The organism is Sphingopyxis sp. JAI108 (assembly GCF_013410105.1).
Lineage (GTDB): Bacteria > Pseudomonadota > Alphaproteobacteria > Sphingomonadales > Sphingomonadaceae > Sphingopyxis > Sphingopyxis chilensis.
In genome coordinates this window covers 512,738-570,408 of sequence record NZ_JACCCJ010000002.1, presented here as the reverse complement: position 1 = coordinate 570,408, position 57,671 = coordinate 512,738, and the positions used below count along the sequence as shown (strand labels likewise).

General features: G+C 65.9%; 50 protein-coding genes (1 of these 50 cut by a window edge). 29 read left to right on the top strand and 21 right to left on the bottom strand.

Annotated elements, in window-relative coordinates; all coding sequences use genetic code 11:
* Nucleotides 1-55: 55 nt before the first annotated feature.
* Genes prmC through hisS form a run of 3 tightly spaced genes read right to left on the bottom strand, consistent with a single transcriptional unit; the run spans nt 56 to nt 3,187 of the window.
* Nucleotides 56-880: a peptide chain release factor N(5)-glutamine methyltransferase gene (gene prmC, locus HDC29_RS13650; RefSeq protein WP_373562806.1), complete on the bottom strand. Its 825-nt coding sequence runs from the start codon at nt 878-880 to the stop codon at nt 56-58.
* Nucleotides 873-1,940, bottom strand: coding sequence for a peptide chain release factor 1 (prfA, locus tag HDC29_RS13645; protein WP_179498397.1), 1,068 nt, complete (start codon nt 1,938-1,940; stop codon nt 873-875). The genes prmC and prfA overlap by 8 nt, the downstream gene beginning before the upstream one ends.
* On the bottom strand, nt 1,940-3,187 hold the full coding sequence (hisS, locus tag HDC29_RS13640; RefSeq protein ID WP_179498395.1) for a histidine--tRNA ligase: 1,248 nt from the start codon (nt 3,185-3,187) through the stop codon (nt 1,940-1,942). The genes prfA and hisS overlap by 1 nt, the downstream gene beginning before the upstream one ends.
* Nucleotides 3,188-3,282: 95 nt before the next feature.
* Between hisS and HDC29_RS13635 the strand changes: the two genes are divergently transcribed.
* Nucleotides 3,283-5,217 (top strand): M61 family metallopeptidase, encoded by a 1,935-nt coding sequence (locus tag HDC29_RS13635; RefSeq protein ID WP_179498393.1) that lies wholly within the window; start codon nt 3,283-3,285, stop codon nt 5,215-5,217.
* A 136-nt stretch (nt 5,218-5,353) separates the two neighbouring features.
* Nucleotides 5,354-5,890, top strand: coding sequence for an inorganic diphosphatase (ppa, locus tag HDC29_RS13630; protein WP_179498391.1), 537 nt, complete (start codon nt 5,354-5,356; stop codon nt 5,888-5,890).
* Here ppa and HDC29_RS13625 read toward each other — a convergent pair.
* The 4 genes from HDC29_RS13625 to HDC29_RS13610 form a co-directional block, all read right to left on the bottom strand.
* The gene (locus tag HDC29_RS13625) at nt 5,887-6,828 is read right to left on the bottom strand and encodes a mechanosensitive ion channel family protein (protein WP_179498389.1); all 942 of its coding nucleotides are present in this window, start codon (nt 6,826-6,828) and stop codon (nt 5,887-5,889) included. The two genes, ppa and HDC29_RS13625, sit on opposite strands and share 4 nt — an antisense overlap.
* On the bottom strand, nt 6,825-8,030 hold the full coding sequence (metC, locus tag HDC29_RS13620) for a cystathionine beta-lyase (RefSeq protein ID WP_179498387.1): 1,206 nt from the start codon (nt 8,028-8,030) through the stop codon (nt 6,825-6,827). The genes HDC29_RS13625 and metC overlap by 4 nt, the downstream gene beginning before the upstream one ends.
* A 68-nt stretch (nt 8,031-8,098) precedes the next feature.
* Entirely contained in the window at nt 8,099-8,938 is an 840-nt protein-coding gene (gene sseA / locus HDC29_RS13615; RefSeq protein WP_179498385.1) for a 3-mercaptopyruvate sulfurtransferase, read from the bottom strand.
* Nucleotides 8,939-9,120: 182 nt separating this feature from the next.
* Complete coding sequence (locus HDC29_RS13610) at nt 9,121-10,431, bottom strand: hypothetical protein (RefSeq protein WP_179498383.1); 1,311 nt, start codon at nt 10,429-10,431, stop codon at nt 9,121-9,123.
* A 118-nt stretch (nt 10,432-10,549) separates the two neighbouring features.
* On the opposite strand from HDC29_RS13610, the gene queF reads away from it, so the two are divergent.
* Nucleotides 10,550-11,020 (top strand): preQ(1) synthase, encoded by a 471-nt coding sequence (gene queF / locus HDC29_RS13605; RefSeq protein ID WP_179498381.1) that lies wholly within the window; start codon nt 10,550-10,552, stop codon nt 11,018-11,020.
* Nucleotides 11,021-11,030: 10 nt separating this feature from the next.
* On the opposite strand, the gene HDC29_RS13600 is transcribed toward queF, so the two are convergent.
* Nucleotides 11,031-12,659 (bottom strand): ComEC/Rec2 family competence protein, encoded by a 1,629-nt coding sequence (locus tag HDC29_RS13600; RefSeq protein ID WP_179498379.1) that lies wholly within the window; start codon nt 12,657-12,659, stop codon nt 11,031-11,033.
* 137 nt (nt 12,660-12,796) lie between these two features.
* Between HDC29_RS13600 and HDC29_RS13595 the strand changes: the two genes are divergently transcribed.
* The gene (locus HDC29_RS13595; protein WP_179498377.1) at nt 12,797-13,207 is read left to right on the top strand and encodes a thioesterase family protein; all 411 of its coding nucleotides are present in this window, start codon (nt 12,797-12,799) and stop codon (nt 13,205-13,207) included.
* Nucleotides 13,208-13,238: 31 nt separating this feature from the next.
* Here HDC29_RS13595 and HDC29_RS13590 read toward each other — a convergent pair whose 3' ends face one another.
* On the bottom strand, nt 13,239-13,472 hold the full coding sequence (locus HDC29_RS13590) for a hypothetical protein (RefSeq protein ID WP_179498375.1): 234 nt from the start codon (nt 13,470-13,472) through the stop codon (nt 13,239-13,241).
* Between the two features lie 80 nt (nt 13,473-13,552).
* Nucleotides 13,553-14,839: a cytochrome P450 gene (locus HDC29_RS13585; RefSeq protein WP_179498373.1), complete on the bottom strand. Its 1,287-nt coding sequence runs from the start codon at nt 14,837-14,839 to the stop codon at nt 13,553-13,555.
* A 118-nt stretch (nt 14,840-14,957) separates the two neighbouring features.
* On the opposite strand from HDC29_RS13585, the gene HDC29_RS13580 reads away from it, so the two are divergent.
* Nucleotides 14,958-17,657: a M1 family metallopeptidase gene (locus tag HDC29_RS13580; RefSeq protein ID WP_179498371.1), complete on the top strand. Its 2,700-nt coding sequence runs from the start codon at nt 14,958-14,960 to the stop codon at nt 17,655-17,657.
* A gap of 48 nt (nt 17,658-17,705) precedes the next feature.
* Here HDC29_RS13580 and HDC29_RS13575 read toward each other — a convergent pair whose 3' ends face one another.
* The 4 genes from HDC29_RS13575 to rpoB all read right to left on the bottom strand — a co-directional run bounded on the left by HDC29_RS13575 (nt 17,706) and on the right by rpoB (nt 28,442).
* Entirely contained in the window at nt 17,706-18,158 is a 453-nt protein-coding gene (locus HDC29_RS13575) for a hypothetical protein (protein WP_179498369.1), read from the bottom strand.
* A complete protein-coding gene (locus HDC29_RS13570; RefSeq protein ID WP_373562805.1) occupies nt 18,155-19,750 on the bottom strand; it encodes a helicase HerA-like domain-containing protein in 1,596 nt (531 codons plus the stop codon). The genes HDC29_RS13575 and HDC29_RS13570 overlap by 4 nt, the downstream gene beginning before the upstream one ends.
* Nucleotides 19,751-19,925: 175 nt before the next feature.
* Complete coding sequence (gene rpoC, locus HDC29_RS13565) at nt 19,926-24,209, bottom strand: DNA-directed RNA polymerase subunit beta' (protein WP_179498367.1); 4,284 nt, start codon at nt 24,207-24,209, stop codon at nt 19,926-19,928.
* Nucleotides 24,210-24,263: 54 nt separating this feature from the next.
* A complete protein-coding gene (gene rpoB, locus HDC29_RS13560) occupies nt 24,264-28,442 on the bottom strand; it encodes a DNA-directed RNA polymerase subunit beta (RefSeq protein WP_179498365.1) in 4,179 nt (1,392 codons plus the stop codon).
* Between the two features lie 365 nt (nt 28,443-28,807).
* Between rpoB and HDC29_RS13555 the strand changes: the two genes are divergently transcribed.
* A complete protein-coding gene (locus HDC29_RS13555) occupies nt 28,808-31,078 on the top strand; it encodes a TonB-dependent receptor (protein WP_179498363.1) in 2,271 nt (756 codons plus the stop codon).
* 116 nt (nt 31,079-31,194) lie between these two features.
* On the top strand, nt 31,195-31,500 hold the full coding sequence (locus HDC29_RS13550; protein WP_179498361.1) for a hypothetical protein: 306 nt from the start codon (nt 31,195-31,197) through the stop codon (nt 31,498-31,500).
* Nucleotides 31,501-31,512: 12 nt separating this feature from the next.
* Here the strand turns inward: HDC29_RS13550 and HDC29_RS13545 are convergent, their stop codons facing one another.
* Complete coding sequence (locus HDC29_RS13545) at nt 31,513-32,910, bottom strand: isoprenylcysteine carboxylmethyltransferase family protein (protein WP_179498359.1); 1,398 nt, start codon at nt 32,908-32,910, stop codon at nt 31,513-31,515.
* A 241-nt stretch (nt 32,911-33,151) separates the two neighbouring features.
* On the opposite strand from HDC29_RS13545, the gene HDC29_RS13540 reads away from it, so the two are divergent.
* Nucleotides 33,152-34,366, top strand: coding sequence for a M23 family metallopeptidase (locus tag HDC29_RS13540; protein ID WP_179498357.1), 1,215 nt, complete (start codon nt 33,152-33,154; stop codon nt 34,364-34,366).
* A 1-nt stretch (nt 34,367) separates the two neighbouring features.
* The gene (locus tag HDC29_RS13535) at nt 34,368-34,763 is read left to right on the top strand and encodes a polymer-forming cytoskeletal protein (protein WP_179498931.1); all 396 of its coding nucleotides are present in this window, start codon (nt 34,368-34,370) and stop codon (nt 34,761-34,763) included.
* Between the two features lie 28 nt (nt 34,764-34,791).
* On the opposite strand, the gene HDC29_RS13530 is transcribed toward HDC29_RS13535, so the two are convergent.
* The 3 genes from HDC29_RS13530 to HDC29_RS13520 all read right to left on the bottom strand — a co-directional run bounded on the left by HDC29_RS13530 (nt 34,792) and on the right by HDC29_RS13520 (nt 38,412).
* Nucleotides 34,792-36,483, bottom strand: a complete 1,692-nt coding sequence (locus HDC29_RS13530; RefSeq protein WP_257018278.1) for a GGDEF domain-containing protein — start codon at nt 36,481-36,483, stop codon at nt 34,792-34,794.
* 118 nt (nt 36,484-36,601) lie between these two features.
* Nucleotides 36,602-36,904, bottom strand: coding sequence for a DUF1905 domain-containing protein (locus HDC29_RS13525; RefSeq protein ID WP_179498353.1), 303 nt, complete (start codon nt 36,902-36,904; stop codon nt 36,602-36,604).
* Nucleotides 36,904-38,412, bottom strand: coding sequence for a YifB family Mg chelatase-like AAA ATPase (locus HDC29_RS13520; RefSeq protein ID WP_179498351.1), 1,509 nt, complete (start codon nt 38,410-38,412; stop codon nt 36,904-36,906). Before HDC29_RS13520 ends, HDC29_RS13525 begins: the two co-directional genes overlap by 1 nt.
* Before the next feature lie 162 nt (nt 38,413-38,574).
* Between HDC29_RS13520 and HDC29_RS13515 the strand changes: the two genes are divergently transcribed.
* From HDC29_RS13515 to HDC29_RS13440, 16 genes are all read left to right on the top strand, one after another.
* A complete protein-coding gene (locus HDC29_RS13515; protein ID WP_179498349.1) occupies nt 38,575-39,276 on the top strand; it encodes a TetR/AcrR family transcriptional regulator in 702 nt (233 codons plus the stop codon).
* Between the two features lie 73 nt (nt 39,277-39,349).
* Nucleotides 39,350-39,784: a VOC family protein gene (locus HDC29_RS13510; protein WP_179498347.1), complete on the top strand. Its 435-nt coding sequence runs from the start codon at nt 39,350-39,352 to the stop codon at nt 39,782-39,784.
* Nucleotides 39,785-39,809: 25 nt separating this feature from the next.
* A complete protein-coding gene (locus tag HDC29_RS13505) occupies nt 39,810-40,223 on the top strand; it encodes a DoxX family protein (RefSeq protein ID WP_179498345.1) in 414 nt (137 codons plus the stop codon).
* A 3-nt stretch (nt 40,224-40,226) separates the two neighbouring features.
* Nucleotides 40,227-40,445, top strand: a complete 219-nt coding sequence (locus HDC29_RS13500; RefSeq protein ID WP_179498343.1) for a DUF4287 domain-containing protein — start codon at nt 40,227-40,229, stop codon at nt 40,443-40,445.
* 30 nt (nt 40,446-40,475) lie between these two features.
* Complete coding sequence (locus HDC29_RS13495) at nt 40,476-41,432, top strand: alpha/beta fold hydrolase (protein ID WP_179498341.1); 957 nt, start codon at nt 40,476-40,478, stop codon at nt 41,430-41,432.
* Nucleotides 41,433-41,463: 31 nt separating this feature from the next.
* Nucleotides 41,464-42,135: a glutathione S-transferase family protein gene (locus tag HDC29_RS13490; protein ID WP_179498339.1), complete on the top strand. Its 672-nt coding sequence runs from the start codon at nt 41,464-41,466 to the stop codon at nt 42,133-42,135.
* A gap of 32 nt (nt 42,136-42,167) precedes the next feature.
* The gene (locus HDC29_RS19445) at nt 42,168-42,887 is read left to right on the top strand and encodes a DUF1428 domain-containing protein (RefSeq protein ID WP_179498337.1); all 720 of its coding nucleotides are present in this window, start codon (nt 42,168-42,170) and stop codon (nt 42,885-42,887) included.
* Nucleotides 42,888-43,045: 158 nt separating this feature from the next.
* The gene (locus tag HDC29_RS13480; RefSeq protein WP_179498335.1) at nt 43,046-43,690 is read left to right on the top strand and encodes a glutathione S-transferase family protein; all 645 of its coding nucleotides are present in this window, start codon (nt 43,046-43,048) and stop codon (nt 43,688-43,690) included.
* A complete protein-coding gene (locus HDC29_RS13475) occupies nt 43,687-44,244 on the top strand; it encodes a GFA family protein (protein WP_218844536.1) in 558 nt (185 codons plus the stop codon). The genes HDC29_RS13480 and HDC29_RS13475 overlap by 4 nt, the downstream gene beginning before the upstream one ends.
* 70 nt (nt 44,245-44,314) lie before the next feature.
* Complete coding sequence (locus HDC29_RS13470) at nt 44,315-45,031, top strand: DUF899 family protein (protein WP_179498333.1); 717 nt, start codon at nt 44,315-44,317, stop codon at nt 45,029-45,031.
* A 24-nt stretch (nt 45,032-45,055) separates the two neighbouring features.
* The gene (locus HDC29_RS13465; protein WP_179498331.1) at nt 45,056-45,847 is read left to right on the top strand and encodes a VOC family protein; all 792 of its coding nucleotides are present in this window, start codon (nt 45,056-45,058) and stop codon (nt 45,845-45,847) included.
* Nucleotides 45,848-45,877: 30 nt separating this feature from the next.
* Complete coding sequence (locus HDC29_RS13460; protein WP_179498329.1) at nt 45,878-46,372, top strand: VOC family protein; 495 nt, start codon at nt 45,878-45,880, stop codon at nt 46,370-46,372.
* A gap of 25 nt (nt 46,373-46,397) precedes the next feature.
* Nucleotides 46,398-46,904, top strand: coding sequence for a VOC family protein (locus HDC29_RS13455; RefSeq protein WP_179498327.1), 507 nt, complete (start codon nt 46,398-46,400; stop codon nt 46,902-46,904).
* 19 nt (nt 46,905-46,923) lie between these two features.
* Nucleotides 46,924-47,577 carry a glutathione S-transferase family protein gene (locus HDC29_RS13450; protein ID WP_218844534.1) on the top strand — a complete coding sequence of 218 codons (654 nt, stop codon included), beginning with the start codon at nt 46,924-46,926 and terminating at the stop codon, nt 47,575-47,577.
* Between the two features lie 79 nt (nt 47,578-47,656).
* Complete coding sequence (locus HDC29_RS13445) at nt 47,657-48,439, top strand: alpha/beta hydrolase (protein ID WP_179498325.1); 783 nt, start codon at nt 47,657-47,659, stop codon at nt 48,437-48,439.
* A gap of 75 nt (nt 48,440-48,514) precedes the next feature.
* Nucleotides 48,515-49,003: a DUF2059 domain-containing protein gene (locus tag HDC29_RS13440; protein ID WP_179498323.1), complete on the top strand. Its 489-nt coding sequence runs from the start codon at nt 48,515-48,517 to the stop codon at nt 49,001-49,003.
* Between the two features lie 92 nt (nt 49,004-49,095).
* Here HDC29_RS13440 and nudC read toward each other — a convergent pair whose 3' ends face one another.
* From nudC to HDC29_RS13425, 3 genes are read right to left on the bottom strand one after another with little or no spacing between them, the layout of a single operon-like run.
* Nucleotides 49,096-49,968: an NAD(+) diphosphatase gene (nudC, locus tag HDC29_RS13435; RefSeq protein ID WP_179498321.1), complete on the bottom strand. Its 873-nt coding sequence runs from the start codon at nt 49,966-49,968 to the stop codon at nt 49,096-49,098.
* The gene (locus HDC29_RS13430; protein ID WP_179498319.1) at nt 49,968-51,266 is read right to left on the bottom strand and encodes a serine hydrolase; all 1,299 of its coding nucleotides are present in this window, start codon (nt 51,264-51,266) and stop codon (nt 49,968-49,970) included. Before HDC29_RS13430 ends, nudC begins: the two co-directional genes overlap by 1 nt.
* Complete coding sequence (locus HDC29_RS13425) at nt 51,263-52,303, bottom strand: A/G-specific adenine glycosylase (protein ID WP_373562804.1); 1,041 nt, start codon at nt 52,301-52,303, stop codon at nt 51,263-51,265. Before HDC29_RS13425 ends, HDC29_RS13430 begins: the two co-directional genes overlap by 4 nt.
* Nucleotides 52,304-52,329: 26 nt before the next feature.
* On the opposite strand from HDC29_RS13425, the gene HDC29_RS13420 reads away from it, so the two are divergent.
* The 4 genes from HDC29_RS13420 to smc all read left to right on the top strand — a co-directional run.
* On the top strand, nt 52,330-52,914 hold the full coding sequence (locus HDC29_RS13420) for a DUF721 domain-containing protein (protein ID WP_257018277.1): 585 nt from the start codon (nt 52,330-52,332) through the stop codon (nt 52,912-52,914).
* A 9-nt stretch (nt 52,915-52,923) separates the two neighbouring features.
* The gene (locus HDC29_RS13415; RefSeq protein WP_179498317.1) at nt 52,924-53,640 is read left to right on the top strand and encodes a thioredoxin domain-containing protein; all 717 of its coding nucleotides are present in this window, start codon (nt 52,924-52,926) and stop codon (nt 53,638-53,640) included.
* Between the two features lie 37 nt (nt 53,641-53,677).
* On the top strand, nt 53,678-54,418 hold the full coding sequence (locus HDC29_RS13410) for a thioredoxin domain-containing protein (RefSeq protein WP_179498315.1): 741 nt from the start codon (nt 53,678-53,680) through the stop codon (nt 54,416-54,418).
* A gap of 161 nt (nt 54,419-54,579) precedes the next feature.
* Nucleotides 54,580-57,671, top strand: the 5' portion of a protein-coding gene (gene smc, locus HDC29_RS13405) for a chromosome segregation protein SMC (RefSeq protein ID WP_179498313.1). Its footprint extends 352 nt past the window's final position; the window shows 3,092 of its 3,444 coding nt (coding positions 1-3,092); the start codon lies at nt 54,580-54,582; its stop codon lies off the right edge, out of view.

The window sequence follows — 57,671 nt, the reverse complement described above, 5'->3', positions numbered from 1 at the left end:
TAAGCCGCCCCTAACGCGCTTTGCGGCCGAAACCAAGCGAATTCTTGTGCGGGTATCAGGCGCGGGTCAGCAAAAGCGCCCTGTCGCGACCGCCGAGATCCTGACGGCATTCGACGGCAAAGCCCGCTGCTTCGGCCAGCTCCGTTACCAATATGCGTTGCCTATGCCCGATTTCAAGGATCGCGACCCCGCCGGGCGCCAATATCCGCGGCAAATCGGGGATGATGCGGCGATAATCGTCGAGACCGTCGGCGCCCGCGAACAACGCACCCGCGGGCTCGTGATCGGCGACATCGGGCATCAACGCTTCGCTGTCGGCTATATAGGGAGGATTGCAGAGAATAAGGTCGAACCGGCCTTCCACTTGATCAGCCCAATTGCCCCGCATCAGATGCACCCGGTTTTCCAGCCCCAGCCGCAACGCATTTTCATTGGCATAGTCGAGCGCCACATCGCTGGCGTCGACACCGAGGCCGCACGCCGCAGGCCATTCACCGAGTGCCGCAAAGAGAAGCGTACCGGGCCCGGTCCCCAGATCGAGGATGCGCTCCGGCCCCGCCGCATCGAAATGCTCGATGGCCGCCTCGATCAATGTTTCGCTGTCGGACCGCGGGATCAGCACACCCGGACCGACCCCGATGCGGATCGTCCAGAAATCGCGGTAGCCCAGAATATAGGCGATCGGTTCGCGCTTCATCCGCAGCGCGACGAGTTCGGCGAAACGGACGGGGACATCATAGCGCGCGGGATCGAGCAACACCGATTGCCGTTCGACCCCCAGCGCGTGCGCCATCAGCAATTCGGCGTCGAGCCGCGGCGTGTCGGACACGCCCTCCAGCCGCCGCGCCGCCTCGCGCAGCGCGGACCCGACATCACTCACCCAGCCCCGCCAGCCGCTGCGCCTGATCCTCGGCGATCAGCGCGTCGATCAGCTCGTCCATTGCGCCTTCCAGTATCTCGGGCAGGCGGTGGAGCGTCAGGTTGATGCGGTGGTCGGTCACGCGGCCCTGCGGGAAATTATAGGTGCGGATGCGTTCGGAACGATCGCCCGACCCGACCATCGACTTGCGCGCCGAGGCTTCGGCGCTGTGGATCTTCTCACGCTCAAGGTCATAGAGGCGCGCGCGCAGCACCTGCATCGCCTTGGCTCTGTTCTTGTGCTGGCTGCGCTGGTCCTGCTGGATCACGACCAGCCCCGACGGGATATGCGTGATGCGGATCGCGCTGTCGGTGGTGTTGACGTGCTGCCCGCCCGCCCCGCTCGCGCGATAAATGTCGATCTTGAGGTCATTGTCGTTGATCGCGACATCGACTTCCTCGGCCTCGGGCAGCACCGCGACGGTCGCGGCGCTGGTGTGGATGCGCCCCTGGCTTTCGGTCGCGGGAACACGCTGGACGCGGTGGACGCCACTTTCGAACTTGAGCTTCGCGAAAACGCCCTGCCCCGTCACCGACGCGACGACTTCCTTGTAACCGCCGACCTCGGCCTCGTTCGCCGAGATGACCTCGACCTTCCATCCCTGCCCATCGGCATAGCGGCTGTACATGCGCAGCAGATCGCCCGCGAACAGCGCTGCTTCGTCGCCGCCGGTTCCGGCACGGATTTCGAGCATCGCCGCGCGTTCGTCGGCGACGTCCTTGGGCAACAGCTTGATCGCGAGATCGTGTTCGGCGGTCGGCAACGCCGCCTCGACAGTGGCGATTTCCTCGGCCGCCATCGCCTTCATCTCGGGATCGGCGAGCATTTCGTTCAGCGAAACGAGCTCGGCGCGCAGCCGCGTCACCTCCGCTGCCGCCTTGGCGACGGGCTCGAGTTCGGCAAATTCCTTCGACGCCGCAACGAAATCGGCGGGCGCCATGTCGCCCGTCGCCATGCGCGCCTGGAGCGCGGCGTGGCGTTCGATGATGCCGTCGATCTGTTTTTCGGAAACGGAGGTCATCAGAGCGTGCGAATGATGGCGTCGACAGTTATTGTGAGCTCGCTGTCGCCACGAATGTTGGTGTAGGATTGCCCGTCGCGAGAGCCGATCGCAATCAGTGCGCGCGCTGGGATCTTTCCGGCCTTGTCAAAGCGTTTGCGCGGCGAGCCCGTGGCAACGATTTCAGTCGCAAGTCCCCTGCTACGCATCGCTGCAAGCGCCCTCATCGCATATTCAAGCTGACCGTCGTCCTCGACCGCGATGACCGCGTCGAGCCGATTGTCGATCACATCGTCGGCGAGCAGCATCGCCAGCCGCTCGATCCCCGCCGCCCAGCCGACCGCCGGGGTCGCGGGGCCGCCGAGATTCTCGATCAACCCGTCATAGCGCCCGCCGCCGAGGACCGTGCCCTGCGCGCCGAGCCGGTCGGTGACGAATTCGAACGCGGTGTGGCGATAATAGTCGAGCCCGCGCACAAGCCGCGCGTTGCGCTCCCACGCGACGCCCGCGGCGTCGAGCCCGGCGGTCACCGCACCGAAGAAATCCTGCGCCTCGTTCGTCAGGAACGCGTCGATGTCGGGCGCGCTGTCGGCGATCGGTCGGTCCTTTGCATCCTTGCTGTCGAGGATCCGCAGCGGATTCTTGTCGAGCCGCGCAAGGCTGTCTTCGCTGAGGTCGCCCCGATGCGCCTCGAAATGCTCGACGAGCGCCGCACGCCAAGCATCGCGGCTATCCGCATCGCCCAGCGTGTTGAGCGTCAGCGTCACGCCTTCGGCGATCCCCAGCTCCTTCAAAAGCTGGTCGGCGAACACCAGCAGTTCGGCGTCGGCAAGCGGGCTGTCGCTGCCGAGCACCTCTGCGTCCAATTGATGGAACTGGCGATAGCGCCCCTTCTGCGGGCGCTCGTAGCGGAACAGCGGCCCGTGCGTCGCGACTTTCAGCGGCGCGAACTGCTGCCAGCCGTTGGTGATATAGGCGCGCGCTATCCCTGCGGTGAATTCGGGGCGCAAGGTGATCGATTCGCCGCCGCGGTCCTCGAACGAATACATTTCCTTCGACACGACATCGGTTGTTTCGCCCAGCGAGCGCGCGAACACCGCGGTCGGTTCGATCACCGGCACCTCGACGCGCTTGAAGCCATAAAGGCGGCGCACCCGCTCGAACGTCTCGACAACATAAGCGAAGCGGTCGGCGAAATCGCCGAGCATGTCCTGCGTGCCGCGCACAGCCTGCGGCGTCGGGATTCTGGCGGATTTGTCCTTGCTCATGGCGGCGGCGTCTAATGCTTTTTCGTCGAAACGCAAAGCGCGCTTGCAGAGCCGCCGCTGGACCTTGGCGCCATTTCGCGGCAGAGGGGTTCCCCATGAAAAAAGCACTGTTCGTCGCGGCCGCCGCCTTTGCCGCTCCCCTCGCCTTTTCCCCCATCCACGCGCAGGACGGCAATAGCCGCCCCCAGCCCGTCGTCCAGCCGCTGACCATCCCGCTGCCCGCCGACAAGCCCTATCCCGGTATGATGCAGCTGCGGGTCGATGCGACCGACGTCGCACGCGGTATCTTCCATGTCCGTCAGACGATTCCGGTGGCGAAGGCGGGCAAGCTGACGCTGCTCTATCCCGAATGGCTGCCCGGCAAGCACGCGCCGCGCGGCGCGATCGCCGAGATGGCCGGGTTCAAGGCATCGGCGGGCGGCAAGCCGCTCGCCTGGACGCGACAGCCGACCGACGTCTACGCCTTCGACATCGACGTCCCCGCAGGCACGAAGAGTATCGACGTCATGTTCGACTTCCTGTCGCCAACCCGGACGAGCGAGGGCCGCGTCGTCGTCACGCCCGCCATGATGAACCTGCAATGGGAACAGGTCAGCCTGTATCCCGCAGGCTATTTCACGCGGAACATCCCCGTACAGCTTGAAGTGACGCTGCCCGAGGGCTGGACCGGCGCGGCGGCGCTCGATGGGCTCAAGGTGTCGGCGGGCCGCTACAGCTTCGCGCCGACCAATTACGAGTCGCTCGTCGACAGCCCGATGTTCGCGGGCAAATATTTCCGCAAATGGGATCTCGGTAACAAGGTGACGCTGAATGTCGTCGCCGACGAAGCGAAATATCTGGAGGCGAGTCCCGACCATATCGCGCGCCACGCCGCGCTGGTGTCCGAAGCCGTCGCGCTGTTCGGGGTCCGCCATTTCGACCGTTATGAATTCCTGCTCGCGCTGACCGACGAGCTCGGCGGCATCGGCCTCGAGCATCATCGGTCGAGCGAGAACAGCCGCAACCCCGACTATTTCACCAAATGGAACGACAACGACAGCGAGCGCGGGCTGCTCCCGCACGAGCTGACGCACAGCTGGAACGGCAAATATCGCCGCCCGGACAAGCTGTGGACCCCCGACTATCGCACCCCCATGCAGGACAATCTGCTGTGGGTCTACGAAGGGCAGACGAGCTTCTGGGATCTCGTGCTCGCCGCGCGGTCGGGGATGCAGTCGAAGGAGATGGTGCTCGCCGAATGGGCGACCAACGCCGGCTATTACAGCGTCCAGCCCGGCCGCGAGTGGCGCTCGGTCGAGGACACGACGCTCGACCCGGTGATTGCGGCGCGCAAGCCCAAGCCCTTCGCCAGCTGGTCGCGGAGCGAGGATTATTATAACGAAGGGTCGCTGATGTGGCTCGAGGCCGACATGCTGATCCGCGGCGCGACGAACAATGCCAAGAGCCTCGACGATTTCGCGCGCGCCTTTTTCGGCGGGCGCGAAGGCGATTGGGGGCAGGACAGCTATGACTTCGACGATGTGGTCGCGGCGCTGAACCTCGTCCACCCTTATGACTGGGCCAGCTTCCTGCGCGAACATATGCAGGCGAGCGGCCAGCCGGCGCCCGTCGGCGGGATCGAGCGTGCGGGGTACCGCCTCGTCTGGAGCGATACGCCGAACGTTTTCGATCGCGACCGCATGACGCAGGCGAGGAACGCCGACCTCACCCATTCGCTGGGAATGACGATCGACAAGGATGGCGTCGCCGCCGGCATCCTGTGGAACGGCCCCGCCTTCAAGGCCGATATCGTCAATGGTACGAAAATCGTCGCGGTGGATGGGCTCGCCTACAGCCGCGAGCGGATCGAAACTGCGGTTCAGGCGGCGGCCGACGGCAAGACGCCGGTGCGGCTGCTCGTCGAACGCGGCGGGCGTTATCGTAATGTCGAGATCGATTATCACGGAGGGCTGCGCTGGCCGCATCTCGAAAAAAGCGGCAGTGGCCCCGACTGGTTCGATCGGCTATTGGCGCCGCGGCGGGCGCTTTAAATCCCGCCATCGTACGCTCGTATCGAGCGCAGTCGAGACACCGGTCATCGCCGCGCGGCTTCGGCGTGTCTCGACTTCGCGCGGCGCGAACGGCTAAGGGGCGCCCGAATCAAAAAACAAAGGACTGACTTCTCCCATGCGCATCGACCTGATTCCCGCCGGCGACAGCCCGCCCGACAGCCTCAACGTCCTGATCGAAGTTCCGATCGGCGGCGAGCCGGTGAAATATGAATTCGACAAGGCGTCGGGCGCGCTGTTCGTCGACCGTTTTCTGCACACCCCGATGCGCTATCCCGCCAATTATGGTTTCGTCCCGCACACGCTGGGCGAGGACGGCGATCCGCTGGACGCACTGGTCGTCGCCCGCTCGCCGATCGTCGCGGGCGCGGTGGTCAAATGCCGCCCGATCGGCGTACTGCTCATGGAAGACGACGCCGGCGGCGACGAGAAGCTGCTGTGCGTCCCGGTCAACAAGACCTTCCCTTATTATGCCGACGTCGTGAGCTACACCGACATGCCGCCGATCGTGCTCCAGCAGATCGAGCATTTTTTCACCCACTATAAGGATCTCGAACCCGGCAAATGGGCAAAGCTCAACGGCTGGGGCGATGTCGACGAAGCGAAGCGCATCATCGTCGAATGTGTCGAGCGCGCGAAGAAAACCGGCTTCTAAACTCCGTCGGCGGGCGCCGGATCCTCATCCGGCGCCCCGACCATCCGCACGTCCGTGCGGGGGTAAGGAATGCGGATTCCAGCTTCCTTGAAGCGGTCCCATATTCCCAGAAACACCTCGCCCTGGATATTTCCGAGCCCCGCTTCGGGATCCGAAATCCAGTAGCGAAGCTCATGCTCGACCGCGCGTTCGCCGAACGCCGTGATCCAGACGACGGGTTCGGGTTCGGCAAGGATGCGCGGATTTTCCTTCGCGGTTTCGACCATCAGTCGTTGCGCGAGCCGGAGGTCGCAGTCGTAGCCGACCGGAACGCGCATCCGCACACGCACCTCTGGGCTGGCGAAACTCCAATTCTCGACCGCCTGCGTCATCAGCAGCTCGTTCGGGATCAGATGCTTCTTGCCGTCGCGGGTGATGACGTTGACCGCGCGCACGCCGATCTTGGCGACGCGCCCGACATTGGGCATCCCGCCCGGCAGGCTGGTGCCACCCATCGCGCTGCCATCGCCGACGACGATGATGTCGCCCGGCTTGATCGACCGGTCCATCAACAGGATGATTCCCGCTATCAGATTGCCGACGGTCTTTTGCAGCCCGAAACCGATCGCGAGGCCGGCAGCGCCTGAAAAGACCGCCAGAGCGGTCAGGTCGATGCCGAGCAGGTCGATACCGAACAGCATCGCGAAGACGAAAAGCGCGATCGCGATCAGCTTTTCGGCGAGCAGTCGCTGCGTCGCGTCGATCTGGGTGTTGCGGCGCAGCAGCCATTTGGTCGAGCGCAGCGCGATCCGTACCGCGATATAGAGCAGGATCGCGACGATGACCGTCGAAAACAGACCATAGAGCGAAAGCCGGTACGATCCGACGTCGATGCCGATCGCCTTCAGCGTATCGACCGCGCCGACGACAGCTTCGCCCAACCCGCCCAACGCGATCATCCCGCCATCGCGGCAAGGCCGCGTTCGAGATCGGCGATCAGGTCGGCGGGGTCCTCGAGCCCGATCGACAGGCGAACGAGCGGATCTGGGTCGGTCCAGCGGGTCGCGGTGCGGATCGTCGCCGGGTCGGCCGGCACGACGAGGCTTTCATAGCCGCCCCAGCTGAATCCGATCCCGAAATGGGCGAGCGAATCGATGAAGCGCGTCCGCGCCGCTTCATCGACGCCCTTCAGCGTGAAGCCGAACAGCCCGCTGGCGCCCGAAAAGTCGCGCGACCAGATCGCATGGCCGCGATCGTCCGGCAGCGCGGGGTGCAGCACGCGGCCGACCTCCGCCCGGCCCGCGAGCCAGTTCGCGACGGCGAGGCCGTTTTCGCCCTGCCGCTGCATCCGCACGTCGAGCGTGCGCAGCCCGCGCAGCATCAGCGCGCAATCGTCGGGCGAAACCGACTGGCCGAGCTGGTAGGCGGCGCTGCGAAGCTTCGGCCACACGGCGCGCGTCGCGGTGAGCGAACCCATCATCGCGTCGCTGTGCCCGCCGACATATTTGGTGAGGCTCATCATCGTCACGTCGATGCCGTGCGCGATAGCCGGAAAGAGCAAGGGCGTCGCCCAGGTGTTGTCGAGCATCGTCAACACGCCGCGTTCGCGGGCGATTCGCGTGATGGCGGGGATATCCTGGACCTCGAAGGTCAGACTGCCGGGCGATTCGAGGAAAATGAGCTTCGTTTCGGGCCGGATCAGCTCGGCGATCCGTGCCCCCACCAGCGGATCATAATAGGTCGTTTCAACGCCGAGGCGCGCGAGCATGCCGTTGCAGAAGGCGCGGGTGGGTTCATAGGCGCTATCGACCATCAACAGGTGGTCACCCGGCGAGAGGAGCGCCAGCAGTCCGGCCGAAATCGCCGCGACCCCCGATGGATAGAGCAGCGTCCCTTCGGCGCCGGCTTCCATTCCGGTCAGCGCATCGGCGAGCGCCCACACCGTCGGCGTCCCGCGCCGGCCGTAATAGAGCTTGTCGTGCGTGGCATGGCCGCGCGCCTTGAGGTCGGCGATATTGTCGTAAAGGATCGTCGAGGCACGCCAGACCGGCGGATTGACGATCCCGCCGCCGAGCCGCGGGTCGCCGGTCCATTCGGCGCGCCGTCCGCCCTGCACGAGCTTGGTCGCAGGGCGGAGGCTGTCGTCGTTGCTGTTGCTCATCGCCGCCTTGTTAGCGGAGCACCGGCCAAAAGCCACCCCGACACGAGGAGGAATCCGACCTGCCTGGTTCAGGCTGCGCCGGTCGCCTTCGGCGTCGCGGCGTCGCCCCCCCATTCGGTCCAGCTGCCGTCATAGACCGCGACGTCGTCCTTGCCGAGCAGGTGCGCGCCAAAGGCGACGACGGTTGCGGTCATGCCGCTGCCGCAGGTGGTGACGAGCGGTTTGTCGAGATCGACCCCGGCGGCATCGAAGGCGGCTTTCAGATCATCGCCCCGCTTCCACGTGCCATCGGCGTTGAACAATTCCCCGTGCGGCAGGCTGCGCGAGTTCGGGATGTGGCCGGGCGCAAGGCCGGGGCGCGGATCGCGCTCCTCGCCGGTGAAGCGCGCGGCCGGGCGCGCATCGACGACCTGTTCGGCGCGGCTGTCAACATTCGCGAGCATCTGTTCCTTGGTGCGCACCGCCTTCGCATCGCGCCACACGGTAAAATGGCGGTGGCGCAGCGTCTGCTTGCCCATTTCGAGCGCGCGGCCTTCGGCTTTCCATTTGGCGAGGCCGCCGTCGAGCAACGCGACGTCGTGCGCACCGAACAGCTTCAGGAGCCACCAGGCGCGCGCCGCGCTCTTCAGCGGGCTGTCGTCGTACAGCACGATGCGGCTGCCGTCGCCGAGCCCGAGCGACTGCATCCGGCTCGCGAATTTTTCCGCCGACGGAGCCATGTTTTCGACCGCGTTCGAGGCGTCGGTCAGTTCGGCAAGATCCATGAACACCGCGCCCGGAATGTGTCCCGCTTCATATTCGGCGCGCGCATCGCGGCCGGCGTCCAGAAATTTCGTCGCATCGACGACCCGCAGGTCCGATGCCCCCAGTTCGCGTTCCAGCCAGTCGGTTGAGACCAAGGCGTCCATGTCATGCTCCTGTTACGACCGGTCGGGAACCTTGTTTGCCTGTCCCTCGCCCGGCCATCCTGCTGTGGCTTCTTTCCGGGGATAGCCAGCCTATGCCCCCACCTGCGCTTTTTCAAGCAGGGTCAGTCCTGCCTCAGCCGATGCTGCACCGCAACAGAAAAGCAGCGCCGTTTTGAGCCGAATTATTGACTGCGCTTGATCGCGGTCGCGCGCGCGCCGGGACGATCGACCTGATAGGCGGCGCGGTCGAGCGGCAGCGGCGCGAGCTTTTCGCTGCCACTGGCACCCTGTTCGCGGCCAATGACGAAGCTGCCCGCATTCTGTCCGAAGGCCTCGCCATCGCCGTCCCAGTGATAGGTGACGTCGAACGCGATCACCGGGACGATCATCGGTCTACCGCCGATCATCAGCGGTTCGATCGCTGCGCGCGGCAGCATCACTTCGGTCGAGAGCTCTTCGCCCGCGCCGACCGCCAACGCCATATCGTCGCGCAGCACGCTGCCCCCCGCTCCATCGAAGAAGCGGCTGAGCACCGGCTCGGTCATCGCCGAGCCCTGGTTGAGCGCGATGCGCACCATCAGTCCGGTCGCCGGCACGGAACCTTGATTCATCAGGTTGAGCGCAAAGCCGACCGCGACATGATCGGGCGCAAAACGGATGCTGCGAATGTCGAGCGCCATGCCGACCACGGCACGCTTCTCGCCCGCGGCGCGGGTGACGAGCGGGTGGGCGGAAGCCGGCTCGGGCCGCGATGCGGGTGCCGGCGGCGGAGCGGGCGCCGGACGCGGGGCTGGCGGAGCCGCGGCCCGGAGCGGCGGGGCGACCGCGCGTGTCGCCGGCCGCGGGATTTCGTCGATCTCTTCTGCCGCCGGACCGGCCGGCGCGCTGCGGCGACGCCAGTACCAGAAAGCGACCGCCGCGGCCGCCAGCGCCGCGAGCACCCAGGCCCAGATCGGGGTGCCCGACGGCGTACCGTTCGGCGCGGAGACGCCCGGCGTTTCGTCGGCGGCTGCCGGAGCCGCGTTGACGGTTGCGGCGGGCGCCGACGCGGCCGTATCGAGCGGCGGCAATTCGGGATTATCGGCCGTCGCGGGCTGAACCGGATTTGTCGCTTCCGGCTGAGCCGGGCGCGGCGTCGCAGTCGCGGGCGTATCGCGCCGCGCAGGATCCGGCGCCGGGGTCGCGGGCTGAGTCGGCGTCACGCGCGGCGGCGTAACGGCCTGCGGCGATGTCGGGGTCGGGGTAGGCGCGGGGGTCGGGGCCGGTGTCGGTTGACCCCGCCGCTCGCCCGGTGCCACCGGCGGCAAGCCATTGTCCGATGGTCCCTGCACGCCGGGCTCGCGACCGTCGTCGGCGGGCGGCGGCAGGCGGAAGTCGATCGGACGGGACGGCGTCGTTGTATCCTGCGCGGCGACGGGAACGCCTGCGGCCAGCGTTGCCGCCGCCAGCGCCAATGCCGCCGCCTGTTGTCGCCCGAAGTTACGCACCGTCATCTTGTCCGCGATCCCACACTACCCATATGTCGTCCGCGCCGCTGAATTGGCGCTGAACCCGGCCGATCCCGATCCACCAGTCGGTGACATCGGCGCCGCTGCGCACTAGAGCCTTTCCATGACCGATTCCAGCCCTACCCCGCTCACACCGAAACATCTTGGCCAGTCCAGCGAACTGCCTGCCTCGCCCGAGGCGGCCGTCCTCGACTATGTGCCCAATCCACGCGCCGGAGAGCTTTATCTCGTCCGCTTTGCCGCGCCCGAATTCACCTCGCTCTGCCCGGTGACGGGCCAGCCAGATTTCGCACACCTCGTCATCGATTACGCCCCCGGCGAAACGATCGTCGAATCGAAGAGCCTCAAGCTCTTTCTCGGGTCGTTCCGTAACCACGCCGGCTTTCACGAGGATTGCACCGTCGGCATCGGTCGTCGCCTGTTCGACGAGATGCGGCCCCGCTGGCTGCGCATCGGCGGTTACTGGTATCCGCGCGGGGGGATTCCGATCGACGTCTTCTGGCAATCGGGGCCGCCGCCCGAAGGGCTGTGGCTCCCCGACCAGGGCGTCGCGCCGTATCGCGGGCGCGGCTGACGCGCCCGCCTCAATGCTCGGGGCGCGGCACCAGAACCATCGTCTGATCGACTTTCAGCGCATAGCTGTACCAGAACCATTTATTGTTGGGATCCTGCGTTTCCTTCTTGAACGCCGCGATCAGCCGCTTTCCGTCGGTCTTCACATAGATCGCGCCATCGACGCTGACGTTGGACCGGCTCAGCGTGTCGACGTCGGCATTCAGGGCGTTGGCCAGCGTTTCACGCGCCGCCGCGCGCGCGGCGTCCGACAGGGGAGCGCCCTCTTCGTCCGCATCGGGGCCGCCCGCCGCCAGCAGGTCGATGCCGCGCTTCAACCGCCGGACAAGCGCCGCATCCTCCTGTTCGCGCGTCGAGCGTTGCAATTCGGTCGATAGCAGCACCGGTGCCGCGCCACGCCCCGCCTTGCCCAGCCGGCCGAGCAAATCGGGCCGCGGGTGGACGTAGTTCACATCGTCGTCACCCGAAGAGATCACGAACGCGGCCGGGTTCACAGCGCGCAGGAATTCGTCGGTGACGTCCGACGCGCCGTGGTGGCACGCCTTCATCACGTCCGAGCGAAAGCGACTGCGCGCCGCGGCGATCATCGCCTCGCGGCCCGCCTCGTCCTGCGGCCAGGCGTCGAGACCGGCATAGCGGGTCAGGAGGAAACGTTCGGACGGCGTGTTGAGATCACCGCCGAACAGGATCGAAAATTCACCGAAGCGCAGGCGCAGAATCACCGAATGCCCATTCTTCGTCTTCGCGGCATCGCCGAAACTGCGAAGCCGCAGCTTGCCCGCCGCATCACGCTCGGCCCACGGGCCGAGGACCTCGATCGTATAACCTTCGCGGTCGCCGGGCGCGAATCCGGGCATCCACCGCGCGCCCTGCGCGAAATGGCCATGTTCGGTCGACAGCATCGAAAAGCTGCCGACATTGCCTTTCGCGATCGCCGTCGCGATCAGCCTGGCGAAGGTCCGGTTCGACGGATTGGTTTCGGGATCATAGGTGGCGCGCGCCGCGGCGTCGCTTTCGACGATCTGCTTGAGGTAGCGCACACCGCTCGCATCGGGTTCGGTGATGCCGCCCATGCCCTCGAGCTCGGTGCCCGTCGGCAGTTCGAGCGCGCCATTGTGATAGACATGCTCGAAACTGATGTCCTTGTTCGAAAAAATGTTGCGAAAACCGCCATAATGGTCGAGGTCGGCGTGGCTGATGACCGCTGCGTGAAAGGCCATGCCCGCACGGTAGGTGCCAAAACGCGCATCGAGGAAATCGCGCATCGCCCGCCCCTTGCCCGCATCGACGACGATGACGCGCTCCTGCTGCCCCGGCGGCAGGTCGGGATCGGTCGCGCGCTCGGGCGTGATCAGGACCGATCCGTCGCCGATTCCGACGTCGAGGAAGATCATTTCGAGCGGACGACGATCGGAAACCTCGCTTGCGCGTATCTTCAGCAGCTTGCGCTTCGCAGGATCCTTCCAGGCCCAGCGGACCCAGCGCCATTCGCCGGTCTGCGGCATGTCGGGGTCGAGCGTCAGCCAATCGCCCCACAGAACCTGCCGCTCTTTCCTGCCAGCCTCGTCGCGCAGGAAGGTTTTTTCATACAAGCCATCACCATCGGCGCGGCCCGGCAAGGCAACGAAAACATGCTCCATGACATCCCCTCCCGCGTGACAGGCCCAACCTTCCTATCATGTTGCGGAGAGGAGCGATTGGATGCTTGCGCCGAAATCGCCCGCGAGTTTCGAGATTCATCTTTCCGTCACAGTTTGTTGACACTAGTGTCAACGATATGAACTCAGCCGCGCTACCCCATGACCATGACATCAAGGTCGGTCCCGATGCGATCGATTTCATGGGGCACGTCAACAATGCCCATTATCTGAGCTGGGTACAGGAAGCGGTTCTCGCGCACTGGCGCCATATCGCGCCGCCCGAGGCGGTGGCGGCGCATCTGTGGGTCGCGCTCAAGCACGAAATCACATATCGCCGACCTGCCTTTCTCGACGACCAGGTCATCGCGACGGTCATTCTCGAGAAGGTTCAGGGCGCGCGGGCCTTTTATGAAACGATTATCAAACGCGGCGAAGAGGTGCTCGCCGAAGTCAAGTCGAGCTGGTGCTGCATCGACGCGGAAACGCTGCGTCCCGCAAGGCTGGCGAGCGAGGTCGTGGCCCGCTTTTTCATAAGCGAGAAAAGCTAGAGCCCGTCCGCAGGGACGGGCTCGGCTTGGCTTACGGGCTTACTGGATCGTCGTTGTCGCCATCGACGGCCAGCCAGACGCCGCCGGCCACGATGGCGAGGCCCAGCACGATGGCAATCCAGCTTCCACCTTCAAGATCATTTTCGCCGCGAACAGTCGAGGTCGCGCGCGCGCCATCAATCGCGGATGCCGCCGAAGCCGCAACCGGCGAAAGAACCATCGAAGCCATTGCGAACGCGACCGCGCCCTTTTTCCATTTTTTCATCACATACTCCTTATCTGCGGTGAAACGCAGCTCGGGAGCGATTGTTCCATTGTAAATAAAGACGTTTACGATCTGCCGGGCTAGGCAAGTGTGAAGCGGATAGGCAGGCGTTTCAGCCCGCCAACGAACACCGATTCGACGCGCTTCGGCTCACCCGCAAGTTCGACACTGGCGAGGCGCGGCAGCAATTCCTCCATCAATATCCGCATTTCCATGCGAGCGAGATGCTGGCCGAGGCAGACGTGCGCGCCGAAGCCAAAAGCGATCTGCTGGTTCTTTTCGCGATCGGGGTCGAAGACGAAGGCATCGCCGAACGCCTGCTCGTCGCGGTTGCCCGAAACATAGTTCAGCATCAGCCAGTCGCCCTCGCGGATCGTCTGCCCGCCGATCTCGACATCTTCCCGCGCGCTGCGCATGAAATGCTGGACGGGTGTCGTCCAGCGGATCGCCTCTTCGATCAACCCCGCCTTGTCGCTCTCCGCATCGCGAAAACGGGCGAACAGATCGGGGTTCTTCGCCAGTTCCATGATCGCGCCCGCGGTCGAGGCGCTCGTCGTGTCATGGCCCGCGGTCGCGATGATCATATAATAGCCCGCAAGCTCGCGTTCCGGAATCGGCGCGCCGCCGACCATGGCATTGGCGATCACCGTCGCGATATCCTCGCGCGGGCTGGCGCGGCGGTCGGCGGTGAGCGCGCCGAAATATTGTTCGAAGTCGGCGATCACAAAATTGAGCATCGCGATCGCCTGCTCGGCGCTGGTGATTGCCTCGCGGCTGCGGTTCAGCTCGGGGTCGGTCGATCCGAACAATTGCTGCGTCAGCATCAGCATGCGCGGCTCGTCATCGGGCGGGACGCCCAATATGTCCATGATCACGCGCAGCGGATAATGCGCCGCAACGTCGCGCGCGAAATCGCATGTCCCGTCCATCGACAGCATCTGTTCGACCGCATTGCGCGCGTGATGACGGATGCGGTCTTCGACGATCTTGAGATTCTTCGGCATGAACCAGCTCTGCGTGAGCAGCCGGTATTTCATATGGTCGGGGGCATCCATCTGCACGAGCGACCGAATCAGGTGTCCGTCGTTGTTCGGCGTCGCGGCGCGCGCGATCGCCTCGCCGTCGCGATTGGTGAGCACGGTCGGGCGCAAGCCGTTCGCGAAGCGCTGCGGATCGCGGCTGATCGCCATGATGTCGGCGTGGCGCGTCACGAGCCAGAAGGGGTCGATCTCGGGACTTTCGGCCACCGCAAGCGGCGCGTTCGCCCGCGCCCAGGCGAGCTGTTCGTTCAGCGGGTCCCAATTGCCATAGGCGACGGGATCGACGACGGCGGCGGCTACCTCTCCAGGCAATATAGGTTTTGTCATGCAACCAAGCTGCCGTGAATCGCGTCGTCTGTCGATAGGCTATGACCGCCGGTCGAAGCGGCGCCCGCAAGATGGCCCTGCAGGCGTAGCATGGCAGAAAATTACCGGGGATCGCATCATGAAAACAACTGCACGTCATTTCCTTTTCAGCGCCGTTTCGTCGCTGAGCCTCGCCGCCTGCGCCACGCAGCCCGGAGTTGCGCCGGCGTCACCCGTCGCAGCGGCGCCTGCGCTGGCCGGCGCCCCGCTCGATGCAAGCATCCCGAGCCAGCTGCCACGGATCGCGCGACCGCTGCATTATGACATCAGCGTCACCCCGGACGCCCAAGCGCTGACCTTCACCGGCGAGGCGGGCATCGACATCGAACTATACGAGCCCTCAGCGACGCTGACGTTGAACGCGCTCGACCTCGACTTCGCGAGCGCCAGTCTCATAGGTGCGGACGGCAAGGCTATCGCGCTGACCGCAGCGACCGATGCCGCCGCGCAGACGGTAATCTTCACCGCCCCCGCGCCTCTCGCGCCGGGCAAATATCGCCTTGCTATCCGCTACACCGGCACGATCAATACGCAGGCGAACGGGCTTTTCGCGCTCGACTATCCCGACAAGCTCAGCGGCAAGGAGGTGCGCGGGCTGTTCACCCAGTTCGAGGCGCCCGACGCCCGACGCTTCGTGCCCAGCTTCGACGAGCCGAGCTACAAGGCGACCTTCACCCTCTCGGCGACCGTTCCCGCGGGCGACCTTGCGGTCAGCAACATGCCCGTGACGAGCGAAACGCCTGTCGACGGCGGCAAGAAGAAGGTGACCTTCCATATCTCGCCCAAAATGTCGTCCTACCTGCTCTTCTTCGCGACCGGCAATTTCGAGCGGCTCGCGGCGAAGAGCGACAGCGGCGCCGATGTCGGCATCGTGTCGCCCAAGGGATCGGGCGAGCAGGCGCGCTTCGCGCTAGACAGCCTCGGCCCCCTGCTCGGCTATTACAGCGATTATTTCGGCCAGCCCTATCCGCTGCCCAAGCTCGACAATGTCGCAGGCCCGGGCCAGTCGCAATTTTTCGGCGCGATGGAAAATTGGGGCGCGATCTTCACCTTCGAGCGCATCCTGCTCGACGATCCGAAGATCACGAGCGATGCGACGCGCCAGCAGATCTATTCAACGCAGGCGCACGAGGTCGCACACCAATGGTTCGGCGATCTCGTCACCATGGCGTGGTGGGACGACCTCTGGCTCAACGAAGGCTTCGCGAGCTGGATGGAAACCAAGGCGAGCGACCATTTCCACCCCGACTGGCAGCCTTTGCTCGACCGCGTCGATGGTCGCGAGCGCGCGATGGGGCTCGACGCTTTCGCGACGACGCACCCGATCGTCCAGACGATCCGCACGGTCGAGGATACCAACCAGGCGTTCGATGCGATCACCTACCAGAAGGGCGAAGCGGTCATCACGATGCTCGAATCCTACGCTGGCGAGGATGTGTGGCGCGAGGGGCTGCGCAACTACATGGAAAAGCATAAATATGCGAATACGCGCACCGACGATCTGTGGGGCGCGGTCGAAACGGCGGGCGCCAAGGGGCTGACGGCGATCGCGCATGATTTCACGAACCAGCCGGGCATTCCGCTGCTCCGCGTCGGCGGCGTGACCTGCGCGGGCGGCAACACGACCGTCGCGCTGACACAGAGTGAATTTTCCCGCGATCGCAAGCAGGGCATCGACGCCGAAAACCGCCGCTGGCAGGTGCCCGTCCTCGCGCGCGCCGGCGATGGTGCGGTCGCGCGGCAGGTGGTCGCGGGCGGGACGGGGACGTTGACCCTGCCCGGCTGCGGCCCGGTGCTGATCAACGCGGGCCAGGCTGGCTATTACCGCACTCTCTATTCGTCCGCTGCGCTGACCGCGCTTCGCACCGATTACGCAAAGCTGGCCCCAATCGACCAATTGGGGCTGCTCGGCGACAATTTCGCGCTCGCCTATGCCGGATACCAGCCGATGGGCGCGGCGCTCAACCTGTTGGCGGCGGTGCCCAAGGATGCCAACCAGAAGCTGCTCGGCGACGCCGCCGGGCGTTATGCGGCGCTCTACAAGCTGTTCGACGACCAGCCGGCGGTGCAGGAGCAGATCGCAGCGCGCGGCACCGCGGCGCTCGCCCCGGCGATGGGGCGGCTCGGCTTCGACGCCCGCGCCGACGAGCCCGCGCTCGACAGCATCCTGCGTTCGGAAACGCTCGGGGCGCTCGGGACGTTGGGCGATGCGGAGGTGCTCGCCGAAGCACGGCGCCGCTTCGCGCTGCTGGACAGCGATCCCGCCGCGCTCGACGGTCCGTTGAAATCGCGTTGGCTTGGCATCGTCGCGGCGAATGCGGGCAAGGCCGAATGGGACAAGCTGCGTGCCATGGCCAAGGCATCGAAATCGGCGGTCGAGCGCAGCACTTTCTATACATTGCTCGGGTCGGCGAAAGACGAAGCGCTTGCCAAGCGCGCACTCGCGCTCGCGCTAACCGACGAACCCGGCAAGACCGTCAGCGCCGCGATCATCGGCGCGGTCGCCGCCAACCATGCCGAACTGGCGGTCGATTTCGCGCAGGCCAATCAGGCCGCGGTCGACCGGCTCATCGACGCCTCGGCACGCGCCCGCTTCCTCGCAGGGCTCGCGGCTTCGTCGAACGATCCCGCGATGATCGCGAAGCTCGAGCGAATCGCGGCACCGCTGGCCGCCGATGTGCGCAAACCCTATGACAAGACGCTGGCGAGCCTGAAGGAACGCAGCGCCAGCCGCCCGCGCATCAAGCGCGAAGTCGAAAGCTGGCTGAAGGAAAAATAGGGCCATCCTTCTCCCGTCATCCCCGCCCTCGCGGGGTGACGAAGATTCTTATTCGGCGCGTTGCGGCACCCCGGCCGGCATCGCGCTTTCCCATTCGGCGCGCGCCTTGCGGATCATCACCTTCAACGCATCGGCGTGACACTGCCACGCCGTAGCCGTTTCGGGGGTCCACGCCGTGCCCGCCGCAACGGCCAGCACGTCGACCGTCATGTCGATGAAGGCATCATATTCGGCGATTGGCAGCGGCCCATCGGCGCGATGGGTGAAGACGAGTTCGGCGACGAGCGGCCACACCCAGCCCTCACCCTTCGCCAGCCCGAGCATCATCTGTAGCGTCTCGTCGGTCATCCGCCGCGATGAGGCCTCGACGATCATGAAGCTCGCGCGGCGATCGGGGAAGGCGGCGAAAAAGCGGTCGAACAGCGCGTGACGGATATCGACGCAGGCATCGGCGACGGCGGCGAGGCTCGCCTCCATCGCCGCGGCATCGGCGTCGTTCACTTGAACAGGCTGCCCAATATGCCGCGCATCAGCTGGCCGCCAAACTTGCCCGCGACCTGCCTGCCGAGGCTCGTCGCCGCCGAGCGCGCCGCCGACTGCATCATCTTCTCGGCCATCGAGGGTTTTGCCGCTTCGCGCGCGGCCGCCTTTTCAAGCCGGATGCGCTCGCGCTCCTCGGCCGCCTTGCGTTTCGCCTCTTCCTTCGCGGCGATCGCGGCCTGCTTGTCGGCTTCGGCTTGCGCTTTCGCCTCGATCGCAGCCGCCTGCGCCTGCTCGGCCTTGGCCGCGAGCAATTCCTCGGCGCTTTCGCGGTCGACGGGGGTGTCATATTTGCCCTCGACCGGAGAGATCGACTGGATGATCGCGCGTTCCTTGGCTTCCAAGGGCCCCGCGCGCGAACAGGGCGGCTTGATCAACGTGCGCTCGACCGGCGAGGGAGCGCCATCGGCCATCAGCAGCGATACAAGCGCTTCGCCGACCTTCAGCTCGGTGATCTCGCGCGCGACGTCGATCTTGGGATTGGGGCGGAAGGTTTCGGCGGCGGCCTTCACCGCTTTCTGATCGCGCGGGGTAAAGGCGCGGAGCGCATGCTGGACGCGGTTGCCGAGCTGGCCGGCGACCGCTTCGGGCACGTCGATCGGGTTCTGCGTCACGAAATAGACGCCGACACCCTTCGAGCGGATCAGGCGCACCACCTGCTCGATCTTTTCCGTGAGCGCGGGCGGCGCATCGTCGAAGAGCAGGTGCGCCTCGTCGAAGAAGAAGACGAGCTTCGGCTTGTCGGGATCGCCGACCTCGGGAAGCGTCTCGAACATCTCCGACAAGAGCCAGAGCAGGAAGGTCGCATAGAGCTTCGGGCTCGCCATCAATTTGTCGGCGGCGAGGATGTTGACATAGCCCCGGCCGCTCTCATCGGTGCGGATCATGTCCTGTATGTCGAGCGCGGGCTCGCCGAAGAAATGGTCGCCGCCCTGGCTTTCAAGCGTTAGCAACTGCCGCTGGATCGTGCCGACGGTGGCCTTCGAAACATTGCCATATTTGGTCGTGAGCTCATCAGCGTTTTCGGCGCACCAGGCGAGCATCGCCTGCAAGTCGCCCAGATCGAGCAGTAGCAGATTCTGCTCGTCGGCGATGCGGAAGGCGATCGCGAGGACGCCTTCCTGAACTTCGTTCAAGCCCATCAGCCGCGCGAGCAGCAGCGGACCCATTTCGGAGATGGTGGTGCGGATCGGGTGCCCCTGCTCGCCGAACAGGTCCCAGAAGATCACCGGATTGTCGCGATAAGTCCATGTCGTGTCGCCGATTTCGGCGGCACGCTTCGAAAAGGGTTCATGGACCTTCGCCGTCGGGCTGCCCGCCATCGCCATACCGGCGAGGTCGCCCTTCACATCGGCGACAAACACCGGGACGCCAACAGCCGAAAAACCCTCGGCGAGCCCCTGCAAGGTCACCGTCTTGCCGGTGCCGGTGGCGCCGGCGATCAGCCCGTGACGGTTTGCGCGTTTGAGTACTAGCGACTGGCGTGGCCCGTCGGCCGCTCCGCCGCCGCCAAGGCCGATATAGATTTCGCTCACCGCGCTGCCGTCGCTCACCCACTGTCCTCCATTCGAAAGCCTTTCCCAAGGTCTAGAGCGGGGGGCGGGGACAGGCAATCGGCAAACGGGCGGTGGGTGGCGGCACGGGTGGCGGGCCGGGTTTCCTGAAGAAAAAGCCCCGCCGGATCGCTCCGGCGGGGCTCGTTTCTGTCGGCCAAAGGCGTAAGGAAGCTTATTCCTCGCCGTCGCCTTCGGCGCGCTCTTCGACCATCACGTCGGCTTCACCCGACGAGCTCCCCTGGACGGCGCCCAGCGGATCGTCGCCCATCGCGGCTTCGGGGCCTTGCGCCAGTTCGGCTTCATGCTCTTCGGCGGCGGTCGTCGGCGCGATCAGATGCTCCTGATTCGCGGCGCGCATGGCGGCGCGAAGCGCGGCGTCCTTCGACGAAGCGGTGACGCGGACGCGGTTCATGGCAGCGCCGGTACCCGCCGGGATGAGGCGGCCGACGATGACATTTTCCTTGAGGCCCTGCAGCGAGTCGATCTTGCCCTGCACCGAAGCTTCGGTGAGGACGCGGGTCGTCTCCTGGAAGGAGGCGGCCGAGACGAAGCTGCGCGTTTGCAGCGACGCCTTGGTGATCCCGAGCAGGACCGGACGGCCCTCCGCGGGAACGCCGTTTTTAGGCAGCTTGGCGTTATATTCCATCATCTCCAGATAATCGAGCTGCTCGCCCGGCAGCAACGTGGTGTCGCCGCCGTTCGTGATCTCGACCTTCTGCAGCATCTGGCGAACGATCACCTCGATGTGCTTGTCGTTGATCTTCACGCCCTGCAATCGATAGACTTCCTGGATTTCGGCGACCAGATATTCGGCCAGCGCCTCGACGCCCATGACGTCCAGAATGTCGTGCGGGTTCGGCGAGCCCGAAATCAGCGCGTCGCCGCGCTTGACCATGTCGCCTTCCTGCACTTCCAGAACCTTCGACTTGGGGATCAGGTACTCGATCGGATCGCCTTCTTCCGGAACGATCGCAATCTTGCGCTTCGCCTTGTAATCCTTGACGAATTCAATGCGGCCGCTGATCTTTGCGATAACGCTGTTGTCCTTCGGAATGCGCGCTTCGAACAGCTCGGCAACACGCGGCAGACCGCCGGTGATGTCGCGCGTCTTCGACGCTTCGCGGCTGACACGCGCCAGAACGTCGCCCGCCTGCACTTCCTGACCGTCCTCGACCGACAGCATCGTGCCGACCGCGAGCAGGTAGCGCGCGGCTTCGCCCGACTGGTCGTCGAGCAGGGTCAGGCGCGGCTGGAGGTCTTCCTTCTTGGCGCGGCCCGCCGAACGATATTCGATCACGACGCGCTGGGCGATACCCGTCGCTTCGTCGACCTGTTCGACCAGCGTCTTGCCGTCGGCAAGATCCTGATACTTCACGACGCCCTGCTTTTCGGTGATCAGCGGCATGGTGAACGGATCCCATTCGGCAATCCGGTCGCCCTTCTTCACCTTCTCGCCATCCTTGTGCAGGATCTGCGCACCATAGGGCAGCTTGTGCGACGCGCGTTCGCGGCCTTCGCTGTCGATGATGGCGATTTCGCCCGAACGCGACAGCGCCAGACGGCGGCCGCGCTGGTCGACGATCGTCGCCATGTCGCGATATTCGATCGTGCCGTCCGAAATCGCTTCGGCGTTCGACTGTTCGTTCACCTGCGCCGCACCGCCGATGTGGAAGGTACGCATCGTCAGCTGCGTGCCGGGCTCACCGATCGACTGCGCGGCGATAACGCCGACAGCTTCACCGATGTTGACCGGCGTGCCGCGGGCCAGGTCGCGGCCATAGCATTTGCCGCAAACACCCAGCGTCGCTTCGCAGACCAGCGGCGAACGGATCTTGACCGACTGGACTTCGGCGTCCTCGATCCGCTGCGTCGTCGGTTCGTCGAGCAGCGTGCCCACCGGAGCGATGACATTGCCGTCCTTGTCGACGACGTCTTCGAGCGTCGTACGGCCAAGGATGCGTTCACCCAGCGAGGCGATCGTCGAACCGCCCTGGATGATCGCGCGCATTTCCATGCCGCGGGTCGTGCCGCAATCTTCCTCGATCACGACGCAGTCCTGCGACACGTCGACCAGACGGCGGGTCAGGTAACCCGAGTTCGCCGTCTTGAGCGCCGTATCGGCCAGACCCTTACGCGCACCGTGGGTCGAGTTGAAATACTCGAGAACGGTCAGGCCTTCCTTGAAGTTCGAGATGATCGGCGTTTCGATGATCTCGCCCGACGGCTTGGCCATCAGGCCGCGCATACCGGCGAGCTGCTTCATCTGCGCCTGCGAACCACGGGCACCCGAGTGCGCCATCATATAGATGGAGTTGATCGGGGCCAGACGGCCGTCGGGCAGCTTCGGCGTCGCACGGATTTCGTCCATCATGGCGTTCGCCACCTTGTCGCCGCACTGCGACCAGGCGTCGATCGCCTTGTTGTACTTTTCCTGCTGCGTGATCAGGCCGTCCTGATACTGCTGCTCGAAATCCTTCACCAGCGCGCGGGTTTCGTCGACCATGCCTTCCTTCGACGCCGGAATGATCATGTCATCTTTGCCGAACGAGATGCCCGCCTTGAACGCGTTGCGGAAGCCCAGCGCCATGATAGCGTCGGCGAACAGCACGGTCTCTTTCTGGCCGGTGTGACGATAGACCTGGTCGATCACGTCGCCGATTTCCTTCTTGGTCAGAAGGCGGTTGACGACGTCGAAGGGCACCGTGTGCGACTTCGGCAGGCATTCGCCGATCAGCATGCGGCCCGGAGTGGTCTCAAAACGCTTGAGATACTCGTTGCCCTGCTCGTCGGTCTGCGGAACGCGGCTGATGACCTTGGTGTGCAGCGTCACCGAACCGGTGAACAGCGCCTGGTGCACTTCGGCCATGTCGGCGAGCAGCATGCCCTCGCCCGGTTCGCCTTCGCGCTCCAGCGAGAGATAATAGAGACCAAGGACCATGTCCTGCGACGGAACGATGATCGGCTTGCCGTTCGCGGGGCTGAGGATGTTGTTCGTCGACATCATCAGCACGCGCGCTTCCAGCTGCGCCTCAAGGCTCAGCGGGACGTGAACGGCCATCTGGTCGCCGTCGAAGTCGGCGTTGAACGCGGCGCAGACCAGCGGGTGAAGCTGGATCGCCTTGCCCTCGATCAGCACGGGCTCGAACGCCTGGATGCCGAGGCGGTGAAGCGTCGGGGCGCGGTTCAGCAGGACCGGGTGCTCGCGAATGACTTCGTCGAGGATGTCCCAGACTTCCTTGCGTTCCTTTTCGACCCACTTCTTCGCCTGTTTCAGGGTCATCGACAGACCCTTGGCGTCGAGGCGCGCATAGATGAACGGCTTGAACAGTTCGAGCGCCATCTTCTTCGGCAGGCCGCACTGGTGCAGCTTGAGTTCGGGGCCGGTCACGATAACCGAACGGCCCGAATAGTCGACGCGCTTGCCGAGCAGGTTCTGGCGGAAGCGGCCCTGCTTGCCCTTGAGCATATCGGACAGCGACTTCAGCGGACGCTTGTTGGCACCGGTGATCGTGCGGCCGCGGCGGCCGTTGTCGAACAGCGCATCGACGGCTTCCTGCAGCATGCGCTTTTCGTTGCGGACGATGATGTCCGGCGCGCGCAGCTCCATCAGGCGCTTCAGGCGGTTGTTGCGGTTAATCACGCGACGGTAAAGGTCGTTAAGGTCGCTTGTAGCGAAGCGGCCACCGTCGAGCGGCACCAGCGGGCGCAGTTCGGGCGGGATCACGGGGACGACCTCCAGGATCATCCATTCGGGACGGTTACCCGAATCAATGAAGCTTTCGACAACCTTCAGGCGCTTGATGATCTTCTTGGGCTTGAGCTCCGACTTCGTAGTCGCGAGCTCTTCCATCAGGTCGACGCGTTCCTGCTCCAGATCGAGATTTTCGAGGAGCACGCGGATCGCCTCGGCGCCGATGCCGGCGCTGAATGCGTCTTCGCCATATTCGTCCTGCGCGTCGAGCAGTTCGTCTTCGGTCAGAAGCTGGAACTTCTCGAGCGGGGTCAGGCCGGGCTCAAGGACGATATAGGCCTCGAAATAGAGGACGCGCTCGAGCTGCTTCAGCTGCATGTCGAGCAGCAGGCCGATGCGCGACGGCAGCGATTTCAGGAACCAGATGTGCGCGACGGGCGCGGCGAGCTCGATGTGGCCCATGCGCTCGCGGCGGACTTTCGTGACCGTGACTTCGACACCGCATTTTTCGCAGACGATGCCCTTGTATTTCATGCGCTTATACTTGCCGCACAGGCATTCATAATCCTTGATCGGACCAAAGATGCGCGCGCAGAACAGGCCGTCACGCTCGGGCTTGAACGTGCGATAGTTGATCGTTTCGGGCTTCTTGATCTCGCCGAACGACCACGAGCGGATACGCTCGGGGCTCGCGATGCCGATCTTGATCATGTCGAAGGTTTCGGGCTTCGCCACCGGGTTCATGAAATTGGTAAGCTGGTTCATAATCTTGCTCCACTCTTCCCCCCTCGCCGCAGGCGAAGGGGGTGAGGAAAAATTTTACTCGGCGGCTTCGGGAAGGGCGTCGGGACCTTCATCGGGATCTTCTTCCGCATAGGAAGACAGTTCGACATTGAGGCCCAGCGAGCGCATTTCCTTGACGAGCACATTGAAGCTTTCGGGAATGCCGGCCTCGAAGGTGTCATCGCCCTTGACGATCGCTTCGTAAACCTTGGTGCGGCCGATCACGTCGTCGGACTTCACCGTCAGCATTTCCTGGAGCGTGTACGCCGCGCCATAGGCCTGGAGCGCCCACACCTCCATTTCCCCGAAGCGCTGGCCGCCGAACTGCGCCTTACCGCCCAGCGGCTGCTGGGTGACGAGGCTGTAGGGGCCGATCGAACGCGCGTGGATCTTGTCGTCGACGAGGTGGTGGAGCTTCAGCATATAGATGTAGCCCACGGTCACCTTGCGGTCGAACTTGTCGCCGGTGCGGCCGTCGTAGAGGTCCGACTGACCCGATTCATCCAGCCCAGCGAGGGTCAGCATGTTCGACACGTCGGCTTCCTTCGCGCCATCGAACACCGGGGTCGCGAACGGCACGCCGACACGGAGGTTATCGGCCAGTTCGACGATGCTGTCGGCATCGCGCGACTTGATGTCCTCGGCATATTCGGCGCCATAGACATGTTCGAGCGCATCGCGCACGGCTTCGGGCATCTGCCCGCCGACCGCGTCGGGATTGGCGTCGCGCCATTCGTCGAGCGCCTGCGTGACCTGACGGCCCAGACCGCGCGAAGCCCAGCCAAGGTGGGTTTCGAGGATCTGACCGACGTTCATGCGCGACGGCACGCCGAGCGGGTTCAGCACGATATCGACATGCGTCCCGTCTTCGAGGAACGGCATGTCCTCGTTCGGCAGGATGCGGCTGATGACGCCCTTGTTTCCGTGACGGCCGGCCATCTTGTCGCCCGGCTGCAGCTTGCGCTTTACCGCGACGAAGACCTTGACCATCTTGAGCACACCCGGGGCGAGCTCGTCGCCGCGCTGCAGCTTCTCGACGCGATCTTCATACTTCGCGTTGATCCGCTTGATCGCGTCGTCATACTGCGCCTTGATCGCTTCCAATGCGGTCTGCGCATTGTCTTCGACAACCGCCAGTTTCCACCAGTCGGCGCGGTCGAGTTCGATCAGCATCTCTTCGGTGACGACGTCGCCCTTCTTCAGGCCCTTCGGTACCGCGCTGGTCGTCTGGCCGATCAGCAGGTCCTTGAGGCTCGAGAAGGTCGCACGGTTGAGGATCGCGCGCTCGTCGTCGGCATCCTGCTTCAGACGCTCGATCTCTTCGCGTTCGATCGCGATCGCGCGTTCGTCCTTGTCGATGCCGTGACGGTTGAAGACGCGGACCTCGACGACCGTGCCCGACACGCCCGGCGGCAGGCGGAGCGAGGTGTCGCGCACGTCGCTGGCCTTTTCGCCGAAGATCGCGCGCAGCAGCTTTTCTTCCGGCGTCATCGGCGATTCACCCTTGGGGGTGATCTTGCCGGCCAGAATGTCGCCCGGGCCGACTTCGGCGCCGATGTACACGATGCCCGCTTCGTCGAGGTTGCGCAGCGCTTCCTCGCCGACGTTCGGAATGTCGCGCGTGATGTCCTCGGGGCCAAGGCGCGTGTCGCGCGCGGTGACTTCGAATTCCTCGATGTGGATCGAGGTGAAGACGTCGTCCTTCACGATGCGTTCGGAAATGAGGATCGAGTCCTCATAATTGTAGCCGTTCCACGGCATGAACGCGACGAGCACATTCTTGCCGAGCGCCAGTTCGCCAAGCTCGGTCGAAGGACCGTCGGCGATGATGTCGCCGGCGCGGACGACATCGCCCACCTTCACCAGCGGACGCTGGTTGATGCAGGTGTTCTGGTTCGAACGCTGGAACTTCTGCAGGCGATAGATGTCGACGCCCGACTTGCCGGGTTCGACCATGTCGGTCGCACGGATGACGATACGCGTCGCATCGACCTGGTCGATCACGCCCCCGCGGCGCGCCGCGATCGCCGCGCCCGAATCGCGCGCAACCGTTTCTTCCATGCCGGTGCCGACGACGGGTGCCTCGGCGCGAAGCAGCGGCACAGCCTGACGCTGCATGTTCGAGCCCATGAGCGCGCGGTTGGCGTCATCGTTTTCGAGGAAGGGGATCAGCGAGGCCGCGACCGAAACGAGCTGCTTCGGCGACACGTCCATCAGCGTGATCTGATCGCGCGGGGCCATCAGGAACTCGCCGGCTTCGCGCGCCGAGATCAGTTCGTCGATGAAGCTGCCGTCGGGGTTCAAATCGGCGTTCGCCTGCGCGACCGTGTGCTTCGACTCTTCCATCGCCGACAGATAGACGACTTCGTTCGTGACCTTGCCATCGACGATGCGGCGGTACGGGGTCTCGATGAAGCCGTATTTGTTGACGCGCGCAAAGGTCGCGAGGCTGTTGATCAGACCGATGTTCGGGCCTTCGGGCGTTTCGATCGGACAGATACGGCCATAATGGGTCGGGTGAACGTCGCGGACTTCAAAGCCCGCGCGTTCGCGGGTCAGACCGCCCGGCCCGAGCGCCGACACGCGGCGCTTGTGGGTGACTTCGGACAGCGGGTTGGTCTGGTCCATGAACTGCGAGAGCTGCGACGAACCGAAAAATTCGCGCACCGCGGCGACCGCCGGCTTCGCGTTGATGAGGTCGTTCGGCATCACCGTCGACACGTCGACCGACGACATGCGCTCCTTCACCGCGCGTTCCATGCGGAGCAGGCCGACGCGATACTGGTTTTCGAGCAGCTCGCCGACCGAACGGACCCGGCGGTTGCCGAGATTGTCGATATCGTCGATCTCGCCCTTGCCGTCCTTCAGGTTCACCAGCTCCTTGACGACCGCAAGGATGTCTTCGCTGCGCAGCGTGGTGACCGTGTCCTCGGCGTCGAGGCCAAGGCGCATGTTGAGCTTGACGCGGCCGACCGCCGACAGGTCGTAGCGCTCGCTGTCGAAGAACAGGCCGCCGAACAAGGCTTCAGCGGTTTCGCGCGTCGGCGGTTCGCCGGGGCGCATCACGCGGTAGATGTCGCTCAGCGCCTGGTCGCGATCCTCGGCCTTGTCGGCTTTCAGCGTGTTGCGGATCCAGGGGCCGGTGTTGTTATGGTCGATGTCGAGCAGCACGAGCTTGTCGATGCCCGCAGCGTCGATCTTTTCGAGATTGTCGGCCGACACTTCGTCGCCGGCTTCGATATAGATCTCGCCGGTCGACTCGTTGATCAGGTCATAGGCGCTGTAACGGCCGAAGATTTCCTCGGTCGGGATCAGCAGCGTGTCGAGACCGTCCTTCGCAGCCTTGTTGGCCAGGCGCGGGCTGATCTTGTGGCCGGCGGCGAAGACGACTTCGCCGGTCTTGGCGTCCACCACGTCGAACGCGGGCTTCGATCCGCGCCAGTTTTCGACGACGAAGGGCACTTTCCAGCCGTTTTCGGCGCGCTCGAAGACGAGACGGTCATAAAAATGGTTGAGGATTTCCTCGCCCGACATGCCCAGCGCGTAAAGCAGGCTGGTGACCGGCAGCTTGCGCTTGCGGTCGATACGGACGTTGACGATGTCCTTGGCGTCGAATTCGAAGTCGAGCCACGAACCGCGATACGGAATGACGCGCGCGGCGAACAGGAACTTGCCCGACGAGTGGGTCTTGCCGCGGTCATGGTCGAAGAGCACACCCGGCGAACGGTGCATCTGCGACACGATGACGCGCTCGGTGCCGTTGACGAAGAAGGTGCCGTTCTCGGTCATGAGCGGCATGTCGCCCATGTAAACGTCCTGCTCCTTGATATCGAGAACCGAGCGCGTGTCGGTTTCGCTGTCGACTTCAAAGACGATCAGGCGCAGCGTGACCTTCATCGGCGCTGCATAGGTGATGCCGCGCTGACGGCATTCCTCGACATCGTACTTCGGCGCTTCGAGTTCGTAATGGACGAAATCGAGCTCGGCGGTGCCGGCGAAATCGCGGATCGGGAAAACGCTGCGCAGCGTTTTTTCGAGCCCCGAAACATAGCCGACCGACGGATCCGAGCGCAGGAACTGTTCATAGGATTCGCGCTGCACCTCTATGAGGTTGGGCATCTCCACCGCTTCGTGGATGTTGCCGAACAGCTTGCGGATTCGCTTGCTTGCGGTTGCTTCGAGGGCCTTGCCCACCGACTTCGCCTTGGTCGCCATAAGTGATTGTCTCGCCTTAAGAAAATAGCTCGCGAGCGCAGGTAGAGACGCAAAAAGGCCGCGACGAACCGTTGCCGGTTTACCGCAGCTTTCCAACGCATCTCGAAATCCCTGCCGCCCTATCCGTACAGCCCGTTGCGCAAAGTCAGGCTCTATCTCGGACGGTGGGGTGTGGACGCAATATAGGATTGGGCCCGCCGGGTGTCAACGGCGTCGCCCGGTCGCCAAAGTGCAGCAATTTCGCAACACTGCTGACACGAACGTCAGCGCGGTGCATTTCCGCGATTGATCGCGCGCGCGCGCGCAGCCAAAGAACGCTGGTTTTCCGCTCTCCCATCGTCAACTCTATTTTCAGGAAGCTCGCCATGCGCCACTTTCCTTCCGCTACCGCTATAAGTTTCGCTCTTGCTGCGGCCGCATGGGCCGCGCCGGCCGCCGCACAGGACGCATCCGTCGCTCCCGCCGCCGAAGCAGACAGCGGTCTCGGCGACATCGTCGTCACCGCGCAACGCCGCGAGGAAAGCCTTCAGGACGTGCCGGTTTCGGTCAGCGTGCTGTCGGGCGATACGCTCGGCGCGATCACCTCGACCGGCGCCGACGTCCGCGTGCTCGCGGGCCGCGTCCCCAGCCTCAACATCGAAAGCTCGTTCGGGCGCACCTTTCCCCGCTTCTATATCCGTGGGCTCGGCAACACCGATTTCGACCTCAACGCGTCGCAGCCGGTCAGCCTCGTCTATGACGACGTCGTCCTCGAAAACCCGATCCTCAAGGGTTTCCCGATCTTCGACCTCGACCGCGTCGAGGTCCTCCGCGGGCCGCAGGGCACGCTGTTCGGCCGCAACACGCCGGCAGGCATCGTCAAGTTCGACACCGTCAAGCCCGGCAAGACCGGCGGCTACGCCCGCGCCTCCTATGGCCGCTATGGCACCACGCAGGTCGAGGTCGCGGCGGGCGCCGCCGACGACAGCGGCTTCTCGGTCCGCCTCTCGACCCTGTTCCAGCACCGCGACAATTGGGTCGACAATATCGCGACGACCAAGAAGGACGATCTTGGCGGCTATGACGACATCGCCGCGCGCCTCCAGCTGCAATATGAAAATGGCCCCTTCACCGGCCGCGTGACCGGGCAGGTCCGCGTCTATGACGGCTCGGCGATCATCTTCCGCGCCAATACGCAGCTGCCGGGCAGCAACAAGCTCGTCGGCCTCGGCGGCGCGGGCACCGAATTCGAACGCGACAAGGTGTGGCAGGACGGGCTGAACTTCCAGAAGCTCAACACCTATAACGCCGCGCTCAACCTCGAATATGATTTCGGCGCGGTGACCGCTTATTCGATCACCTCCTACTGGAACGGCAATTTCAAGAGCCGGGGCGACATCGACGGCGGCTTCGGCGCGGTTTTCCTGCCCGAATCGGGTCCGGGACTTATCCCCTTCCAGGCGCAGAGCCAGGACAATGTGCCGAGCCTCGACCAGTTCACGCAGGAAATCCGCATCGCGTCGAACAACAGCGGCGGGCTCGGCTATCAGTTCGGCGCCTTCTACTTCGACGAAAAGCTCGACATTTCGAGCTTCGAATTCGGCGGTCCGACCGACGCGACCCCGTCGGCGATCGCGATCCAGCGCCAGGACAGCGAGGCTTACGGCCTCTTCGGCTCGGTCAATTATGAATTCGACAATGGCTTCAAGTTGCAGGCCGGCGCGCGCTACAACCACGACACGCGCGATTTCGTCGCGTCGCGCCCGGTCGAGACGCGCCCCGACTTCGTGGTCAACCCGAACACACCGGTCCCGCCGCAGGCCGCACGGGTCAAGGGCAAGCTGCTGACCTGGGACGCCAGCGCGACCTATGACGCGTCGGACGCGCTGACGCTCTATGCCCGCGTCGCACGCGGCTATCGCGCGCCGTCGGTGCAGGGCCGCCTGACCTTCGCGCGGACGATCTCGACCGCCGACCAGGAAGAGACGATGTCCTATGAAGCGGGGATCAAGACCGCTTTCCTCGACGACCGCGTCCGCTTCAACCTCACCGGCTATTTCTTCGACACCAAGGATCTTCAGCTGACCGCCGTCGGTGGCACCGCGAACGTCGCGAGCCTGCTCAACGTCGATGCCAAGGGCCATGGTATCGAGGCCGAACTGCAAGCGGCGCCTGCAGGCGGGCTGACCTTCTCGATCGGCGGCGCCTGGAACGTCGCCGAAATCGACGACGCCAATGCCTTCGTCGCGGGCTGCGGTTCGGCGACGCCGTGCACCGTGCTCGACCCGCAGCGCCCGGGAAGCCCCGGCATCTTCTCGATCGACGGCAACCAGCTGCCGCAGTCGCCGAAATGGACGCTGAACTGGACCGCCGGCTATGAAATCCCCGTCGGCGACGGCGCCATCTATGCCTTTACCGACTGGTATTATCGTTCGAAGGTCCAGTTCTTCCTCTATCGCTCGGTCGAATTTTCGGACGACAAGATGATCGAGGGCGGGCTGCGTGTCGGCTATCGCACCGATCGCTTCGACGTCGCGGGCTTCGTGCGCAACATCACCAATGATGAATCGCCGACCGGCGGCATCGATTTCAACAACCTGACCAGCTACGTCAACGAACCCCGTATCTGGGGCGTCGAGGCCGGCTTCAAATTCTGACCAAAGCTCCCGGCCCGCGCGGATCCAAAGCCGCACGGGCCGGGCTTCGCATCACGATCCTTCCATGTTATCACGGACATGAAACCCGCCTGATGCAGGAGTCGATGATGATCCGTTTGTCCGCCAGCCTGATCGCGCTCACCCTGTTTTCCGCCGGCGCCGCGGCGCAAGGCATCGATATCAATTCGGCCGCGACCATCGGCTCCAACAGCTCCGGAGAATATGTCCGGGCCTTTCCTGCGCTTCGCGACAACAGCCCCAAAGCCATCCTCGCGCGGCTCGACAGGCTTTGCGCCAGCGAGCGGTCTTCCGACCAGCAGCGCTGCGAAAAGGCGTGGCGCGTGATCAATCGGGCCCATGCCGATCTGCAGGCTCGCCGCGCAGCCGAAGCCGCCGCCGCAAGCCACGGCGTCTCGAACTAGGAAGAACGGAAGCTAGGCGACGGGCCCGACACGTTCGTCGGGTTCGAGCCGGATCAGCGGGCGCGCGCGGCCCGTCATCCGGGCGAACAGCCGCGGGATGAAAGCGTTGGCCTGCGCCCAGTTCCAATAGGCGACATAAGCGGGATCGGCGAGGAGATGCTTCTCCTCGGTCTTGGCGCGCCAGTAATAGATGCCGCTGACCAGCCCGAGCAACGCGACATTGCGCGCGCCCTCGACCCAGCCGCCCGCGGTCACGAGAAAGGGCAGCGAGCCGATCCACCAAGTCATATTCTTTGAAATATAGGCTGGATGACGGGTGTATTTATACGGACCGTGCGTGATGACGCCGCGGTGCGTCAGATTCGAAAAGCGGATGCCGAACGCCATCGTCGCCCAGCTATAGACCGCGGTGAGCAGCACCAGCGCAATACCCCAGGCGATCAGCAGCCCCTCGTGCCCGGCGAGCCAATAACCCCAGTCGGAGCCATTGACCTGATAGTCGAGCGGGCCCCCGTTCATCAGGATGAAGGGCGGATAGCAGACGAGCGCCGCGACCCACGCCATGCCATAGGGGTTGGCGGTGCGAATATGCGCGTCGAGCGGCTTCAGGGTCAGGATATAGCCGACCGTCGCAATGTGGACATCGACCAGATAGAGGAAATTGATCGACCACAGCCCGGTTAAATAGGGATTTGCGGTGACCTCGCTGATCGGCACGGTGACCAGCGCCGAAAAATTGCCCGGAACGATCGAGAGCATGAAGGCGGTGAAAAAGCCCTTCACCGCCCAAGCGCGTAGATGATGCGCGATCGCCCTGCCATCGACCGGCTGCCCGGCTGCGATCAGCCAACGCCCGAATTGCCAGCAGCCGTCGCGCGGCTCGATCATGCGGCGATCGAGCCACAGCATATAGGGGACCGAGACGAGGAGCAGCCACGGCGCCACGGTTTCGAGCAGGTTCATCGAAAAGGCGTAATTGCCCTCCCAATAATAGCGCATCGTCGCATAGATCAGCGCGATCAGGCCCCATGTCGCCCACATTCCGGCGAGCTTGGTCAGACTGATGTCGAGCGTTTCGCGCCACGGACGGCGCTGCGACCAGTCGATTCCGGTCGACGGATTGCGATGCACCTTGTCGACAAAAACCGACCACAGCACCATCGGCACGCCGCAGGCGAGCACGCTCGCAATCGCCGAATTCGGTCCGCTCATCGACCCGCGCGATCCCCAGTCGATGCCAAGGAAAGCCGCGATTTCGGGCGCGAACCGTGCGATGAGCAAATAGCTAACCAGCCCCGCTAGCCCGACGATGCCGACCCCGGCGCTGACCGCCGAAGGCGGGCGCGCGGCGGCTGGCGCGGACGCGTCGCGCGGCGATTCGTTCGGGACGGGGGAATCGGATTCGGCCATGATATTCACCCGCTTAGCGCTAGCCAAAAATGGTAAGCAAGCCGTCAATATAAAAGGCCGATTCGGCGGCCGAATCCCGCCAAATTGGCAGTATTCACCCAAGTTGACACCGTTCACCGCGCGATGGTTTCGATTCAACCCGACTCGGGGTCCAAAGATTCGCTTGGGCCGGATCGGCCTGATAAGGCGCGCATCAATCGGGGCGGAGGGCTCCACAAAACAAACAAGATGGGGTCGCCACTTGTCGTCGAAAACAACGGGCCTGCGCGATCTGCGCCAGCGCGTCTCTGCGCTGTTTCAGGACCATGAAATCTTCGTTCGCACGCACGGCCATGTCCGATTCCTGCGTGTTAGTGCCGTCTGGCAGAAACGCGTCGCGCTGATCGCCGGCCTTGTGCTGCTCGCTTGGGCAGGCACCATGCTCGCCGTAGTGATCAACCAGCTGCTTACCGTCGACGAGCGTGCCGCCGTCGCGCAGCAGCAAGCCGCTGCGGCGGCGGGAGAGGCGCGTATCGCAAAATATCGTGATCGCGTTGCCGAAACCGCCGCCGATCTCGAAGAACGTCAGGCGCTTCTCGAAAGCGTTGCAGAGACCCATTTCGGGATCGATCCGGCCGCGATGCCCGCCGAACCGGCGACGCAGCAGTCCGGCGGGCATACCGCCGTTCCGGCCGAACCGGTGAAGACCAGCGCGATCGACCCGAACCTGCCGCCCGAAGCGCAGATCCTCGCGCGGGTCGCAGCGCGACAGGAAGCCTTCGCGGCGCGCCTTCTCGCCGCGGTCAAGGGCCGTGCGGCGAAAGCCGAAACCGCGGTCGCGGCGCTCGGCCTCAACCCCGATTCGCTCGTCCGCAATGCCGCGGCCGGGCGCGGTGGTCCGTTCATCCCCTATCGCGGTCGCATGGGCAAGGCGAAGGCGCTGGGCGCCAGCTTCGCGGCGCTCGACAACGCGCTGTTCCGAATGGAAGTGCTCGAACGCACGCTCGTCGCGGTTCCGTCGGGCAACCCCGCCAATGTGCTGATGATGTCGTCGGGCTTTGGTTATCGCAGCGATCCTTTCACCGGCGCGGGCGCGATGCACGCCGGGCTCGACTTCCGCGGTCCGATCGGTACCCCGATCCTCGCCGCGGCGCCGGGGCGCGTCAGCTTCGTCGGCCAGAAATCCGGCTATGGCAATGTCGTCGAGGTCGATCATGGCCAGGGCATCCTGACCCGCTACGCGCACCTTTCCGGTTTCACGACCAAGGTTGGCACGCAGGTCACCGCCGGCCAGCAGATCGCCAAAATGGGCTCTACCGGCCGCTCGACCGGCAGCCACCTGCATTTCGAAGTCCGCCTGAACGGCGAAGCGGTCAATCCACGCAGATTCCTGGAGGCAAAAGCCGATGTTCTCGAAGTCAAAGCCGACGCCCGACAGCGAGTCGGTTCCGTCGCTGCCGTCCGCGGTGCCCGCTAAGATGGCGACCGGCGCGCGTCATACGACCTTTTCGATCCTGGGATCGGACGTCGTCGTCACCGGCAATGTGGCGGCCAGTGTCGACCTGCACGTCGATGGCAAGATCGAGGGCGACCTCAAATGCGCCAACCTCGTCCAGGGCGAAGCGAGCGAGATCAAGGGTGCGGTGACCGCCGAAACCGCGAAAATCGCGGGGCTGCTCGACGGGTCGATCGAAGCCAAGACGCTGATCGTCCATGCGACCGCGCGGATCACAGGCGACGTCGTCTATGAGAGCATCACGATCGAAAATGGCGGCAAGGTCGACGGCAAGCTCAGCCATCGCCGCCATGGCGCAATGACGGCAAAGGCGCCGCCGCCGCTTGAAGTCGTCGAAAACAAGTCGGTGGCACTCTGATCGGAGCCGCGCACAGGCGCGGCGACGATCATTTCGACACGGCGATCTCGCGGCCGGATGGCAAGCCGGCGCTGTTCTGGTGTCGCTGGACGGCGACCCTGTTCCGGCCGCCGCGCTTGGCATCGTAAAGGGCCTCGTCGGCAAGACGGTAGAGCTGCTTGAAATCGCACGCCGGGCGCACTTCGGCGACCCCGACGCTCGCGGTCACCAACCGCTCGCCCACGGCCTCGCTATGATCGCACGCGGCGATTCCGCGCCGGATACTCTCGGCGAAGCGGCCGAGGATGATGCCCTCCATTCCGATCGTCAGCAGACCGAACTCTTCGCCCCCGAGTCGCGCGACGGTACACATCGGACCTTCCCAGCGCTCGATCCGGCGGCCGATGCCGCACAGCACCACGTCGCCCGCATCATGGCCGTAGATATCGTTGATCGACTTGAAGCGGTCGATATCGACGAGCAGCAGCGCAGCCGGCAGATTATCCGTGCGCGCACGATCGAGCAGCGGCGTCACGCTGTCGATGAAGCCGCGGCGATTGGGCAAGCCCGTCAGCGGATCGCGCCGCGCCAGCCGCTGCGCCTGCGCTTCGGCATCGCGTGCATGGTCGCGCTCGATCCGCAGGTGAGCAAGCCGGCGCGTCGCCGCGGCGGCGAGCCACAGCGCCTGCCACGTCGCGGCGACAAGCACGACGAGCTTTGACCCGCCACCCCAGAAGCCGTCCTCGACATCGACGATGTGGATGAATGCCAGCACCGCCATGGGCAACCCCCAGGCGCCGAGGAAATCGCGCGCCTCGATCGACCCGCGCCGCCAAGCCCAGCCGAGATAGGCGACGACCGCGACAAGGTCGGCGATGACGAGGAGTCCGAGCAGATCTGCCAGTCCGGCAAGGCTGCCGCCCCGGATGAGCGCCAGCGGAACACCCGCGAGGCCGACGCCGACCCCGAAAAACAGCGCTGTCCTCCGGAGTCCCTTGGGCACGGTGCCGCGTTCGACCGCGGTGACCGCGCTCGCGGTCGCAACAGCGATGGCGAGGCAGGCGAGGAAAGTGCCAGCCTGTGCCGTCACAGCCCCCGCCATCGCAGGCACGAGCGCCAGATGCGCCTGCGACCAGAGCGTACCCCAGAGCAACATCGTCGCCGCCCAGGCCGCCTGCCAGGCGAGATATTGGCGGCGCACCGCGACCGCGAGCGACATGCTGTAAATGCAGCTGACGAGCAGCAGGGTCAGCGCGGCGCCGACCGCCGCCGCCATGCCCGCCGATTGCATTCCCGCCTCGTCCTTCGAGACGATCCGCGCCTGCACGAACCGGTGCCCCGAAATTCCGTCGAAGCGCATTGTCACCGCCGTGAGCGCCGCACCGCGGGCAGGTGCTTCGAACAATATCTGTCCGCCAGCGCGCCAGTGCGAACCGAAATCGCCGCTGCGCACCTGCTGCCAGCGCGTCGCGCCGTCGGCATAGGAAAAGCCGACCGCGAGTCGGTCGAAGCGCGAATTGTGGACCATCAGCGCCAGACCACGATGCGGCCCCGAGCCGTCGATCGGGGTACGAAGCCACAGGCTCCCCTGCTGATAAGCTGTCGGCGTTCCGCGGCACGAAAAGCGAAGCCCGGTCATGGCATCGTCGCCCAGCCCGGCGCTGCTCACCGCGTGACAGAGGTCGCGCTCGACGTCGAGCGCCCGTCCATGCGCCGGCACCGCCATCAGGCCGAGAAGCATGGCAAAAAGGCCGAGCCAAGGCCGGCCGCACCATGGTTCCCCGAGAGCGCGCAACGCAGTCATCGCCGCAGTATCGCATCAATGTGTTGTGAATTCTTTGCCATGGAGCAAATTCACTTCAGCGCGCGGCGGGTCGGCCGACCCGCAGAATGACGGCGATCCGGTCGCCGAGCCCGACGCCTTCGGCTTTCTGCACAACGAGCTTGACGGGCAACAGGTAACCGCCTTCGCGCGGGAAGAGCGATGTCGCGAATTCGGTGTCGCCGATGATTGCCACGACGGGGACCACGCCCCAGCCATAGCTCGTCGTCATCGCGGCATAACGGATCGCGCCGACATGTTCGTCGGGAATCGCGGCAAAAAGGAAGGGCGCGGGTCCACGCCATTCGATGATATCGGCCTCGAACGCGAAGGTTTCCATCAGTTCCTCGGCGCTTGGCGGCGATAGCTCAGCGCCTCGGCGATATGGATGCGACCAACCGTTTCGGCACCCGAAAGGTCGGCGATCGTCCGTGCGACGCGAAGGATACGCGTATAGCCCCGCGCCGACAGCCGCATCGCCTCGGCGGCTTGCGCGAGCAGCTTGCGCCCGGCTTCATCGGGCGTCGCGACGGCTTCGAGCAGCTCGCCGTCGATTTCGGCATTGGTGCGCGCCTTGTGCTCCGCATAGCGCCGGGTTTGCACATCGCGCGCCGCCGCAACGCGCGCCGCGACCTCGGCGCTGCCTTCGGCGGGGGGCGGCAGGACGAGGTCGGCGGCGCTCACCGCCTGTACTTCGACGTGCAGGTCGATGCGGTCGAGCAGCGGCCCCGACAGCTTCGCCTGATAGTCGGCGGCGCAGCGCGGCGCGCGGCTGCACGCGAGCGCCGGGTCGCCGAGATGGCCGCAGCGGCACGGGTTCATCGCCGCGACGAGCTGGACGCGCGCGGGGAAGGTAACATGGGCATTGGCGCGCGCGACGCTGACCTCGCCCGTTTCGAGCGGCTGGCGCAGCGAATCGAGCACGCCGCGCTGGAATTCGGGCAGCTCGTCGAGGAAGAGCACGCCCAGATGCGCAAGGCTGACTTCGCCCGGACGCACACGCAGCCCACCGCCGACGAGTGCAGGCATCGAGGCCGAATGGTGCGGGGCGCGGAACGGCCGCGCGCGGACGAGGCGTCCGCCTTCGAGCGTTCCCGCGACCGATGCGATCATCGATACCTCGAGCGCTTCGGAGGGCGTCAGGTCGGGCAAGATACCCGGCATGCACGCCGCCATCAGCGACTTGCCCGCGCCCGGCGGCCCCGACATCATGAGATTATGCGCCCCTGCTGCGGCGATTTCGAGCGCGCGCTTCGCGGTTTCCTGTCCCTTGACCTGCGACAGGTCGGCAGCGCGGGCGGGCATTTCGACCTCGCCCGGGACCGGCGGGGTCAGCGGGGCATTGCCCTTGAAATGATTGAGCAGCGACAGGAGGTCGGGCGCGCCGATCACCTCGACATTGCCCGCCCACGCCGCCTCCGACCCCTGCGCGGCGGGGCAGATCAGTCCGCGCTCCACGCTGCCCGCATGTATCGCGGCGAGCAGGACGCCGGGCGACGGCGTGACGCGCCCGTCGAGCCCGAGCTCGCCGACGACGACGTAGGAGGCGAGCGTCTCGGCATCGATCACCCCCATCGCACCGAGCAGCGCGAGCGCGATCGGCAGGTCGTAGTGCGAGCCTTCCTTGGGCAGGTCGGCGGGCGAGAGGTTGACGGTGATGACCTTGGGAGGGAGCGCCAGGCCGATCGCGGCGATCGCGGCGCGGACGCGCTCGCGGCTTTCGCCGACCGCCTTGTCGGGCAGGCCGACGACGACGAAGCGCGGGACGCCCGGCGTGACCTGGCATTGCACCTCGACCCTGCGGGCTTCGATGCCGAGATAGGCGGTGGTTGAAACGACAGCGACCATATTCCCCCCGGAACAGCACCATGTGCCCCCTTTGTTCCGAGGCCCTCTTTAGGCGAAGTGGCGGGAAGGTCGAGTCTTTTTCGGAAGGTTACGAAGGTGCCGCGGCGGGTGGGGGCGATTGCGGGTTTGACAACATACCAACCAGTCGGTATGTCGATTCGCATGACGACGAATCAGACGCCCCCGACCTCCCCCGCGACTCCCGCAGCCGCCGCCCGCACCGTCCCCCCGGCGGGCGGCGGCACCCCGGGCGAGCGCGCGCCGCGCGGCAGCGCGCGGGCGAAGCTGATCGCCGCGGCGCATGCCACGGTGCGCAGGCAGGGCTATTCGGCGACGACAGTCGACCAGATCTGCGCGGCGGCGGGCGTGACCAAGGGCGCCTTCTTCCACCACTTCGCGTCGAAGGAAGAGCTGGCGGTGGCGGCCGCCGAGGGCTGGACCGACCGCGCGCGCCCGATGTTCGAGCTGGCGCCGCACGTCCACCTCGACGATCCGCTCGACCGGCTGCTCGGCCATATCGATTTCCGCCTGTCGATGCTCGACGGGCCCACCGAAGATTACACCTGCTTCGTCGGCACGATGGTGCAGGAAGCCTATGCGACGAGCGACCGGATCCGCGCCGCGTGCGAGGCGAGCATCAACGCCTATTGCGAGGCGCTCGCCCCCGACATCCAGGCCGCGATGGACCTGTACGAGGTGCCCGCGGACGTCACCGCGATCGGGCTGGCGCAGCATGTCCAGTCGGTGCTGCAGGGCGCCTTCGTCCTGGCCAAAACGACGAACGACCCGGCGATCGCGCGCGGGACCGTCACGCACCTGAAGCGTTATGTCCGGATGCTGTTCGGGCGCGGAGGCGCGGCATGATGCGCCAGGTAATTGCGGCCGCGCGCCGCGCACGCTGACTTCAACACCCACCACCCCCCAAGGAGAGAAGACGATGCCCCAGATGATTTTCGTGAACCTGCCGGTCACCGACCTTGAGAAGTCGAAAGCCTTTTACGAGGCGGTCGGCGCGGCGAACAACCCCGCCTTCACCGACGACACCGCCGCGTGCATGGTCGTCGAGGAAGGGTCGATCCACGTCATGCTGCTGACGCATGAAAAATGGGCGACCTTCACGTCGAAGGCGATCCCCGACGCGCGCACGACCGCGCAGGTCCTGCTCTGCGTCTCGGCCGACAGCCGCGAGGCGGTCGACGGACAGGTCGACAAGGCGGTCAAGGCGGGCGGCAAGGCCGACCCGACCCCGACGCAGGATTTCGGCTTCATGTACGGCCGCAGCTTCGAGGATCCCGACGGCCATATCTGGGAAGTGATGTGGATGGACCCCACCGCGATCCCGACCGACGCCCCGGCCGAAGCCACGGCGTAACCGGCCACAGGGAGGAGGAAGAGAAATGACCGATATCGTCCCCGGCAAGGGTCAGCTGATCGCCGGCCGCGTCCTGAGCGGCCTTGTGATCCTCTTCCTCCTCTTCGATGCCGGGCTCAAGCTCGCGGCGCCCGAGGTCGCGATCAAATATAGCCCGCCCGGCCTCGGCTGGCCGCTCGATGTCGGCACGATGTATATGCTCGGCATCCTGCTGCTGATCCCGACGCTGCTTTATATCTGGCCGCGCACCGCGGTGCTCGGCGCGATCCTGATCACCGGCTATCTCGGCGGCGCGATCGCGACCCACCTGCGTATCGGCAGCCCGATGTTCAGCCACACCTTGTTCGGCGTCTATCTGGGCGTGATGCTTTGGGCGGGTCTGTGGCTACGTTCGCCCGCATTGCGCTTGCTGGTCCATCCCGCCGCAGGGAGGGTCTGAGCGATGAGTTTCCAGGCCTATATGACCAATATCGAAGCCAAGACGGGCCAGTCGCCCGCCGCGCTCCACGCGCTGGCGATCGACAAGGGCCTCGCCGACGAAAAGGGCCTCGCGTCCGGGGTGAAGGCGGGACAGGTCATCGACTGGCTGAAAGCCGATTTCGACCTCGGCCACGGCCACGCGATGGGCCTCGTCGCCTATTTCAAAGGCAAACGCGCCTAGGCGCCGTCTAGTCAACAAGAGGATGATTCGATGACCCGACGCTCTCCCCTCCCCGCGCTTGCCTCCGCCTTCGCGATGATCGCGGTCGCGGCGACGATCGCAGCAGCGGCGCAGCCCGCGGCGGCGCAAACCCCCGGCGCGAGCCAACCGGCCGCGAGGGCCGGGCAAAGCGGGCATGTCGATGTCGCCGGCGCCGCGATCCATTATCAGGTGCACGGCGACCTTGCATCGGGCCGCACTCCGCTGCTGATCCTGCACGGCGCCTTCATGTCCGCCGACGCGATGAAACCGCTGATCGACCCGCTCGCCGCATCGCGGCCGGTGATCGCGATCGATGCGCGCGGCCATGGCCGTTCGGGCGGCGTCGACACGCCGCTGAGCTATGATCGCATGGCCGACGATGCCGCCACCGTGCTCGACAAGCTCGGCGTCGCAAAGGCCGACGTGCTCGGCTATTCAATGGGCGGTTCGACCGCGGTCGCGCTGGCGGTCGGGCATCCCGACAAGGTCGGCAAGCAGGTCATCCTGTCGGCGACCTCGCGCCTCGAAGGCTGGTATCCCGAAGTGCTGGCGGGCATCGCCAAATTGACCCCCGACATCTTCGCGGGCAGCCCGATCGACACCGAATATCGGCGCCTGTCGCCCGCGCCCGACAAATTCCCGACGCTCGTCGCGAACATCAAGTCGCTCGACGCGACACCGTTCGGCTGGTCCGACGCCGCCGTCCGCGCAATCCCCGGCAAGACGATGGTGATCATCGGCGACGCCGACGGCGTGACGCTCGACCATGCGATCGCCCTGTTCAAGCTGCGCGGCGGCGGCGACGTCGCCGCCGCGACGCAGGGTTTCCTGACCGCGGCGCCGAAGGCGCGCCTCGCGATCCTGCCCGCGACCTCGCACATCGGGATCATGGGCGAAATCCCGGCGATCACGGCGATGGTCGTGCCCTTTCTCGACGACAAGGCGCCGCCGCCGCCGTCCTTTTGACCCCCCACAAGAAAAGCGAGAGGAGTTCCCCATGCCCGTCAATCCCGAGAGCAAGCTTGAAGTCACCGCCTTCGACTGGGTTCCCGACTTCGCGCGCGGCTATGTCCGCGACCTGCGCCCGCGCTGGGCGTGCGAGGAAATCGGCCTCGATTATGCCGAACATCTGATCAGCGCGATCAACCGCCCCGCCGACCATTTCCTGTTCCAGCCGTGGGGGCAGGTCCCCGTGCTGTGCGACAATGGCGTGCGATTGTTCGAAAGCGGCGCGATCCTGCTCCACCTCGCGGAAAAGGACGCGCGCCTGATGCCGCGCGATCCCCAGACGCGCGCGAGCACGCTCGCCTGGTTGTTCGCCGCCTATAACAGCGTCGAGCCGATGCTGTTCGAGCTGGGCAATGTCGATCTGTTCGCGAAAGACGAGGAATGGGCGAAGCTGCGCCGCCCGAGCCTGATCGAGTTCATCCAGGGCCGGCTGGGCCGCCTCAACGACGCGATGGGCGACAAGCAATATCTGGTCGATGACTTCACGGTCGCCGACATCGCGATGGCGACCGTGCTGCGCGAAGGCGTCGAGGCCGGGCTGATCGCCGAGCAGCCGCGATTGCAGGCCTATCTCGACCGCTGCCTCGCGCGTCCGGCGTTCCAGAAGGCGCTGGCGGCGCAGCTTGCCGCGTTCAGCGAAGAGGCGGGTCCGCCCGCCTGAAAACGACTCCAACCCCCCGAAGGAGAGAGAAGATGACCTATGTAGAAGGATTTGTCGCCGCGGTGCCCACCGCCAACAAGGATGTTTATTACAAGCATGCGGCCGACGCGGCGCCGCTGTTCAAGGAATTCGGCGTGACGCGCATGGTCGAATGCTGGGGCGACGACGTCCCCGACGGCAAGGTGAACGACTTCAAGGGCGCAGTGCAGGCGAAACCCGACGAAACCGTCGTGTTCAGCTGGTTCGAATATCCCGACAAGGCGACGCGCGATGCCGCAAACGCGAAGATGCGCAGCGACCCGCGGATGAAGAATATGGGCGAAACCATGCCGTTCGATGGAATGCGGATGATCTATGGTGGCTTCGATTCGATCGTCGACGAGCGCGCTGAAGGCAAGCTCGGCTATGCCGACGGCTATATCGTCCCCGTCCCCGACGGCAACAAGGAAGCCTATCGCAAGCTGGCGCAGAAGATGTCGGCCGTTTTCATCGATTATGGCGCGACGCGCGTCGTCGAGGCGTGGAGCGACGATGTCCCCGACGGCAAGGTCACCGATTATGCCCGCGCCGCGCACAAGAAGGACGGCGAGAGCATCGTCTATAGCTGGGTCGAATGGCCGAGCAAGGAAGCGCGGGTCGCCGGCTGGGAAAAGATGATGACCGACGAGCGGATGAAGCATGATCCTGCGACCAACCCGTTCGACGGCGCGCGCATGATCTATGGCGGATTCGAGCCGATCGTCGAGGCGTGATGCTCTGTTCCTCCCTGCCGCGAAGCGGTGGGGAGGCGGACCATCCGAAGGATGGTGGAGGGGCCGCGACCTCGCGCCATTGCCCCTCCGTCAGCGGCTTCGCCGCTGCCACCTCCCCATGGCTGCGCCACAGGGAGGAGCGAAAGGACGACGACAAGATGATCAAACTTTATGGCACGCCCCCCACCCGCGCGCTGCGCGCGCTGTGGCTGCTGAACGAGCTCGACCTGCCGCATGAAATGATCCCGGTCGATCTGGGCGCCGGCGAGCAGCGGACGCCCGAGTTCCTCGCGCTCAACCCGGCGGCAAAGCTGCCGGTGCTGGTCGACGGCGACCTGGTGGTGAGCGAGTCCGCCGCGATCCAGCTCTATCTCGCCGACAAATATGGCGACCGCTTCCCGGGCGGCGGGCTGATCCCCGATGCACCGGAAGGCCGCGGCCTGATGTATCACTGGCTGTTCTTCCTGATGACCGAGATCGAAGCACCGCTGTGGCGGATCGCGCTGCATAGCTTCCTCTATGCGGCGGACGAGAAATCGGACGACGAAATCGCGCTGGCGAAGCGCGACGGCGAGCGCATGGTCGCGGTGTTCGAGCAGCATATGCAGGGGCGCGACTTCGTCGTCGGCGAGCAGGTCACGGTGGCCGATTTCAACGCCGCCTTCACCCTCGACTGGGCGCGGGAGGAAGGACTGCTGGGCGACGCCCCCGCGCTCCGCGCCTATCTGGATGCGATGTACGCGCGCCCCAAGGCGCCGGTGAGGATCGCCGAGGCGATGGCCGCGCTGGAGGCATCGGCGTGACGGCCGGGACCGACGATCGCGATATCAAGCGCACCGCATCGTGCCGGTGCGGCGCGGTGACGCTGGAGCTGAGCGGCAAGCCGATCGTTGCGGCGACCTGTTACTGCCAGAGCTGCCAGCAAGCGGGCCGGCGTTTCGCGGCCGTGCCCGGCGCGCCGGAGGTCGTCGGCGCCGATGGCGGCACGCCCTATGTCCTGATGCGCAAGGACCGGATCGAATGGCTGTCGGGATCGGACCGGCTCGACGAGCATCGGCTGACCCCCGAGTCGCCCACGCGGCGCTTTGTCGCGCGATGCTGTCACGCGCCGATCGCGCTCGAATTCACCAAGGGGCATTGGCTCAGCGTCTATTCGGACCGCATCGCCGCAGAAGAGCGGCCGGCGGCCGAAATGCGGACGATCGTCGGTGACCGGCCGGACGGCACCGAATTGCCGGGCGACATCCCCAATTACCGCACGCCGTCGGGCAAATTCATGTGGCGGCTGCTGACGGCATGGGCGGCGATGGACTTTCGCGCCCCGCCGATCGAAACGACGAAGGGATATGCAGGGTGAGCAGAAGCGTCGAGCGCGTCGAGATGCTCGATATCAACGCCACCCCCTCCCCGGAATGAAAGGAAAAGACATGCAACATCTGTCCTTCCCGAACGAGAGCCCGAAATATCGCGCGGCGCGCGCCGAGTTGCTTGCCGACGAGATCGCGCTGCGCCGGCAGATCGAGGCGGTGGCGGCGAAACGCCGCGCGCTGCCGCCCGGCGGCGAAGTGCCCGAGGATTATGGTTTCGAGCGGATCGGCGCCGATCAGCGGCCCGAGCGGGTGACGCTCTCCGCGCTGTTCGACAGCAAGCCGAGCATCATCCTGCAAAGCTTCATGTTCGGACCCGAGCGCGACAAGCCGTGCAACGGCTGCACGCATATGCTCGACGCGATCGACGGCAGCGCGCGCCATGTCGGGCAACGGGCGCCGCTCTATGTCGTGGCGAAATCGCCGATCGCGCGGCTCGAAGCCTGGGCGAAGGACCGGCGCTGGCCGCACCTTGTCTTCCTGTCCGATGTCGATGGGCGTTATTCGGCCGACTATTTCGGCGACACGTCGAAGCTGAGCGACGCCAAGCGCGCCGAGCATGGCATGAAGCCGGGCGAAAATTGGGACGAGACGATCTTCAACGTCTTTCACCGCGATGGCGGTGTCATCCGCCACGTCTGGGCGAGCGAGATGGCCTATGCGCCCGAGGATCCCGGCCAGCACCACCGCGCGGGCGACCTGGTCGATCCGCTGTGGGGGCTGCTCGACATGACGCCCGAAGGACGCGGCGACTGGTTCCCGAGCCTGACTTACTGACGATCAAGATCGAGGAGAGAGACGATGAACGACGCATCGAACTTCATCTGGTACGAACTGATGACCCCCGACCCGGCGGGCGCGGCGCGCTTTTACGGCGCGGTGGTCGGCTGGACGATCGCGCCGGAGCGCGATCCGGCGGCGGGCGACATGGATTATCGGATGATCGGGCGCGCCGACGGCGGCAACGCCGGCGGGGTGCTGGCGCTGAACGCCGACATGATCGCGGGCGGGGCGCGGCCGGGCTGGCTCGGCTATCTGCATGTCGCCGATGTCGACAAGGCGATCGACGCGATCAAGGCCGATGGCGGCGCGGTGCACATGCCGGCGACCGACCTGCCCGTCGGGCGCATCGCGATGGTCAGCGACCCGCAGGGCGCGCCCTTCTATATCATGGACCCGATCCCGCCCGAGGGCGGCGGCGAAAGCGACGTGTTTTCGGCCGATCGGGCGCAGCATATGCGCTGGAACGAGCTTGCGACGAGCGACCCCGACGGCGCCATCGCCTTTTACAAAAAGCATTTCGGCTGGCGCCAGGAAGGCGAGATGCCGATGGGCGAGCTTGGCGCCTATCGCTTCATCCAGCGCGGCGATGTCGGGCTGGGCGCGGTGATGCCGTTGATGGAGGGCTATCCGGTGCCGGTGTGGAATTTCTACATCGGCGTCGACGATATCGACCGGGCGCGCGATGCGGTGGCCGCGAACGGCGGCACCATCACCAACGAACCGATGGAAATCCCCGGCGGCGAATATGCGATGAACGCGATCGACCCCGAGGGTGCGCCGATCGGCTTCGTCGGCCCGCGCAAAGCATAATCCCCCCCAAGAAAACTCAGGAGAGAGACGATGACGAAGACCCCGATGACCCTGTGCCTCTGGTACGAAGGCGATGCCGAGGAGGCCGCGGCCTTTTATGCCAAGACCTTTGCCGACAGCCATGTCGGCGCGGTGAACCGCGCGCCGGCGGATTCGCCGGGCGGCAAGGAGGGCGATGTGCAGACGGTCGAGTTCACGCTGCTCGGTACGCCGTGCGTCGGGCTCAACGGCCCGCCGATCTTCAAGCATAGCGAGGCCTTCTCCTTCCAGGTCCACACCGACACGCAGGAGGAGACCGACCGGCTGTGGAACGCGATCGTGGGCAATGGCGGTCAGGAAAGCGTGTGCGGCTGGTGCAAGGACAAATGGGGCGTGTCGTGGCAGATCACCCCGCGCGCGCTCACCGACGCGACGACCGGCAGCGACCGCGCCGCGGCCAAGCGCGCGTTCGAGGCGATGATGGGGATGAAGAAGATCGACATCGCGACGATCGAGGCCGCGGTGCGCGGCGAACCGGTGGTCTGAGCGCCGCGAGCAAAGGAGACGGATCATGAGCAACGGTAGCGAACCGGTGACGATGTGCCTGTGGTACGACCATGACGCCGAGGCGGCGGCGAAATTCTATGCCGCGACCTTTCCGGACAGCGAATTCATCGCCGCCACCCGCTCGCCGAGCGACTATCCCGACGGCAAGGAAGGCGATGTGCTGACGGTCGAATTCACCGTGATGGGCATCCCCTTCATCGCGATCAACGGCGGGCCGGCATTCCGGCCGGACGAAGCCTTTTCGATCGTGATCAACACCGACACGCAGGAAGAGACCGACCGCTACTGGAACGCGATCGTGGGTAATGGCGGCGAGGAAAGCATGTGCGGCTGGTGCAAGGACAAATGGGGGGTCAATTGGCAGATCACCCCGCGCGCGCTGACGCGCGCGATGACCGACCCGGACCGCGCCGCAGCCAAGCGCGCGATGGACGCGATGATGACGATGAAGAAGATCGACATCGCAAAGATCGAGGCGGCGCTGAAAGGCGAAGCCGTCGGTGCCGGCTGACGCGCAGGGAAGGCAATCGATGCTGATCTTCTACGGACACCCCTTTTCCTCCTATACGTGGAAGGCGCTGATCGCGCTTTACGAGAAGGGGATCGAATTCGACTATCGTTCGGTCGACCCGGCGTTCCCCGGCCATATGCCCGAGCTGAAGGCGCATTGGCCGGTGGGGCAGTTCCCGCTGCTCGTCCACGATGGCGTGCCCTGGTTCGAATCGTCGATCATCATCGAATATCTCGACCATCTGGTGTCCGAGCCGCGGATGATCCCCACCGATTTCGAGGCGGCGCTGAAGGTGCGGCTGTTCGACCGCATCTTCGACAATCATGTGATGGGCCGGATGCAGGCGGTGGTCGCCGACGCGATCCGCGGGCCCGACCATCATGTGCCGATGATCGTCGACCAGTCGAAGGCGGCGCTCGATACCGTCTATGGCTGGCTCGACAAGGAGCTGGCGGGCGGCGGCTGGGCGACGCCGCATGGCTTCACGCTGGCCGACTGCGCGGCGGCCCCGTCGCTGTTCTACGCCGACTGGGTTCATCCCATCCCGGAAGGCTGCGAGAATCTGCGCGCCTATCGCGCCCGATTGCTCGCGCATCCGGCGGTCGCGCGCTGCGTCGAGGAGGCGCGGCCGTATCGCGCCTATTTCCCGCTCGGCGCGCCCGATCGCGATTGAGCGTCCCGAAACGGGGTTAACGGCGCGCTGACGCTGCCTGTTGGTCCTTTGATCATCGCGCCCGCGCGAAGGCGGACGCATGATCTCGCCGTCCGCCTTCCTTCGCACCCTGATCGTCGCCGCCTTGGCGTCGGTGCTGGCGTTCGCGCCGGCGCAGGCGCAGCAGCTTGTGACGATCACGACGACGACGGTGACGTGGACCTATGAGGATGCCGGCGACGAAGAGGGCGCAGACTATATCGACGAGGATATGGCGCTGCTCGATGACGAGGCGCTGGCCGAGGATGCGGAGTTTGCAGCGGCGCGTCGCTATGCGCCCGCGGCCAGTCTCGCAACGCTCGGCCATGCGAAAGCGCGCTTCGGGCCTTTCGCTGTGATCGACGGCGCGACGGTCCGCATGGCGGGCGACGTCACCTCGGCGACCCCGCGCCAGTTCGCGGCGATGCTCGCGGCCTTTCCGGGGCTGAGGCGGCTCGAGATGGTCGATTGCCCCGGCAGCCTCGACGAGGACGCCAATCTGATCCTTGCGCGGGCGATCCGGCGCCAGGGCATGGAAACGGTCGTGCCCGCGGGCGGGTCGATCCGGTCGGGCGCGGTCGAACTGTGGCTGGCCGGCGTCACGCGCCGCGCCGCGCCCGACGCCGAATTCGGCGTGCATAGCTGGGCCGACGAATATGGGCGCGAGGCGAACGACTATCCGGCAAGCGACCCGGTCCACGCCGAATATCTCGCGCTTTACCGCGAAATGGGAATGGATGCCGCGAAGGCGCGGGCCTTTTATGCGCTGACCAACGCGACGCCGTTCGACGACGTGCGATATTTGACGCGCGACGATATGGCGCGGTTCGTGGCGCTCAACTGAACTTCGCAGTCGCGGCGTCGGGGAAGGCCGCTTCCGACCGATTGCGGCCGTCGGCAAAGATGCCATAGTGCCTGCATGAAAATGCTAATTTGTATTGCCCTGCTGGCCCTCGGCCATAATTCGCCAGCAAATGCAGAGCCGCAAAGTTCCGCCGCCGTCATTGCGCCGTCCGCACAGGAATCCTCCCCACCGAGTGCCGAGAAGTTAGCTCTGATTCATCGGTTTATGAAGGCATCTGGCCTTCAAGTCCGGATCGACACAGGGAGCTTTTTAGAAAGATACGCTTTCATACCCGAGTTGGGTTGGGCGCAAGGCACCGAAAATGCTCCACAGAACAGGACGCTGATGGAGATATGGACCGGCCCCATAGACACCCTGAAAGCAGCCTATGAGAAATATCGCCCGCAATATCAGGAAGCATATGAGAGTCATATCAACTGGGAATTCACCGAGGAAGAGCTGCGCGGAATCGTGAGCTTTTTGGAGTCGCCACTCGGCGAACACTATCTCGACGGGACATGGCGAATGGAGGCTTACACCGGCACTAATATGGAAGAGACCTAGGAACTGCTCGTGAAGCAGGCGGTCGAGCTCTATCAAAAGCGATAAGCCATCTGGTCCGCTTTCCACCCCAAAACGGACACCAGACCGCTTACCTACAACTCCGCCCAATCCTCCAGCAGATAGCGCGCGATCGCCAGCGACGGCGGCGCGAGGAAGCTTGCGCCCATCTCGCCCGCCAGCGCCGCGCGCACCTCGGCGCGGTCGACCCACATCGCCGCCTCGATCTCGGTCGTGTCGAGCGTCAGCGCGGGATCCTTCGCGACCGCCCGGCAGCCGATCATCAGCGATGAGGGGAAGGGCCAGGGCTGGCTCGCCACATAAGAAACGTCGGTGACATGGATGCCCGCTTCCTCGAACAATTCGCGCGCCACCGCTTCCTCCAGCGATTCGCCGGGCTCGACGAAGCCCGCGAGCGCCGAGAAGAAGCCCGGCGGAAAACCACCCTGCCGCCCGACGAGAACGCGGCCCTCGAACTCGGCGAGCATGATCACGACCGGGTCGACGCGCGGGAAATGTTCGGCGTTGCAGCTGCCGCAGCGCCGCCCCCAGCCGCCGCGAAACAGGTCGGTCGGCGATCCGCACACCGCGCAGAAACGATGGCGCGCATGCCAGTCGACGAGGCTGCGGGCGCCGCCATACAGCGCCGCCTCCTCCGCCGACAGCAAGGGCAGCCGCCGCATCACGGTGCGCGAGCGCGCGTCTACCCGCGTGCCCGCCGCGGCCTCGCGCACGAAACGCGGCGCACCCGCATCGTCGATGCCGAGCAGCATCAGCGCGCGATCGTCGGCGGGATCGAGCGGCTCCCACAGCAACCCGCCGCCTGTCCCCGGCACGAAATCGATCCCGTCGAGCGTCAGGCAGGTCGCGCGCGGGTCGGCCGTCGCGGCGGCAAAGGCCCCCGCATTGGTGCGCATCTGGTCGGCGCGATCGAGACGCGCGCCGGTAAAACCGAGCGGCAAGGGCATCAGCTCGCCACATCCTTGAAGAAGGTCTCGCCGAACTTGCCCTGGAAAGGCACCGATTCGGGCGGCATGATCTGCGTATAGCCCGCGGCGCGATAACCGAGCTTGCGATGGACGAAGCCGATCGTCCCCGCGGCGCCCGCCCAGCCGAAAATCCCTTCACCGCCGGGAGAGGTCGGGAGCGACACGCGCCCGCCCGCCCCGAAACCCTGCCCGTCGATGAAACTGCCCTTGCGGTCGACGCTGTCGGCGATCAGGTTCGACATCGCGAGCCGCGCGGTTTCGGGCTTCATCACGCGCACGCCGTCTGTGGCGCCCCCGATTTGGCCTTCACCCAGCAGCATCGCGAGGAAGCGGTCGTAATCGCGCGCGCTCGACACCAGCCCGCCGCCGCCGAACGGATAGGGCGGCGGGTCGAGATAGATCGAACTCGCCGCTGGGTCGAAGGGAATGAGCGCGCCGCCGAACGGCGCATAATTGCTCGTGAAGCGCCCGACGTCCCCGGGCTCTACCATGAATCCGGTGCTCGCCATGCCGAGCGGGTCGAACAGCCGCGCCTTCAGGAACGCGTCGAAAGCCTGCCCCGACACGACCTCGATCAGCCGCCCCATCAGGTCGAGGCTGATCGAATAGCTCCATTTGGTTCCGGGCTCATAGACGAGCGGCAGCGCCGCCAGCCGGTCGGCCATGGCGGCAAGGCTCGGCGCGGGATCGACCGGCGCGAAGCCGGGGATCGGCAGGCGGCTGGCCTGCCCGCCGACGATGCCCGCATCGTCATAGGCTTTTTTGATCGGCCCCTTCTGGATGATGTTGTAGCCAAGCCCCGCGGTGTGGGTCAGCAGCTGGCGCACCGTGATCGGGCCCCTCGCCGGGCGGACGTCCGTGATCGACCCGTCGGGCGTGTTCTGCACCTTCATATTGGCGAAAGCAGGCAGGAAATCGGCGATCGGCTGATCGAGCGTCATCTTGCCATCCTCGATCAGCAGCATCGCCGCGATTCCGGTGACCGGCTTGGTCATCGAATAGAGGCGCCATAATGTATCGGGACCGACCGGCGTCGATGAATCGTTCGATTGCACCCCCGCGCCGATGAAGACGGGCGCCGCCTGTCCCTTGCCGATCGCGGCGAGCGTGCCCGCAAGTTCGCGGCGATCGACGAAGCCTTTGACGAAAGCGCTGGTCGCGGGATAGAGCGCCGCGCCTTCGGCGCGCCACGCGAGCGCGGCGCGCGGCAGCAGCGCGCCCGCACCCGCCAGCGCGATCCCGCCCATCAACGCGCGGCGCGATACCATCATGGTCATATATCTCTCTCCAGCATCTTGTCGGTCAGCTTGCGATAGAGCGTCGGCAGCCCTGCGGCGTCAAGGTCCGCGATCGGCCACCACATGCCTTCCGCTGCGGCATCGCCGGCTTGCGGTGGTGCTTCGCGGCGCACCAATGTCAGCGTCAGGTCGAAATGGGTGAAGCCATGATCGACGCTGACGATTCCCGACTCGGCGGCGCGCGCGTCGGTCCACTCGCCGCCGGGCAGCGCACGCATCCCGCCGAGCATCCCCTTGTCGGGCCGCCGCGTGAGCCAGATCGCGCCGTCGCGCTCGATCCACCAGGCGACCCCGTGCCGATGCGGCTTCGCCTTTTTCGGCGGCTTGACGGGCAGGCGCTCGATGTCGGGGCGACCGCGCGCGCGGCAGTCGGCCGTCACCGGGCAGATCGCGCAGGCCGGACTACGCGGTGTGCAGACGCCTGCGCCAAGGTCCATCAGCGCCTGCGCGAAATCGCCCGACCGGTCCGCGGGAACCAGCGGCGCCAGCGCCGCGCGAATCTCGCGCTTGGCCGTCGGCAGCGGCGTCTCGATCAGGCGGTGGCGCGCAATCACACGCTCGATATTCGCATCGACGACCACCGCCGCGCGTCCGAAGGCGATCGCCGCGACCGCCGCGGCGGTATAATCGCCGACCCCCGGCAGCGCGCGCAGCCCTGCCTCGCTGTCGGGAAAACGCCCCCCATGATCCGCGACCACGGCGCGCGCGCAGGCGAGCAGGTTGCGGGCGCGCGCATAATAGCCGAGCCCCGCCCACGCTGCCATGACGTCGGCATCGTCCGCCGCGGCGAGGTCGGCGACGGTCGGCCAGCGCGCCGTGAAGCGCGCGAAATAGCCCGTTACCGCAGCGACGGTCGTCTGCTGAAGCATGACTTCGGCCAGCCAGATGCGATAGGGGTCGGGGACCCCGCCGCTGTTCGGCGCGATCCGCCACGGCAGCACCCGCGCGGAGCGGTCATACCATCCGAGCAGGCGGCGCGCGAAATCATCGACGATAGCGGAAGTCTGGACGCTCACCCCCCGCCTATGGCATGGCGCCCTGCATGACGAAAGGCACCGAAGACGGCACGCCCGCCAAAAAGGTGCGGGCGAAAGCGGGAACGAAAGGCGGCGCGAAAACCACCAAGGCGGCGGCGCGCCCCTATGAGCGCCCGCGCGGCGGCGAGGCGCGTGCGATCTCCGACCTCGTCCCCGAAATCGGCCGCACCGCCTTTCGCAAATTCGGTTTCGTCCAGTCGTCGGTGGTCAGCCGCTGGCGCGAGATCGTCGGGGATCGGCTCGCCGACGTCACCCAGCCCGCGATGATCCGCTTTCCGGCAGGGCAGAAAGCGGGCGGCACGCTGCACCTCACGATCAGCGGCGCGCACGCACCGATGCTCCAGCATGTCGCGCCCGACATCGTCGCCGCGGTCAACCGCTTCTTCGGCTATGCCGCGATCGCCAGTGTTCGCATGACGCACGGGCAGGTCACCCCCGCTGCGCCCGTTCAGCCGCCGGCAATGCTGAAACCCGTACCCGCCGAACTGGGGGACAGCCTGCGCGACATCGGCGACCCGGAACTGCGCACCGTGCTCGAACGCATGGCGGCAGGGCTGGCGACACCGCCCAAGCTTCCCCGGATCAGTTAGGAACGACGGATGTCCGCTTTTGACGACCCGCTTCTCGACCGCCGGACGGCGGTGCTGGCGCTCTCGGGCGCTGCGCTCGGCCTGATCGCGGCGGCGCCCGCCAAAGCTGCCGCATGGTCGCAGACCGTGTCGACCACCCCGATCGGCGCCTTTCTCGCCGGCAATCCCGCCGCCAAGGTCCGCCTCGTCGAATATTTCAGCTATACCTGCCACATCTGCGCCGATTTCGCGAAGGCGGGCACGCTTCCGCTCAAGACCCAATATATCGACCGCGGGCTGGTGCTGTTCGAATATCGCAACCTCGTCCGCGACCCCGTCGACATGACCGCGGCGCTGCTTGCGCGCGTCGGCGGTGCGAAAGCTTTCGCCGGCAATCATCAGGCGATCTTCGCCGCTTTCCCCGCGACCATCGCCAAGGTCCAGAAAGCCACCGAGGCGCAGAAAAAGAGCTGGCTCGAAGGCCCCACGGCCGAGCGCGCGCGCAAGATCGCCGCGGGCACCGGCCTCGCCGCGCTGATGCGCGCGCGCGGCTATACGCAGGCGCAGCTCGACGCCGCGCTGGACAGCGAGGTCGCGCAGGCCGAACTCACCGGCATGACCAACATCGGGCTCAACGCCGACCGGGTCGAGGGCACGCCGAGCTTCTTCGTCAATGGCCGCAACGCCGACGTCACCGCCTGGCCGGCGCTCAAATCGAAACTCGACCTCGCGCTCAAGGCCTCTTAAAAGCTGCGCAAACCCGTTTTCGTGGAGAAAGAAAAAGATGAACGCATCGCTTCGTATCGCCCTCCTGTCCTCGCTCGGCGCGCTCGCGCTCGCCGGCTGCGGCGGCGGCGCCGATGACCCCGCCAAGGAGCAGGAGGTTGTCGCGAAGGTCGCGCCGCCCGCCGGCAAGAGCTGGTCGCAGGTCGTCAGCGTCGACGGCGACGGCATGGTCATGGGGAACCCCGATGCCCCGATCAAGATCGAGGAATTCGGCGCTTTCACCTGCGGCCACTGCGCGAAATTCACGCAGGATTCGCACGAGGAGCTGAAGCGCGATTTCGTCGACACCGGCCGCGTATCGTACAAGCTGACGCCGTTCATGCTCCACCCGGTCGATGCGATCGCCGGCGCGATCGTCAAATGCACCGGCCCCGACCGCTTCTTCCCGCTCGCCGACGCGACCTTCATCGAGCATGAGGCCTTCATCGCCGGCGCGTCAAAGCCGCAGCCGGGGATCGAGGAAGCGATGAAGCTGCCGCCGGAGCAGCGCTTCACCGCGCTCGCCAAGGGCTGGGGCATCGACCAATTCTACCAGCAGCGCGGCGTCCCCGCCGCCACGATCCAGCAGTGCCTCGCCAAGGTCGAAAATGTCGAGGCGATCGAAAAGGGCACCAACGCGGGCGTCGAGAAATATCAGATCACCGGCACGCCGACCTTCGTCATCAACGGCCAGGTCGCCGAAGGCATCGCCGCCTGGGGCCCGCTGCGCGACCGCCTGCGCACGATGGGCGCGCGCTAAGGCGTCGTCATACGGAACACCGTCGTCCCCGCGAAGGCGGGGGCGACGGTGTTCCTACCCCCTTGCGACTCCCCGTGCCGCACGGCATGACGGCTGCATGGGGGATATGTGACACCAAGGTTGCACCAGCTCCGATTCGATAGACTGCGCGGGTTTCTCCCGTGCAGATAAAGCGGCTGCGCCTCACCGGATTCAAAAGCTTCGTCGAACCCACCGAACTGCGCATCGAGCCCGGGCTGACCGGCGTCGTCGGCCCCAATGGCTGCGGCAAGTCGAACCTGCTCGAAGCGATCCGCTGGGTGATGGGCGAATCCTCGCCCAAATCGATGCGCGGCGGCGGGATGGAGGATGTCATCTTCGCCGGCACCTCGTCGCGCCCGGCGCGCGACTTTGCCGAGGTCGCGCTCCATTGCGACACCGAAGGCGCGCTCGTCGCCGGGCTGTCCGATGGCGGCGACGGCGACGATCTCGAGGTCATCCGCCGTATCGAACGCGGCGCGGGCAGCGCCTATCGCGCCAACGGCCGCGACGTGCGCGCCAAGGATGTCGCGCTGATCTTTGCCGACGCCGCGACCGGCGCGCACAGCCCCGCGCTCGTCAGCCAGGGCAAGATCGCCAACGTCATCGCCGCCAAGCCGACCGACCGCCGCGCGATGCTCGAGGAAGCGGCGGGCATCGCCGGGCTGCACGTCCGCCGCAAGGACGCCGAGCAGAAATTGCGCGCGACCGAAACCAATCTCACCCGCCTCTCCGAAATCGTCGCCGACATGGAGGTGCGCGCGAACGCGCTGCGCAGGCAGGCGCGCGCGGCGGAGAAATACAAGAAGCTCAGCGACGATATCCGTATCGCCGAAGGGCGGCTCATCTACGCGCGCTGGCGCGATGCCGCTGCCGCCGCCGATCAGGCGCGCCGCGACGCCGACGCCGCTGAAGCCGCGGTGAAAACCGCGCAGGACGAGCTCGAAACCATATCGAAGGCGCAAACCGAGGTCGCCACCCGCGTCGCGGCGGCGCGCAGCGATGCACAGGCGCAGCGCGACGCGCTCGCCGAAGCCACCGCGACGCAGGTGCGGCTGCAGGGCGAGGAACGCGCCGCGCTCCAGCGGCTCGAAGATCTGGCGACGCAGCAGCGGCGCATCGCCGACGACCGCGCGCACGAAGGCGAACTCGCGCGCGAGGCGCATGCCGCGCTGACCGCGCTCGACACCGAAACCAAATCGCTGGCGCAGGACATCGCCGGGCACGGCGCAGGCAAGGCCGCGCTCGCCGAAGCCAGCCTTGCCGCGCAGGCGCGCCTCCGCGATGCCGAGGTCGCGCTTGCGCAAGCGCGCGCCAGGGCCGCGAGCGAGGCCGCCGACCGGCGTATCGCCGTTTCGGCGGTGGAAAGCGCCGAAGCTGCGGTGCGCCGCGTCGCCGGGGACAAGGCGCGCGTCGATGCCGAGGTCGCCTCGCTTGGCGACAGCGCCGCACTCGCCGCGACGCTCGCCGACAGCGCGGAGGCCGCCGAAGCCGCCGAAGCCGCGATCGCGACCGCGGAAAATGCGCTGCACGCCGCCGAGGCCGACCGCGAAGCGACCGCCGCCGACCTCGCGGGTATCGAAGCGGCGCTGGCAGAGGCGCGCGCCGCGCTCGCCGCCTTGGAAGGCGAGGCGTCGACGCTCGAACGCGCGCTCGCCGCCGCGCGCAGCGACGCGGGCCGCATCCTCGATCAGCTCCGCGTCGCGCCCGGCTATGAAGCCGCGCTCGCCGCCGCGCTCGGCGACGACCTCGATGCCGGCACCGACCGCGATGCCGCGCGCAGCTGGGGCGGCGCCGATGCGGCGACGGGCGATCCCGCGCTTCCCGCGGGCACCGAATCGCTTGCCAAATTCGTCCAGGCCCCCGCCGCGCTGGCGCGCCGCCTCGCGCAGGTCGCGGTGGCGACAAGCGATGGCGGTCAGCCGCTCGCGGTGGGCCAGCGCCTCGTCACCACCGATGGCGTGATGCGCCGCTGGGACGGCTTCGTGACGCGCGGCGACGGCGCGACCGCGACCGAGCGGCTGCAGCGCCAGAACCGTCTCGACGCGCTCGCGGCGCAGCGGCCGCAGGTCGAACTCGGCGTGCAGGAACTTCGCGACCGCCGCGACGCCGCCGCCGCGAAGACCGCCGAACTGGCCGAGGCCGCTGGCGCCGCGCGCAAGGCGCTCGCGCAGGCCGACGAAACGCGCCGCACCGCGTTGCGCGCCGCCGACCAGGCGCAGGCCGCGCTCGATCGGCACCGCGATGCCGCAGCGCTCTTCGACCGCCGCCTCGCCGAGATCGCCGAGGCCGCAAGGGAAGCCGCCGAAACGCTCGCCGCGCAGGAGGCCGCGCTCGCCGCGCTCCCCGACGAGCGGCTGGCCCGCGCCGCGCTCGACGCCGAGGAGCAGGTGACCGAGCGCGCGCGTGCGGACGCCAGCACGGCGCAGGGCGCGCTGGCGGCGCACGAACGCACGCTCGCGAGCCTCAGCGAGCGGCAGGCGGTCGTCAGCGCCGAGATCAAGAGCTGGAAGGCACGCGCCGGCGAGGCCGCGCGCCGCGTGACCGAGATGGACAAGCGCGCCGAGGCGCTCGCCGCCGAAGCCGACAAGCTCGCCGACGTTCCCGCGAGGCTCGCCGAACAGCGCGCCGAGGCCGAAACCCGGCAAGCCGCGCTGCGCGACAGGGTTGCCGCCGCCGAAGCGCAGGAGCGCGCCGCCGAATCCTCGCTGCGCGAGGCCGAAACCGCGTTGAATGCGATCCGCGAGCGCGTCGCCGCCGCGCGCGAAACCCGCGCCGGCGCTGTCGCCCGCTCCGAAAATGCCGAACTCCGCCGGATCGAGATGGGCCGCCTCTCGGGCGAGCGTTTCGAATGCCCGCCGCCGCTGCTCCCGCAAAAGGCCGGGTTCGACAGCGCGAGCGTCGGCGACGCCAACGCCGAATCGGCGCAGCACGACCGGCTGATCGCCGACCGCGAGCGGCTGGGCCCCGTCAATCTCGTCGCCGCCGACGAACTCGTCGAACTCGACACCGAACGCGAGAAGAGTGCCGCCGAAATCGAGGAGCTGACGCAAGCGGTGAACCGCCTGCGCGGTTCGATCGGCAGTCTCAATCGCGAAGGCCGCGCGCGGCTGCTCGCGGCGTTCGAGGCGGTGAACGCGCATTTTCAGCGCCTCTTCACGACGCTGTTCAACGGCGGGCAGGCGCATCTCGAACTCGTCGACTCGGACGACCCGCTCGAAGCCGGCCTCGAAAT

Bases quoted from the DNA above. Each gene is read 5' to 3' on its own strand.
- HDC29_RS13545 (WP_179498359.1), bottom strand. From the start codon at position 32,910: ATGGCCGAATCCGATTCCCCCGTCCCGAACGAATCGCCGCGCGACGCG.
- HDC29_RS13450 (WP_218844534.1), top strand. From the start codon at position 46,924: ATGCTGATCTTCTACGGACACCCCTTTTCCTCCTATACGTGGAAGGCG.
- prfA (WP_179498397.1), bottom strand. From the start codon at position 1,940: ATGACCTCCGTTTCCGAAAAACAGATCGACGGCATCATCGAACGCCAC.
- HDC29_RS13490 (WP_179498339.1), top strand. From the start codon at position 41,464: ATGCCCGTCAATCCCGAGAGCAAGCTTGAAGTCACCGCCTTCGACTGG.
- HDC29_RS13470 (WP_179498333.1), top strand. From the start codon at position 44,315: ATGCAACATCTGTCCTTCCCGAACGAGAGCCCGAAATATCGCGCGGCG.
- HDC29_RS13420 (WP_257018277.1), top strand. From the start codon at position 52,330: ATGACGAAAGGCACCGAAGACGGCACGCCCGCCAAAAAGGTGCGGGCG.
- HDC29_RS13555 (WP_179498363.1), top strand. From the start codon at position 28,808: ATGCGCCACTTTCCTTCCGCTACCGCTATAAGTTTCGCTCTTGCTGCG.
- HDC29_RS13415 (WP_179498317.1), top strand. From the start codon at position 52,924: ATGTCCGCTTTTGACGACCCGCTTCTCGACCGCCGGACGGCGGTGCTG.
- HDC29_RS13595 (WP_179498377.1), top strand. From the start codon at position 12,797: ATGAACTCAGCCGCGCTACCCCATGACCATGACATCAAGGTCGGTCCC.
- HDC29_RS13430 (WP_179498319.1), bottom strand. From the start codon at position 51,266: ATGACCATGATGGTATCGCGCCGCGCGTTGATGGGCGGGATCGCGCTG.
- HDC29_RS13480 (WP_179498335.1), top strand. From the start codon at position 43,046: ATGATCAAACTTTATGGCACGCCCCCCACCCGCGCGCTGCGCGCGCTG.
- hisS (WP_179498395.1), bottom strand. From the start codon at position 3,187: ATGAGCAAGGACAAATCCGCCAGAATCCCGACGCCGCAGGCTGTGCGC.
- HDC29_RS13600 (WP_179498379.1), bottom strand. From the start codon at position 12,659: ATGGAGCATGTTTTCGTTGCCTTGCCGGGCCGCGCCGATGGTGATGGC.
- HDC29_RS13610 (WP_179498383.1), bottom strand. From the start codon at position 10,431: ATGACGGTGCGTAACTTCGGGCGACAACAGGCGGCGGCATTGGCGCTG.
- HDC29_RS13500 (WP_179498343.1), top strand. From the start codon at position 40,227: ATGAGTTTCCAGGCCTATATGACCAATATCGAAGCCAAGACGGGCCAG.
- HDC29_RS13590 (WP_179498375.1), bottom strand. From the start codon at position 13,472: ATGAAAAAATGGAAAAAGGGCGCGGTCGCGTTCGCAATGGCTTCGATG.
- HDC29_RS13520 (WP_179498351.1), bottom strand. From the start codon at position 38,412: ATGGTCGCTGTCGTTTCAACCACCGCCTATCTCGGCATCGAAGCCCGC.
- nudC (WP_179498321.1), bottom strand. From the start codon at position 49,968: ATGCCCTTGCCGCTCGGTTTTACCGGCGCGCGTCTCGATCGCGCCGAC.
- HDC29_RS13465 (WP_179498331.1), top strand. From the start codon at position 45,056: ATGAACGACGCATCGAACTTCATCTGGTACGAACTGATGACCCCCGAC.
- rpoB (WP_179498365.1), bottom strand. From the start codon at position 28,442: ATGGCGACCAAGGCGAAGTCGGTGGGCAAGGCCCTCGAAGCAACCGCA.
- HDC29_RS13530 (WP_257018278.1), bottom strand. From the start codon at position 36,483: ATGCTTCTCGGCCTGATGGCGGTGCCGGCGCATGGACGGGCGCTCGAC.
- HDC29_RS13515 (WP_179498349.1), top strand. From the start codon at position 38,575: ATGACGACGAATCAGACGCCCCCGACCTCCCCCGCGACTCCCGCAGCC.
- HDC29_RS19445 (WP_179498337.1), top strand. From the start codon at position 42,168: ATGACCTATGTAGAAGGATTTGTCGCCGCGGTGCCCACCGCCAACAAG.
- HDC29_RS13460 (WP_179498329.1), top strand. From the start codon at position 45,878: ATGACGAAGACCCCGATGACCCTGTGCCTCTGGTACGAAGGCGATGCC.
- HDC29_RS13535 (WP_179498931.1), top strand. From the start codon at position 34,368: ATGGCGACCGGCGCGCGTCATACGACCTTTTCGATCCTGGGATCGGAC.
- ppa (WP_179498391.1), top strand. From the start codon at position 5,354: ATGCGCATCGACCTGATTCCCGCCGGCGACAGCCCGCCCGACAGCCTC.
- HDC29_RS13455 (WP_179498327.1), top strand. From the start codon at position 46,398: ATGAGCAACGGTAGCGAACCGGTGACGATGTGCCTGTGGTACGACCAT.
- HDC29_RS13580 (WP_179498371.1), top strand. From the start codon at position 14,958: ATGAAAACAACTGCACGTCATTTCCTTTTCAGCGCCGTTTCGTCGCTG.
- HDC29_RS13625 (WP_179498389.1), bottom strand. From the start codon at position 6,828: ATGATCGCGTTGGGCGGGTTGGGCGAAGCTGTCGTCGGCGCGGTCGAT.
- rpoC (WP_179498367.1), bottom strand. From the start codon at position 24,209: ATGAACCAGCTTACCAATTTCATGAACCCGGTGGCGAAGCCCGAAACC.
- HDC29_RS13410 (WP_179498315.1), top strand. From the start codon at position 53,678: ATGAACGCATCGCTTCGTATCGCCCTCCTGTCCTCGCTCGGCGCGCTC.
- queF (WP_179498381.1), top strand. From the start codon at position 10,550: ATGACCGATTCCAGCCCTACCCCGCTCACACCGAAACATCTTGGCCAG.
- HDC29_RS13505 (WP_179498345.1), top strand. From the start codon at position 39,810: ATGACCGATATCGTCCCCGGCAAGGGTCAGCTGATCGCCGGCCGCGTC.
- HDC29_RS13525 (WP_179498353.1), bottom strand. From the start codon at position 36,904: ATGGAAACCTTCGCGTTCGAGGCCGATATCATCGAATGGCGTGGACCC.
- metC (WP_179498387.1), bottom strand. From the start codon at position 8,030: ATGAGCAACAGCAACGACGACAGCCTCCGCCCTGCGACCAAGCTCGTG.
- HDC29_RS13440 (WP_179498323.1), top strand. From the start codon at position 48,515: ATGAAAATGCTAATTTGTATTGCCCTGCTGGCCCTCGGCCATAATTCG.
- HDC29_RS13495 (WP_179498341.1), top strand. From the start codon at position 40,476: ATGACCCGACGCTCTCCCCTCCCCGCGCTTGCCTCCGCCTTCGCGATG.
- HDC29_RS13585 (WP_179498373.1), bottom strand. From the start codon at position 14,839: ATGACAAAACCTATATTGCCTGGAGAGGTAGCCGCCGCCGTCGTCGAT.
- HDC29_RS13635 (WP_179498393.1), top strand. From the start codon at position 3,283: ATGAAAAAAGCACTGTTCGTCGCGGCCGCCGCCTTTGCCGCTCCCCTC.
- HDC29_RS13510 (WP_179498347.1), top strand. From the start codon at position 39,350: ATGCCCCAGATGATTTTCGTGAACCTGCCGGTCACCGACCTTGAGAAG.
- sseA (WP_179498385.1), bottom strand. From the start codon at position 8,938: ATGGACGCCTTGGTCTCAACCGACTGGCTGGAACGCGAACTGGGGGCA.
- HDC29_RS13445 (WP_179498325.1), top strand. From the start codon at position 47,657: ATGATCTCGCCGTCCGCCTTCCTTCGCACCCTGATCGTCGCCGCCTTG.